Here is a 56,447-nt window from a genome sequence, read left to right as displayed (position 1 = left end):
TCGCCCACGCCGTCGGCGCCGGCAAGACGATGACCTATTCCGCCGCCATCATGGAGCAGCGACGGCTCGGCCTCATCAACAAGGCGATGGTGACCGTGCCCGGCCATTGCCTCGCTCAGGTCGCACGCGAATTCCTGGCGCTCTATCCGATGGCGCGGATCCTCGTTGCCGACGAGACCAATTTCACCAAGGAGAAGCGCGCCCGGTTCCTGTCGCGTGCGGCCACGGCGAACTGGGACGCGATCATCATCACGCATTCGGCGTTCCGGTTCATCGGCGTGCCGGCCGTCTTCGAGCAGCAGATGATTCAGGACGAGCTGGAGCTTTACGAGAAGCTTCTTCTCGACGTCGATGACGAGGACCGGGTCTCGCGCAAGCGTCTTGAGCGCTTGAAGGAGGGCCTGCAGGAGCGTCTGGAGTCGCTTGCCACGCCCAAGGACGATCTCCTGACCATCGCGGAGATCGGCGTAGATCAGATCATCGTCGACGAGGCGCAGGAGTTCAGAAAGCTCTCCTTCGCCACCAACATGAGCACGTTGAAGGGTGTCGACCCGAACGGCTCGCAGCGCGCCTGGGACCTCTATGTGAAGTCCCGTTTCATCGAAACAAAGAACCCCGGCCGGGCGCTCGTGCTCGCCTCCGGCACGCCCATCACAAATACGCTCGGCGAGATGTTCACGGTGCAGCGGCTTATGGACTTTGCCGCGCTGATGGTGCGTGGCTTGCACGAGTTCGACGCCTGGGCGTCGACCTTCGGCGAAACGGTGACGGAACTGGAGCTACAGCCGTCGGGCAAATACAAGCCCGTCTCGCGCTTCGCCAGCTTCGTCAACGTGCCCGAGCTGATCGCCATGTTCCGGTCCTTCGCGGACGTGGTGATGCCGGAGGACTTGCGCCAATACGTGAAGGTCCCTGCAATCTCGACCGGTAAGCGCCAGATCGTGACGTCGAAGCCGACGCAAGATTTCAAGAACTACCAGTTGGTTTTGGCGGCGCGCATCAAGGCGATCGAGGATCGCAATCGTCCGCCGCAGCCCGGCGACGACATCCTGCTCTCCGTCATCACCGACGGCCGGCACGCCGCGATCGACCTGCGCCTTGTCGATCCCGACAACGACAACGAGCCCGAAAACAAGCTGAACAGGCTGGTCGCCAACGCCTTCCGCATTTGGCGGGAGACAGCGGAGGACACCTACGTTCGTGCCGACGGCAAGCCCTACGAGCTTCCGGGCGCTGCGCAGATGATCTTCTCCGATCTCGGCACGATCAGCGTGGAGAAGACGCGAGGTTTCTCGGCCTATCGCTGGATCCGCGACGAGCTGATTCGCCTCGGCGTGCCGGCCTCCGAGATCGCCTTCATGCAGGACTACAAGAAGTCGGAGGCGAAGCAGCGGCTGTTCGGCGACACGCGCGCCGGCAAGGTGCGGTTCCTGATTGGATCCTCCGAAACCATGGGCACTGGAGTCAACGCACAGCTTCGGCTGAAGGCACTGCACCATCTCGACGTCCCCTGGCTGCCGTCGCAGATCGAGCAGCGGGAAGGCCGCATTGCCCGACAGGGCAATCAGAACCAGGAGGTCGATATCTTCGCCTATGCCACGGAAGGGAGCCTCGATGCCACCATGTGGCAAAACAACGAGCGCAAGGCCCGGTTTATCGCTGCGGCACTCTCCGGCGACATGTCGATCCGTAAGCTGGAGGATTTGGGCGAAGGACAGGCGAACCAGTTCGCCATGGCCAAGGCCGTCGCCAGCGGCGACCAGCGCCTGATGCAGAAGGCCGGGCTCGAGACCGACATCGCCCGGCTGGAGCGTCTGCGCGCCGCCCATATCGACGACCAGCACGCCGTTCGCCGGCAGCTGCGCGATGCCGAGCGCGAAATCGAACGCTGCACGCGCCGCGTTGCCGAGGTCGGGCAGGACATCGGGCGTCTTGTCCCGACTGGTGGCGACGCTTTCGCTATGAGCGTCCGCGGCAAGTCCTATCCCGAGCGCAAGGACGCGGGCCGGGCGCTTATGAAGGAGATCCTGACTCTGGTGCAGCGCCAGCAGGAAGGCGAGAGGGTGATAGCCTCGATCGGCGGGTTCGATCTCGAATATGCCGGCGAGCGGACCGGCAGGGATGGATATCGCTACGCGACCTTGCTGCTGCGCACAGGGGTCCAGGATGAGATCGAGTTGCCGATCACGGTGACGCCGCTCGGAGCGGTTTCGCGCCTCGAGCACGCGATCGGCGGTTTCGAGAACGAGCAGGAGCGCTATCGCCAGCACCTGGCCGATGCGCGGCGCCGACTCGCCTCCTACGAGGCCCATGGCAACGGCGGTGAGTTTGCGTTCGCCGGCGAGCTGGCGGAAAAGCGCCGGCAGCTTGCCGAAGTCGAGGCGGCGCTGGCGAAGGACATAGATGGTATCCATCAGTCTGCCGCAGTTGCTGCATGATCGCTCATGATGGCCGGTCGCGTCTCGCGCGACCGGCCATTTCCATGTCTACGTTAATGCGCGACTATCGCAACGCTGCTTGACCGCCGGGCAGTATTCGATAGGTTCGCTCTGTCCGAGCAAAGGATGGCGCCGGACACCTATTTCGAGCCATCCCGATAACCGGCGACGGTTCTCCGTAACGTCGAAGATAAGAAGAAACCGCACCAGCCTGCGCTGGCCGCGCTGCCTAAGATTTCCATCAATAACCAAAATCAGGCTGCCGCCGATCTGGCGGTTGCCGCAACGCATATGGAGAATCCATGCGGTACGCACTCATCGACAATCACAGGCGCGAGGCAGCGCCAGGCCTTTCAGGAATATATTGCGGCTGCGGTCAGACAATGATCGCGAAATGCGGAAGCCAAAGGATTCACCACTGGGCACACAAGGGCGTTCGCTCCTGCGATCCCTGGTGGGAGCCCGAGACAGCGTGGCATCGCAGCTGGAAGCAGCAGTACCACACGTCATGGCAGGAGGTTATCGTCATCGAAGGAGGCCAGAAGCACATCGCCGACGTGCGGACCAACGCTGGTCTCGTGCTCGAATTCCAGCATTCGCACATCTCGCCAGTCGAGCGGCAATCGCGCGAAGCCTTCTATGGCAACATGATTTGGATCGTCGATGGAACACGCCTGAAGCGCGATCTGCCGAGATTCGCGGACCACCGGCGCGCATTCGGGACCACTCCGTGGCGGGGACTGTTCACGACGCCGTTTCCCGATGAGTACTTTCCTCGGGACTGGCTCGATAGCACCGTGCCGGTATTCTTCGACTTCGCCGGCATAGCTCAACTTCACCCGAACTCTGACGTCGAGCATCGCTTTTTGTGGGGGCTCCTGCCCGGACGGGCTGCAGGTCGCGCCGTGGTCGTCGCCATGGACCGGCAACGCCTTGTGCTTGCAACCCGCACCCGTTCCGAAATCCTGCCCGCCAGGAAGATCGTCGCTGCCCTCGATGCACGGTTTCGCGCCGAGCGCGCCCGAGCGATGATCCGGGCCAGTCGGCATCGCCTGCGGCCAGTCTGGCGGCGTCGCCGCCGCACACCGCGTTTCTAGCACCGTCGCAAAGGAGAAAAGGCGAGGAAGGGGAGGGGAAAAGCCGCTCGCAGATCGGGCGGGCCGCCGACGCTGGCGCTCAACCGCGCCGCTCGCGATCCCGGCTCGGCGCCCTGCGCTGGGCTGTAAGCCCCGCTTGGCCGGCCGGGCAGGGATGCTCGGCCGCAGTTGCACCGGCCCGTCCGCTCCGCGGGCCGGAAGGGGTCTTCGGCAAGAAGACGGAGAAGGACCGGCAAGCCGCTGCGTCCAAAACCCCTGAAAAGGAGCATTCCATGTATCTCATGAAGATGAATCCGCGCGCATTGGTGGAGAACCCAAACCATTCGCGCCAGACCAAGCCGTCGCCACAGGCCGACGCTCTGCTGCTGGCGTCGATCAAGGCGATCGGCATCGTGCATCCGCCTGTCGTCACGCCGCAGGGCGATGGCGGCAACGGCTTCGTCATCGAGGCCGGCCGTCGCCGTGTCAGGCTCGCGCTCAAGGCCGGAATCGAAGAGATCGACATCCTCGTCAACGATGCCGACAACGACAACGCCGGCGCCAACGGCGCGATGCGCTCCTTCGCGGAGAACATCGTCAGGGAGCCGCTCAACCCTGTCGACCAGTGGCGGGCGATCGAGCGCCTGGTCGCTCTCGGTTGGACCGAGGACGCGATCGCCGTCGCGCTGGCGCTGACGCCGCGGCGGATCAAGCAGCTCAGGCTGTTTGCCAACGTGCTGCCGGCGATGCTCGACCAGATGGCCAAGGGCGATATGCCTAACGAGCAGCAGCTGCGCACCATCGCGTCCGCTTCGCTCGATGAGCAGAAGGAAGTCTGGAAGGCGCACAAGCCGTCCAAGGCCGATCCGAGGGTCGGCTGGTGGAACGTGGCGAACGCGCTGGCCAAGACCCGCATGTACGCCAAGGACGCCAGTTTCGACGACGAGCTGGCGCGCGCCTATGGGATCGAATGGGAGGAAGACCTGTTCGGGCCGGCCGACGAGGACGGCCGCTACACCACCAATGTCGAGGCGTTCCTCGGCGCGCAGCAGGAGTGGATGGCGAATCACCTGCCGAAGCGCGGCCTCATCACCGAGGCCAACAGCTGGGGTCAGCCGTTGCTGCCGCCGAAGGCCGAGCGTGTCCACGGCAAGGCGGCCAAGAGCGACTGCGTGGCCATGTATCTCGATCGCGACGGCAAGGTCCAAAGCGTGACCTACCGCATGCCGGAGGCGAAGAAAAATGGCAAGGACGCCGACGATATCGGCACTGTCGCGAAGCCCCGCCCGCCGGTCACCAACAAGGGCATGAACATGATCGGCGACTTCCGCACCGATGCGCTGCGCGAGGCGCTCGACCGGGCGCCGATCGAGGACGACACGCTGATGGCGCTGCTGATCCTCGCCCTCGCGGGACAGAACGTCTCGGTCAGGACCGACGGCGGCGAGTCGCTCTATGGCAGCAGTCGGCTGGCCAGGTGCGCGGCGAGCCTGTTCAACGCCGAGGGCCAGCTCCAGTGCAGCGAGGAGACGTTGCGCGTCGCCGCACGCCTGTCGCTTAAGGAGATCCTGTCGTGCCGGCGAAACGCCTCCAACAGCGGGATCGTCGCGCGCGTGGCCGGCGATGCGATCGGCGCGAACATCTTCCTGCCCAACATGGGCACCGCGGATTTCCTGTCGTGCCTGTCGCGTCAGGCGCTCGAAGCGTCCTGCAACGGCACGCCCGTGCTGCCGCGTGCGCGGGTGAAGGACACGCGCGCAGCCCTTGTCGAGCACTTCAAGGAGGACCGTTTCGTTCACCCGAGCGCGCTGTTCGCGCCGGACGAAAAGGAACTCGCGAATTGGCTCGCCACCAATGCGCCCGAGCCGGACGAGGACGAGGAGTCCGCCTCCGGCGACGACCTGACCGCTGCCTCGGAAGAGCTCGACGAGGGTGAGGACGAGTTCCGCGAAGCGGCCGAATAGCCGCTTTCCAAGCATCATCGAACGAGATCCCGCCGCCGGCTCGTCCGGCGGCGGTTCTGTTTTCATCGTCAACAACAGGAGGACAAGAATGTCCGCTTCATTAATTTTCGACCTGGTGCCGCTTGGCGCCATCGTAAAATATTCCGACGGAACGCCGCGTCCGCCGGAACGCCATCGCAAGAAGCTCGCGGCTTGGGAAAATCGCAACAATGGCGGCCGGCTGATCGCCAAGCGGCCACGGCACGTTGTCGGCAGCACGACGATCCTGGAGTCCTTCACGCTTCATGAGGGGGATTTCGGCAGCGGTGGCGTCGTCGTGCTTCGCGTCCACCGCAGCTTCTCGATCGACAGCGACCTGAAGTTCACCGTCGTCGAACGGCCCGCCATCGGCTCGGTCGTCGTTCTCGACCGGCCTGACGGCGAGCTGGTGCATCTGGCCGAACACCATGCCGCCGCCGAGAACTGGCTGAAGAGCCACGGCTATCCCCATGCGATCCTGAAGCCGGTCACGGCGGACCAGGTGGCAGGGGATGTCGTCGAGGGGAGGGCCGCAGCATGAGCGCGCACGCTTCCCCGATCCCCAACGATGAAGCCCCCGGTTTTCCGGCGGTTTCCTTCGGTGTCAGCGCCGACGGCATGAACGTTGCCCAGGTCGGAGACCGTGCCTACGCGATGGTTCCCGCCCGCGGCGGCAGGCACTATCTCGCCAGCGGCTGGCGGATTCGGCGTCCCATGCCGGAATGGAGGCGCGACGATTTCTACAGCCACGACGGTGAGCTCGCCGACGCGGCCGCGTTCCGCGCCGCCGTGCTCGAACGCGCCGAGCACGCCCGAGAGCTGCGCGCGCTGGGCCGACGCGAGGCGCATGTCCCAGCCAGCACGCCGTGGGGACCGTCCCAGGGCGCGACCTTCTATGCCGAGGACGTCGTGTTGCACAGCACGGCCGGTCATGGCGGGTTTCATCTGTCGGGCGCTCGCAACGCAAAAGTCCATGCGACGCTGCGCCTCGCCGGCGGCTGGTACGAGGAAGACGAGGCCTGGGCCATCGTCGCGATCAGCGTCCCTCATCTCTTCACCGCCTTCGAGCGACGCTGCGCGGAGCGCACGGTCAAGGACAGCTGGCCGGATGCGTGGGAAGCAATCTTCGGCACGATCCTCCAACCAGGCGAATCCCGGTCGAAGGACCGCCGCGCTTTCGAAAGAGAGCATGCGAACGACTGGATCGTCGTCTCGGCGATCACGTCGGACCGCGAGAAGGGCTTCGTGGAGGTCGTCGCCACCCCTGGCGGCAGGCGCGGAGAGGGGACCGAGGAGCGCCGCTTTCTCGTGCCCGCTGAGGAGTACGAGGTCGGCCGCTTCGGCTTCGTCATCGATGTGCACCGCCATCCTGTCTATTGCGGCCCATCGAGTTTCATCGGCTGGCAGCGGAGGACCACGTTACGACCCGCTGCTCTGAACGCGAGGCGCAGCTCTCCCGCATGGAGGAAGCGCGTCGGCAGATACAGCGGCAGCTTGACATGATCGAGCGCCAGATCACGCGGCGCATGACGGCGCTGATCCCGCAATTGCAGCCGCGCCGCAGGGCCTACAGGCGCGGCAAACCGCCCGATCCGAGTGCGTTTCTCGAACGCTACCGATCGAACTTGGCGGCGATCAGGGCGGAGCGACAGCCCGAGATCGACGCCTTGTCACGCAAGCTCGCCCGGAAGGATCGCGCGATCGCGGCCTTCCGCCAGCGTCACCCCGTGCCCGACCGACAGGAGGCCGCATCATGATCGTCTACAACGTCAAGCGCCGGTGGTTCGCCATGAAGGGCGACGCCGAGCAATACCGCATCCGCGAAAAGCTCCCTCCGGACGCCACGATCAAGATCGGCATCGCGGACCGCACCCAGCTCGCAGCCTTTCTCGACGCGCTGTGCGAGCCGCCGGCCTCCCCCGCCGAAGGCGGCACGCAGGTCGCGGCCGTGCCGGAGGGGATCGACAACGCCTTTGTCGATCCCGACCTCGATATCCCGAAATTCCTCCGGGACAGCTGGGCGCGGCTCATGGCCGGGAAAGGAGACTAGCGATGGCTGCCCCCTGGTCCTTCATCGCGTCCTATGTCGGAACCGCGCTGTGGTCATCCTGCGGCGGCGACGGTGTTCCTCTCGACCGCCGCCATGACATGAGCGATCTCGCGGCCGAGACGCGCGCGCGGATGGAAGCGGATTGCCACCGCCTTCTATGACGCGAACCACCGGCTTATCCATTGCCTCGACGCGCCGCTCGCGCGGGATTTCGAGGGGCCGATCCATGACCGCGAGGCGGCGATGGCGGCTCATGATTTCTGGCTGACGCGCTGCGGTCACGGCGCCGGATTCTGGGACGAGGACTGGCCCGAGCCCCACGCCAGCAGGCTGGACTTCGCGGCGCGCGCGTTCGGCGTCTATGTCGGCGACAACGGCATGATCTACCTTTGATAGCCGGTGCGACCGCATTTCACCATCTTGGCGAACCGTGCCGGCAGACCCGTGCCAGAGCGGTCCTGGCGTGATATAGCACGTCTGGCAGGGAGCATTCGCCATGGACGAACCGACACGTGAGGCATTCGAGCGCCTTCTTCGCATCGCTCGCAGCGACACCGGCCAATCGCGCCGTGTCGCCGACTTCATCCTCGCATGGTGGAATGCGGACAGTCTCGGCGGCTTCGACCTAGCCGACCTCTTCGCAGTGGACAAGGCGATCGCCCGCGACATGACGAGCGTTTTCGCCTGGCTCGCCAGCCGAGCGGAAGCCGAGTATCCCATCGACCACCGGGCTCAGATCGAGGAGATCATCCGACTTTGGCGACCCGAGGTTCTGGAGCGGATGTCGAAGACGGCCTGAGGCGTCTCGGATAGGCCGCCGCACCGCGCGGCATCGCGGCTTCTTCTTCGCAGACCGCGGGACCGGATTCGTCATGCGGGTCCTTTCCTACTGGCGGTCTATCGAAACGCCGGCCCTTGCCGGCCTCCCTTCGGATCAAGGTGCGCTCGTAAACCGGCGGCCGTGCGCTTCAAGGCCGCTTCGCGCCGCCTTGCGGCCGGGCCGTCCGATCTCGCCAAGGCAGGCCCGCGGGCTGCGCGGGGCTGGAAAGCCCCGCTGGCCCGCAAGCCGGACTCGCTCGATTCCGCCCGGCCCGGACCCTGAAGCGCCCGTCTTTCCGCCGGTTTTTCCCGAGCACGCCCGAAGGGAGGGCCGGCAAGGGCCGGCCCGAGCCATCGGCCCATCTGAAGGAAAGGACATCCCATGGCAAAGAAATCCGCTCCCGTGCCGCGCCCGGCCGCTCGTGTCGTCCCGTTGCGCAAGGGCACGACCCTCGAAATGGTTCGCCTCGCCTGCCCAGACGCCACACAGGCCACCCTGATCGCCGAGAGTTTTGGATCTCCGGTGATCGACAGCGAAGGCATCCGCGAGCTTCACGAGCGCATGATCGTCGAGACTGCCGATGCGCTCGGAGAGGGTCTGGGCGAGCGCGCCATGCAGATCCACCTGCAACGCATTGTCGGCTCCTATGTCGGTTCCGCCCACGGCGCAGGCCAGTTCTACAGCCGGGCGGTGACGGAAGCGCGCGACCTGACGGCAAAAGCCGCCAACGACCTGCGCGACGAGGACCTCGACGGTCCGGGCGGCTTCGAGAGTGCCGCCCAGCGCAAGCGCGAGTTCGCCGCCGACATGGGCATTCAGGCCCATGCGCTACGCATGGCCGCCGAGGGCGCCGTCGCGGCCTACGAGCACGTCGTCGGCGAGCGTTGGAAGCCCTTCGAGCGCCCCGTCGAAAACCCCGGCCATATGCTGGATCGAAAAGCGGCCGAGATGCAGATGGCGGCTCTCGGTTGAGCCTCAATCGGGCGAGGCTCCGGCCTCGCCCCTTCTTCGAGCCAAACAGCCCGGTCCCGGACGGGGCCGGCCTGTTGTCTTGTCGATGCACGCCGGAAAGCAGGGAAAGGAAGGGAAGGACGGCCGCGCCCGCGGCCCGTCCCGGACGGCGGTCCTGCCGGGGCCGGCGGTCCGCGCAACGGCTTTGCCGTCCTCCACTTCGTTTCGGCCCTTCCCCGCCCGTCGCAGTGCGACGGGCCTGGTCGGGTGCGCTGGCCCTCCTGATTGCCCCGGCACTGGACCTCCGCGACGGGCCGCGATGGGCGCGGCCCCGAAACGGAGGATAGGAAAATGACGACCAAGAAATCCGGCCCGCGCGCCGACGTCTACACGCGCATCACCGAACGCATCGTCGTCGATCTCGAAAAGGGCGTCCGGCCATGGGTCCAGCCATGGGGCGCCCGCAACGCCAACGGCCGCGTGACGCGACCGTTGCGTCACAACGGCCAGCCCTATACCGGGCTCAACGTGTTGCTTCTCTGGTCGGAGGCGATGGCGCGGGGCTTCACCTCGCCGATGTGGATGACCTTCAGGCAGGCGTCCGAGCTTGATGCGCATGTCCGCAAGGGCGAGAGCGGTACGACCGTCGTCTATGCCAGCCGCTTCACCAAGACCGAGGTCGACAGCCATGGCGGCGAGGTTGAAAGGGACATCCCCTTCCTCAAGGCTTACACCGTCTTTAACTGCGACCAGATAGACGGTCTTCCCGATCATTACTACAATCGGACCGAGCCGGTCATCGATCAAGTCGAGCGCATCGCCGAGGCGGACAGCTTCTTCGCCAACACCGGCGCGGTGATCCGGCACGGCGGCCCCAAAGCATTCTTCTCGCCGTCCAGCGATATGGTGCAGATGCCGCCGTTCGAGACGTTTCGCGACGCGGCGAGCTACTACGCGGTGCTCGGACACGAATGTGTCCACTGGGCCGGCGGGAGCCATCGTCTCAACCGCGACCTCAGCCGCTACCACAAGGAGCGGAGCGAACGCGCCCGCGAGGAGCTGGTCGCGGACATCGGCGCCAGCTTCCTCTGCGCCGACCTGGGCATCGTTCCCGAAATGGAGCCGCGCCCCGACCATGCCAGCTACGTCCAGTCGTGGCTTACCGTGCTGGAGGGCGACAGGAAGGCGATCTTCCAGGCCGCGGCCCACGCGCAGCGTGCCGTCGCATATCTGCACGATCTCCAGCCGCAACCGGCGACGGAGCGGGAAGCAGCCTGATGATCCTTTCCGCTCCCCGGCGGCGGCCGCTGTCCGGCAGGCAAATGCCTGCTCCGGCTTGACCCACTCTGCGGGGCGCGCCGAAATCCATGATTCGGAGGAGCGGCGGGCGCAGATCGCTCGGACTCCCGACAGACCTGGATATTCCGGCATCGCCATCGACGACAGGAAAAGCATCGGCATTCCTTTATCGATCGGAGACCGCCTGAGGCCCCACGCACAATAAAGCTGGCATCCGTCATTCAGTTGCATTACATTGCGGGAAAGGAGGCGCTTATGCCTGCAAACGCATTGGTTCAAACGCGGATCGACTCGGACGTGCGCGACCGCGCGTCGGCCGTTTTGGAGAACATGGGCCTCACGGTGTCGGATGCGGTGCGCATTCTGCTCACCCGCACCGCCAACGAGGGCGCGCTCCCGTTGGAGTTGCTCTCGAACAGCGAGGCCCACGACGCCTGGTTCCGCGCCAAGGTTCGCGAAGCGCTGGAGGATAGCCGGCCTGACATCCCCGACGACCAGGTCGAAGCGCATTTCGCCGGGCGGCGTGCCGCGGCGCGTCGCAAGATCGGCGACCTCAAATCGTGAGGCTCACCTGGTCGGCTTTCGCGCTCTCCGATCGCGACGGCATCTTCACCCATGTTGAAGCCCAGAATCCCGCAGCCGCCGTCGCCATCGATGAGCGGATCGTCGCCGTTGCGCGGCGGCTTCGCGACTTTCCAAAGCGGCCGGCCAGGCCGCGTCGCCGGAACGCGCGAACTTGTCGTCACCGGGACGCCTTACGTCGCGGCCTACCAGGTTACCCGCGAGACAGTACGGATCCTGCGCGTTCTACATGGCGCCCAGCAATGGCCTGACGATCTTTCGGACGGCTGACAGTGCGCCTCCGTCTCCGCGCCCGGCTGGACGCGCCAGGATCCCCCGCCCCGGCGGCCGAGGGTGCATGGCGGGATCAAACGTCGCCGCCGTAGGCGCACAGGAGACGCGAAGGCCGTCGCACGCGCAGCCGGAAAGCAGCTGATGATGCGGTGCGAGACGGAGATCGCGGCATCGGCGGGTGCGGACTTCGCCAACGTCCGAATTCCTCCACAGCACGGCGCCCGCGGCCGTCGCAGGCCATGATGCGGTCGGAGCGGCCGGGCGCGGGCGGCATCGGTCGATCCGGCAGGGCAGGGTAGTCGGCGATGGTGGGAACACTTCTGCGGTCCGGCGGCCGTCGGCGTGTCCTCGAATTCCACCGATGAGCATGAAGCCAGGATCAGGTTCCTGTCCGAATCTGCCTGGCGGGCGCCCACGCAGGCCTCGATGAGTCCGGTATGACCTGAGGCTGACTGCGTCTCGATCGCCTTCCCGCAACGTCCGGCCCCGGCCATTTTCCGCCGGCGGCTGCGCCGCCTTTGCATCGCGAGGCAAAATAGCCGTTGCCGGCCGCCCTCCACTTCGTTCCGGCCCTGAGGACCACCCCATTGCGCAAGCGCAACGGGGACCCCGGTGGGTGCGGGGTCGATCGCCTCCGGTCCTTTCACCGTCATCGAGGCCGCGATGGGCGCGGCCCGAGCAAACCGGAAAGGAACCTATCATGGCTGTCATCGGCAATTTCGCGACCAACGGCAACGGCATCGTCGGCAACGTCCGCACTCTCTCGGTCGGCTTCCGCGCCCGCCTCAACCCGATCGAACGCGTCTCGCGCGACGCTCCGGACTTCCGCATCACCGCCGGCAACGGCGTCGAGGTCGGCGCAGGCTGGAAGGCGGTCTCGGACGACGGCGAAGAGTACATCTCCATCAAGCTGGACGATCCGAGCTTCGTCGCCCCGATTTCGGCGGCGCTCTGGCCGGGCGAGAAGGACGGCGAATACGCCCTCATCTGGAACCGCCCGAGGCGGCGCGACGCCTGATCCCGCGACCAACGAGCCCCGCCGCAAGGCGGGGCTTCCTCGCTGCGTATGGTGAGGCCGCAACCGGGCATCGAGCCCGGCTCCGGCTGGCCGGGCGCTCTACCGGGAGCGGTGGGTCTGCTCAGATCGTCCCATTGTGCCCTGGCGTTCCGAAGGCCTCAAGGACATCGCGGTTCCCCAATTTTCCGCCGCCGCCCGAAGAGGGCGGCGTCAGAAAATCGGCTCCCCCGCTCGCCGCCTCCGGCGGTCGCTCCGCGATCCTTGACCCCTCCGGCCCGCCACGGCCGCCGACGTCGTCCTTCACAAACATCAAGGAGACGACGATGTCGATCGATCAACACATTGAGGAGCTTCGGGCCGAACTGCGGAATGCCGTCTACGCGGACGAGCGGCGCTGGATCGAGGAGGAGCTGGCGATGGCGCTGGCCGAACGCGAGGCGATCTGGGCCGAGCAGGAAGGCCTCGCCAGCAGCGAGCCGCCCTTCTAGGGGCGCCTCGCGCCTCGGACGCACTCGGCGGCCTTAGCCGTTGAGCGCGTCCTTGACGGCCTTCGCCGGTGCGAAGGTCAGCTTCTTCGATGCCGCGATCTTGATCGTTCCCCCGGTGGCCGGATTGCGGCCCTCGCGGGCAGCCGTCTGTTTGACTTTGAACTTTCCGAAACCGGGGATATTCGTCTCGGCCCCGCTCGCCGCCGCAGAGGCAATTTCCTTGAAGACGCTGTCGACGATGGCCTTGGTCTGCGCCTTGGTCAGGTTCTGCGCTTCGGCGATCTCGGTCGCTGTCGTCATGTCCGTGGCTCTCCTCGCTGTTGGATCAATCCCTTTCCTATGGCAATGAATTCGACGCGAGGGTAGGGCGGGCGCGAGGGCCCCGGCGCGAATCCACTGAAAAGCGTGGAATTCCCGCTATTTCGACCTATTCAGGTCGGGCGCTGTCACGATATCCCTTGCGGCGCTTGGCGCGCTCAAGGCGTGCAGAAGCGCTAGCCGCATCGTCGTCGCTGTCGAACGTCTCCATCATCGACCGGCCGTTCGTGCCGATCCTGCCCCAATTGCGGATGACCGAAGCGCCGCCGAATAGGGTCGGCTGGATGGCGAGCATGTAGAAGCGCCGCATGTTCCGCGACGGGTCGATGCGGCGAAGATGAACCGGTCCTGTTTCGTCGTGATCCATGCCTAGAATCTCGCTTCCTCCGGAAGCGGTGTCCAACGACATTGATGAATCGATGCAGCACTACCGATTCATGGCAGTGATGGTTCGGCATCATCGATAAGCGTATTGTCGGGCTCTTCTTCCAGAAGGAAGGCTCGGGCGAGACCCTTCGGGCACGGCTCTACTCGCGCCCCAAGGGGGCGCTCACCGAACCCGCTGTGCGGTTTCGGCCCATGCGGGTTACGCTCCTCTCGCGGCGCTCGACTGTCGGCGAAACGTTACGGCCGTTTGCGGCACTGGTAGGGCACAAGGCCGGCTGGTCGCCGGATGCGGACACGGCGCCTGCCGGCGCCGTGGCGGCTGATCGGTCGTCACGAGGTCGGGCTCGTAGTCATGGCACTTCGACCAGACACGGATTAAGGTCTGGATCGAGGCGGCTTGGGCCGCCTCGATCTCACTTCACGGCGAGCCGACTCTGTCTGCTCGTCTGCATCATCGTGTAAGCCAGATCAGGGCAGGCCACCTCACATCGGGCACGCCGGCCTGCCCTGGGGGAGACACTAGCCGCCTCTCCCCCCAGACCCTCCGCTCCATTCGGACTGCTTCGCAGCCGGCCTTTCGGGCCGGTTGATGGACGCTGCCGCGACTTCGCCAATGCAACCGGGCAGTTCGCTCGACCTCAACCGCATAAGCGGCTGAAGTCTTCGCTGCTGCCCTGGCGGCGCGCTCACGCCTCGATGCACGCTGTCGCGACCAGCCTTCCGCCGAGCGGCTGGCTGGTCGCTCTCGCGCATTCTCGGCGTCCGCTTCTGATTTTTTTTTGAGAGCACGCTGGCCAACCAGCGTGCTCTCAAAAATGGCAGGATAGGCTAGCTGGTGACAGCTAGCCATTGCGCCCGAGGGGCGCCGGATCGGTTTCGCCGCAGACGGGTGAGAACAAGCTCGCATGTGTCCGTTTCGGCGAGGGCGCCCGGGCACGGAACGCAAGCGGACGGAAGGAATTGGCTTCGGTGTCATTGTCACAATGCCACCCGGTGACAATGACACCGGGTGACAACGTGACATTGTGAAATCGTGTCGTTGTCACCGGACGACATTATCAAAATGACGCCCGGTGACATTGCATTCGATATGCAAGGAAATTATACTATGGTGTAAGTCTAATTCTCACTTCCAAGAGATGTCTCCTCATGCCGGTTCGTGAAATCTCCAATGTCCCGTCCGTCTCGCTGGCCCTTTGCACGTTCAAAGGAGGTGGAGGAAAGACCGTTCTCAGCCTCAACCTCGCCGGGGAGTTCGGCAGCCAGGGAACCAGGACCTTGCTCATCGACTGCGACCAACAGCAGTCGCTGTTTCGTTGGTACAAGACGTCTGTCGCCCGCGGCTCGATCAGCGAGATCGACAATATCGATGCGATCTCGGTGCTGCCCAACGAGGATCTGAACGAACGGCTGAAATCAGCGCCAGTGGCCGACATCCATATTTACGATGTCGGCGGGCATGCCCACGGCCGCGCCCTCGATGTTTTCAGGCGGGTGCAGGCCGTCATCATTCCCGTCATTCTCGAGGCGACGAGCGCTACCCAAGCCATCAATGTCTCAAATCTGCTGAAGCAGATTGCAGCGAAGGAGGGCAGGGCGGTCACACCTCATGCGGCAATCTGGAACAATGTCGATCATATCGCCATGACGAAGAATCGGGCCATTCCGGAGGTCATCAAACTCCTCAACGCTGGAAAAGTGCTGACCTTCGAGACGATCATTCGCAAGAGCAACCATTTCAGCGACGTCGCAGCCGGGTACGGGACGCTCTATACGAAGCTGCGCGAAATCGACCACAATCCGAAGATGGCGCCATCGGCGAAGAAACGAGCCCGCGAGAGCGTCCTGGATGCCATCGACCAGATCAAATCGTTGAACAACGATTTCATCAACCTCATCAGCGCGGCATCGTGAATATGGCCAGTTCTCCCAAAAGCCGCGTCCAGGTAGTGGGCAACCTGGCCGTGATCGCCCGAACCCGCCAGATCGAGCCTGTAGACCCCGACGATCCGGCAATGACCTTCATGCCCCCGCTCGCGTCTGTCGAGGAACTCTCCTCTTCCGGCCCTGCATCGATGCCGGAGACAGACAACGGCTCTCCTAAGATCGATGCCCCGCCGCCCACCACCGTCGAGGTTTCGACAGCATTGTCGACGGGCGGGCAGGCGCAAAAGCGCAATAACGGCCGTTCCTCCGTCCGCCCGCAGGGGGCACCGTCGCAATTCGCCCGTGTCAACAAGGCCGAGTCCGCCGACTACACGCGTGTCACGCTCAGATTGCGCAATGACGTCATCACGCGCCTGGTTGCGCATGGCCTCTCCCAGAGCAAACGCTACACGACGGTGATCGAGGACTTCATCATGGCCGGGCTGGACCGGCACCAGGACTGACAATGCCCAGTCCGCGCTATTACCTTCGGCTCCCTCGGCGCCAGGCTGATGAACTGGAGGCGCTGGCGACACGCCTCGACACCTCGCCGGCTCTTGTCATCAAGCTTCTCGTGGACCGGACGCTTTCGGAAGCTGCCCCACTTCTGGCCGATCACGATGAGCAACTTGAACATATCCATCTCACAATCCGCGACATCGCGCAGATCCACCGGGGTCTCATGCGCGATGAGGCCGCCGTGCCCGATCAGCACGCGATCCAGATCCTGGAAAAGCTCGACGAGATTGCGCGTGCAATCGACTCTATCCGCGACGCCGCATTTGTGCGATCTTATACGATAGTGAAAGATTTGATCGCCGCGCACGATGAGAAACCCACGCAGGAAACCCTTCCGCTCTAGGCGTCACTTGCCGCTCTACCAAGAACTCATCGAGGACGATCGCCGTGGCGGCGGGGGCGGAGGAGGGGGAGGCAATGGCGGCGGTGTTGCCGGGAAGGGGGCGGGCGGTTCTCGCCGCCCGTACAGCCCCGCCAGATCCCGGCCCGACCCCTTTGCTGCCAGCACCGCACTCAGCCGGGCCACAGGCCACAACGCCGTGGTCGTCAAGATATTGTCCTATGGCGCCGGCGCGGGATCTGCGCGCAATGTTCTCGAATACCAGGCCAAAGAAGAGCGGGCGATCGACCAGGACGGACGCGAAGTCGTCAGCATCAAGGATGCCCTCAAACAATGGGAACGCGATTTCACCACGCGTGAAGGGTCGAAGGACATTCTCCTCCTCACCTATGAACTGCCGAACGCCAGCCGCGAAACCGTCGCCAAGGCGCTTGATAATCTGGCACGCGACGGCATCCTTCAGGATGGCGACACACAACGCACCTATGCCTACAGCATCGGCCCGGGCGTGAAGGATCAGACGCGGCTTCAGCTCGCCATCGTTCTGGCTCATGAAAAATTGGACCGGGCTGACCGCACGAGCGACGGCCACATTCCCCCTTCGATCGAAATGGTTCGGGCCATCGATCGTCGTGTCGACGACCGCCTCGCAGGGCAGGGGATCGCGCCAATATGGCGCTATCCTGCCCAATTTGCATCCGGTCCAAAAGGATTCAACGCGACCCTGCACGCCATGCAGCGCCAGGACAACGCAGTCACACTGTCGACCCACGCTCACCTGGTTGAACGCGGCAACAAGACACCGATCTACAAGCGCACCGGCGAGCGCCGCTCGATCACGACAACCGATCATAAGGAGCTCACGCGAGAGGGCCGCACGATCGGCGTCCTTCTGCAAAGCCGGCAACCCCGCGACTTCATGCACCTGCTCCTGTCCGGTCCAGCAAGCGTCGACCGCGACAAATTCATCGAGGCGGCAGGCGACTTCCTCGGCACCCAGTTCCATGGGCATCGCTATGCCTTCGCGATTCACAATCGTCACGAGAGGGCCAAACACCCGCATGTCCATGCCATCGTCAGCCTGAAAGGCCCCGGCAGGACTCGCCTCAATCCCAACATCCGCGATTTCACGGAGTGGCGTGAACGATTTGCCGACAAGGCACGCGACCGCGGCCTGGCCATCGATCACCAGAAGCGCCTCGATCGTGCCGGCCCGCCTCCCGTCAAACGCTGGGAGTGGGAAATGTTTCGCCGCATGGGCGCCTACACGCCACCCAACGTCATGACCAAGGTCATGAACAAGATCCGCGACACGCCGACGGCGCCCACAATGCAGGCCGGCGTCGACCGCTTCAACACATCGAAGAAGGCGCTGGGCCGTGTCATCGACATGCTGGAAACGATCGGCAAGGACCGGGCGCAACCGAGCACCGCCCGCGAGCTCTCCAAGGATCTGACGATCGGGTTAAGGCGCGAATATCGCCGCCTGGAAGATGCCGTCTCAAGCGGCGAACTGCCTTCGCATGAGAAAGGAGAAATCCATATGCTGCGCAACACACCCATCACCTCCAGCCAGGCAAAGACCGCCATGGACGCGATCGCCACGTCCGCGGCAGCGGTCGCAAAGGCGATCTCCAACCCAACCGAACGCGCGATCTTCGAATCCGCTACCAGGGTCATCGACAAGGTCGTCAAGCTTCAGCTCGACTCTCGTGTCGCCAAGGGCAAAGAGCGGCACGATGACAGGACTTCAAACGCGACGTCGACGAAATCGGGCGCCGGGCGCGACGCCATGTTCGAGAAGGGCGAGATCGATCGTACATCGAGCAATCGCAGCGCCGACGTTTCCCGGATTGCCCAGGCTAATCAGGGCAGGGCTATTGTCGGCGACAGTCAGGAGCGTGGCCGCGATCGGGCGAAGGAACGCGATCCGGAAAAGCAGCAGGAGCGCCAGATCCCATCTCGGGTGGTTCTGACCCCGCCGAAAGACCGGGATCGCGGCGATCGCAGCCGGTAATACGGGGGCGGGCCTTTTGATGTCTATGCGGCCAACGCCGACCATTTTTCGCCGACAAACCTGGTTTCGGCGTTATGAGCATTGCGAGGGCTGTGATGGCAAGCGCGTTGCCAGGCTTGATCCTTGCCGGCTTTGCTCTATCGGTTCTCACCGGCAGCGGTGAAGTCCAACCTGCCGCAAGCTTCGCCGAACGATGCACGCTCTATTTCTCCGGCAACGTCATCCTCGCTGACGTGCCTGTCGCCAGAACGCCGGAGCAGATGGCCCAGGGGCTCATGTTCCGAGAAGACGTCGGCCCGGGAATGCTCTTCTCCTGGCCGTCGCCCAAAGAGCGCGTGTTTTGGATGCGCATACGCACGTGCCCCTTTCCGTCGGCTTCATCTCGGCTGGCGGCAAGCTGTTCGCCGTCGAGGACATGGCGCCGAACACCGACGACTATCACTACTCGGCAGGACCGGCGACGGATGCGCTCGAACTCGCCCAGGGCCAATTTGCTCGGAAAGGCCTGAGACCAGGTTCCCGTTTGCTACGCCGGAAATGCCGTTCTGATCAGTCGCTCGGTCATACGCAAACAAAAAGCCCGCCAGGGGCGGAGATCCGGCGGGCTGATTAGAGAAGGCAAGCACGGGAGGGAGGTGTACCGCCTTTGATGTCGGCATCGTATCTGGGAGGAGGAGATAGCCGACGACCGAGATGTAAGTTCGGACGCTGGATTTGCCAAGTTGCGATTTTGCATAGCAACCCTGCAAAACGATACGAATGCGAGCCACTTGCCCACTAGGCATCGACGTAACCGGTTGGTTCTCTGCACGGCTTTGCTAAATCAGACGGCATTTCACTTTAGATTGGACGAGTTTGGTTCGAGTACCAGCTCAATGCGCGGTGCTGACCATACATCGCATCAGTGATTGTTTAACGAGAAATATGCAATCTAAAGTTGCATAAGATATATTATGGAACTAAGCTATTGATATTGAACATGAAATAGAAACAATTTCACCCGTGATTGATCGATTCCTTTGGCCAATCTTGTCAGTCCACGACCGGCCGCTTTGCGCCCCCCCCCATTCAGGACGCTGAGGCAAGATTTTGGTACTCCTGAAAGCGCACATCTTGGCGGGATTGTCGCCGCTATTCGGGGGGATATCAACGAAGCTGGCCCCTCCGGTGTCGTCGGCCTGCATCTTTGATAATGTCCTTCATCACATATAGACCATCGGATGTTTATGCGAATGACCGACGATCCAAAAATGCCGATCACTCCGCCGGCGCCGGCAGCGGGTCGAGAGATTCTCCGCAACGTGGTTGAAGCCGCGGCAGAGACGCTTCCTGGCGCCGGCATGTTGACCGCGATCTACCGCACGACGTTCCCATCGCAGTCCGACCGTCAACGCGATGATTGGCAGCACGCCATTTCCGAGCGAACGAATGAGCACAGTGAGCGACTGGATCGCCACGAAGCAATGCTTTCTCCCGCTGCGGATGCGTATTCCGGGACGGCCGCGAGGCTCGTCGAAGCGGTCGCGCATGCGTGTCCCGATGGGCTGGCAGAGCATTTCTGGGATATCGAGGACATCGTGCAGATGGTGCCCGACGCGAATCCGTCGGAGGTCGAGGACGCAGCTCTGGAGCTTTCCGCCGCTGGATATCTGGAGGAGCGGCACCTGACAAGCGCACATCGCTTCCGTCCCACGCAGCGCTTCTATGAGCAATTCGATCACCAGGTCATGGGATGGAACGGCACCCGAAAAGATGCGGCGTTTCTCGCATCGTTGATGATGCAACACGACACCGGTGACGCCACGGATCTTCACGAACGCTCCGGATGGCCTTTGCGGCGCTTCAACCCCGCGCTGGAGCATCTTAAAGCCGAGTACCCGCGGTGGCCGTGGCGTCCGCAATATCACTTTGATTTTCCGTCAGCCGGCCTTGTGATCGGAAGGCCCCAAACAGTCGGGCTGCGTCGGTTCGTTGACGCAGTGGCCCGCGAGGCCGGCCGGTGAGCCAGCTAATACAGGTCAGGGACTTGCTGTGCCGCAGCTCGTTGAAGCTGGCGGCGAGCGGGTTCGCTTGCGCTTCCTTGAGTTCTTCGCGGCCAATATCCGCAACCCGAACACGCGTCGCGCCTGTGCGCGCGGGGCCTTGGGTTTTTCAGCTGGCACACCGCAGGTAGGTGCAACAGCTCGCAGACATCCACCCCATCCATGTCGCCGCATGGATAGGTGGGAAAAACGCATTCCGCCCCGACGGTCAAGCAGGGCCTCTGCGCTTAAAGAATGGCGACACCCTCGAAAAAAGCCGCTGCAACGGCGAAACCATAGCTCTACCCATACCACCGCAGTCATGATACGAAACCAATGTTCTTTCTTTGTTCTGGAGCCGATTTAGACTATGAGCATCTGCAGGCCGCCGGCCGAGCAGCCGGGAACGCGTTTCGGGTGGTAAACATTGATGTGTGGACGCCGGTCTCGCCGCCTTCATTGATGTTCCAAACCCGTCTATGCTCTATACAGTGAGGGGACGTGTCTAACACCAAACAGATATTGGCGATGTTGCGAAGTCGCGTCGAAGGCGACGACGAGCTGTTCTATTCCATTGCGTTGCAGGTCGCGGCTTCCGAGGCGAGGCAGGGACACCGCAGCGTTGCGGAAGAGTTGCGCGCCGAGGTGGAGAAAGCCCGCGTGGTAAAGCCACGCGGGCCATCCGTCGCCATTCCGTTCGGCCTGCCGCGAGGCAACTTGGAAGGTCTCCTCGAACTGCGGGAGCCACGGCTCAAGCTCAAGGACGTTGTGCTCGATGCGTCGCTTACCAAGCATATGGGTGACGTTGTCCGCCAGCAGCGCCGGCGGGATTGGCTCAGGGAGCACGGCAAGAAGCCGTCGCGCCGTCTCCTCTTCGTCGGGCCGCCTGGATCAGGCAAGACCATGTCGGCCGAAGCGGTCGCGGGTGAGCTGGGACTACCGCTTTTTGTCATTCGTCTTGAGCAGCTGATTTCCCGCTTCATGGGCGACACCGCAGCAAAGCTGCGACTGGTGTTCGACGAGACTGCGCAGCGGCGCGGCGTCTATCTGTTCGACGAGTTCGACGCCGTCGGCGCGCACCGGACCGCCACCAATGACGTAGCTGAAATGCGACGCGTGCTGAATTCCTTCCTGCAGTTCATGGAGGAGGAAGCTCCGACCGATAGCGTCATCATCTGCGCGACCAATCACCCGGGGTTACTCGACCGCGCGTTGCTGCGCCGGTATGATCAGGTGCTGGAATTCAGGCCGCCGTCGAACGATCAGATCAAGGACATTCTCTTGCGTAACCTGCGTCCGATGAAGGCGCCGCGACTGGCATGGGCGAAGATCCTGAAGGCCGCCGGCGAGCTCAGTCAGGCCGAGCTTGCGCGTGCCGCCGATGACGCGGTCAAGAACGCGATTCTCGACGAGCGCAACACCGTCTCTTCGGAGGATATCCTCGTGCTACTCGAAGAGCGGCATCGCATGCGCAGTGCATTTCTGGATGCAGCGAAGTCCTAGTGCATGGCGACACGCTTTTCGCTCCCCCACATTGATATTTCGGCAAACTACAGCAGCAGCGCGTATACCGGTGAGGGAAGCGGTCGCAGCAACAACGTCCGAATCCGCGATGAGCACGCGGCCCGCCTCCAGAATGAACTCGACGCAGCCCTCGCGGTCGTCGACCAGCAACGAGCGGCAGACCCGAGGTTGCCGCCTGCGCAGGGTGGCTATATCGAAGTAGAGCTGCGCCGCGGATCGAGCCCTGACATTCTGGAGCGCAGAACACTTGGACTGCGACCAGGCGCCGTCAAGGATAGGCAGGCGGCCCGTCTGGTCGGTCTCTATATACCGGATGACGCTCGCGAGGCGTTTGCCGCCATACTTGCGGATTATCGAAGCGGGCCGCTGACACCGAAGGGTGAGCCCCACCACAAGTCCACCGTCGAACCGATCGAGGCCTTCCGCCGTGCACGTCTAGAGACGTTATGGACGGACGATCCGCAGGCGCTTCCCCTCGATCCGCAGTACCAGATGTGGTGGGCGATCTGGGTTTCGCGTGGGCAGGAACTGGAGCTGGAGGACATCGCGCAGCGTTTGCGCCTTCGCGCAGGAGCCCGCGACAGACGACTGCGATTCCCCGAGGTCGTTATTGTTCCGGTCTATGCCACCAGGGCCGAGATCGAGCTGATGATGTATGCGACCGGCGTCATCGTTGAGCTGCGCCGGGCAACCGATAATCCTTCATTCTTCGTCGATGACGTACGCGAGGAGCAACACGAGTGGAATGAAGAACTTGCCGGACGGATCGAATGGCCTGGACAGGACGTGCCGTCGGTCTGCCTATTCGATACCGGCGTCAACCGCGCCCACGTCCTGCTCGAGCCTGCCCTGTCGATCGACGACATGCATGCGGTCAGGCGTGGTTGGGGCGTGGACGACCATGACAATCACGGCACCGCCATGGGCGGTATCGCTTTGCATGGCGATCTTACCATCCCGTTGGGAGACAACGCGCCGCGGACGCTAACGCATCGCCTCGAGTCCGTAAAACTCCTGCCGCCTGGAAGGGCAGACCCAAACGATCCGAACTCCTATGGATCGGTCACGCAGTCGGCGGCCGCCCTTCCGGAGATCCAGCGGCCGGAGCGCACACGCGTATTCTGCATGGCTGTGACCAATGACGGGGTGTCAGGCGCGCGTCCCTCGACTTGGAGCTCCGCCATCGACCAGATCGCCGCGGGGACCATGCCGGGCGACAATGAGAATTCGCCGAAGCGGCTCGTCGTGCTTGCGGTCGGCAACACCAAACCGGTCATGCAGTTCCAGCAATTGCTGGACAATGATAGCTATCCCGCGCAGGATCCGGCGCAGGCGTGGAACGCCCTAACGATCGGGGGGTACACGGACCTCGACCAGATCCGCGGCGCCGGATACGAGGATTGGACTCATCTCGCCGGCGTAGGTGAGCTGAGCCCCCATAGCCGGACGAGCGTCGACTGGGGTACGCGAGCGCCGATCAAGCCAGAGCTTATGCTCGAGGCGGGAAACCGCGCGGTGAGCCCAAGTCGCCGCGACATCGTGACCCTCGATTCACTCTGCCTGCTCAGTACCGGTCGCGACGTAGCGGCCGCGCCGCTGGTGCCTTTCCATGCGACAAGCGCCGCCACGGCGCAGGCTGCCCGCATGGCGGCGCAGCTGACAGCGGCGCATCCGGATTACTGGCCCGAAACCATTCGCGCCCTGATGGTGCACAGCGCTGAGTATACGGAGCCGATGAAGGCGCTGTTCGCGGCCGAGACCAATCTGCGCAATCGCTACGACATCGCGAGGCGATTCGGGTATGGCGTGCCGGACATCGATCGCGCGACGGCCTCCGCGCGGGATCATCTTGCGCTTATCGCGCAGACCGACATCCAGCCCTACCGGTTGGAGGGCACGAGGAAATTCAACGAGTGCCATTACTACACCCTGCCCCTTCCTGCAGCCGTCCTTGAGGAGCTAGACAACGAGATCGTCGACCTCAAGATCACCTTGTCCTATTTCGTGGACCCAAACCCAGGCTTCGCGGCCAACGTCGACCCGTTGCGCTATCAGTCGTTCGGCCTGCGGTTCGATCTGCGGCGCAAGGGCGAGTTGCTCGCCAATTTTAAGCGAAGGGTCAACGCGGCCGAGCGTGATGTGCGTACCCAGCGTGCGCCCCGTCATCCTGACGACAACCGTTGGCTACTGGGCCCTGACAGCATTTCCGCAGGGTCACTGCATTGCGATACCTGGAGCGGGCCGGCCGTAGACTTGCTGGGCCGCGACGTGCTCTGCATTAAGCCAGTCGGGGGCTGGTGGAGGGATCGCGCCCGCGCCGCCATCGTGAACCAACGCGCGCGTTATGCCCTCGTGGTCACGCTGAAGGCCCGGCGTACCGATATCGACCTCTACACACCGATTGTGTTATCGATCACACCCGGACAGGCGGTCCGCAACGAAGTGCTTGTCGAGCGCTGACACCACGGCGCGCCGCTCCCGCTATGTTCCGGATGCGACATACACTTCCATGCACTCAACTATCTTGGTCAAGGAGGAAATCCGTTAGCCCAAAGCCGCTTCAGGTATGGCCGCCGACATATTGCCGTGTTCAATCTGATCGCAGTAGCGCATGAACGCGGAAACGCTCGCGGCTGAGCGGTCCTCCTTCGCGAAGAACTCCTCGCGGCGGGCTTGAAGGACGGAAGCGAAACACTGCGAGAGCTCGCAATTGAAGAGCTCGACCGCCTCGTCCGGCCCGTGCGCCTTGTTCTCGTTGATCCTGAAGTTACTCGCCTGCAGCGCCTTACGAAGATCGGCATAGGCCGCTTCGAGCGCTGGCAAGTCGTCGGACGACAGCGCGATATCGTCCATATAGACGCTCGCCGTAACCACCGCCGGCAACACGCGCAGGAAGGCTCCTGCCCCTGAGCGCATTAGGACCAAAGTGGCGAGGATCGGCGACTGGACGAATCCGTAAGGCAGTGCGTGGCCGGGCTCCCCGAAAGGATTCTTTACACAGGACCATTTCGCGAGGTAGCCCGCTTTTCCGATACCGATCGCATGCAGCTCGCGCGCGACGCGGTTGCGGCCGATGCCGTAGAAAAAACGTTCGATATCGACCCGGGCGAAGTAGCGATGGTCCCGATGTGCATGCAGCGCCGCGACATGCCCGCCTTTGCGGAGATGGTAGTATATATCCTCGAAATCGGTCGCGGCTTCGACCTGGGCCTTCAGTTCGCGCCCGATCGCTTCGCATCGTTCGCTCGGAACGAAGACGGGCTTGCCCTTACGCAGGTAGGAGTAACGGTAGGTTTCGAACTTGACGGGCATAGTAGTTGACGACCTTGCTCATGAGATCAAGCGACACGTTGACCAGCTCGAGGACGAGCACAATCACGGGAAGCAAGCTCAGAGCAAGGCGCGTGAGATTAGGCTTTTTACGCATAACCCACCTCCATGTTCTCGTTCTCCGGCAACCTGCAACTCTGCAACACAGAGTCGTCAACTGAGAGAACCTAATGGCCTCGAAGCGGGTCTTGGGGCATCCCGTAAGGTGTGCTTAAGGACCGCCGGGTGAGCTGTAGGTTATCGCCGGCAACGTGGAAGATGACGTAAAGACAGCGCGCAAATCTTTCAAGTGCGGGGATCACAAATTTCAGTCGGCTCACCCGAGCAATCGAACGTCCAGATTAAACGGTTCGATCCGCTCGATTCTGACTGCCGCAGCCGCGGGATGGCGATGGTTGACAATAACGTTCCAGTCGGGGCTGCCGGCCACCGCCACGATCGCCGACGGGACAAACAGAAGCGCGTGTTCAAGCCCGGCCAGCCACTCGTCTCCCATCCGCTGGGTGTCAGCTTCCCTGCGGCGCCAGTCAGCGGGTAGGTCGGACAAGGCCCGTTGCGTGAGCGGCGTCTCGTCGGGAACGTCGTAGAGGACCATTGCAAGCGCCGGCAGCAATGCCGGATCCTCGACGTGGACAAGCTTTTCAAGGACGCAAAGAGACGGCGATGTGGCCGTATAGGTCACCGGACGGCCGACGGTGTTCCAGCGTCCGTTGAACAACAATCCGTACCCGCCATCCATGGCGGCTGCGAATTGCCGGCTGGAAAGCCCCCAGAGCTGCATCAGGCGGCAGCACCCCAAGCGATCTTGCCGAGGATGGTTTCAATGACCCTCGTGCCCGCCTCAGTTTGTGCCACCGTCAGCGGGGTTTCGCCGCTCAATTCCGCCAGTTCCTTGCGCAGCCAACGATTCGCCTTCGCGGGATCTCCAAAGGTCTCCTCCGCGAGCGACTGTATACGGGCGAGCCGCACGGCCCGGTCGGATTCGTCGACCGTCAGGGGCTCGTTCTTCTCCGCGCGATGCCGGCGCGTGCGTTGCGGAATGACGAAGCGCTCGATCTCTTGTTCACTGAGCCCGGCGAGAGACAGGCCCTTCAGCGTCGCAAGCGGAAGCCGCCGGCGCACCAACATCGCAAGGTCCGCCTGCGACCGAACATCGGCTCCCAGCACCGCGGCGCCGCCGAGCTTGCGTGCTACATCGTCAATGAGTGCAACAGAGGTGCTCATATTCAATCTCCGGCAATATGCCGAGATATTTAAGGCATCTTGCCGGAAATGCAATCCCATGCAATGGATTTCTGACATCAGCCGACGTGCAGCAGTCTCGGGTCGCACCACGTTCAGACAGCTAATTTACTCCCCTCGCCGACCGGATCCATCACTAATGCGGCATGGCCGCGAACAAGCTCCTTGGTCTCCTCGCTTTCCATCCGGTCGATCGTTGCCCGCCACATCGACTCGAGACCGTCATTCAGGGCGAGCGCATCGACATTTTCGACGCCCTTGGCGCTCTCGTCGAGCATCGCATGCAACGCCGCGTTCATCTTGCCGAACTGGCTGCTCACCTCCTGCCATTTCAGGATCGGTGAGCGCACAACGTTGGCCTCGTGCCTCGTCACGTCCTTTCGAGATCGTGATGCCGACCGATCGTGGTGCCTGGGCGGGACGTAGCTCTCTTTCAGCAACGCCTGCACATTGACCTCGAGCTCATCATCGTCGGCGCGATCTGCCGCCATGAGATCGCCCATATCAACATCCGGAAGATCGGTGTCCTCCAAGCGTGGGCGCTTCTGATCGGCATCCGCCGTCTCGGCCACATCGCTACTGTTTCCGGCGTGCCACCGTCGCCTGGTTGCCGTGTCTTCGGCCGAAGCCTCCGATTGCTGCGGCGCCTCCCCTGGCGTTACGCCCGGAACGCGCGTCGCATCGAGGTTCAGCCTGATCGTCAGCTCGTCGAGCGATGAGAAGAAGATGTGCCGCTCGCCGTCGACATCCTGCCATAGGAAATCGACCGGGCGTGGCCCCGTGGGCGTCTTCAACGCCGCGCTGGTGACGCCGCCGGCTTTCAACGCGGCAACCCGCCGCTGCACGACCCGAGCATCCGGATGGAGCATCTGACGCGTCATCACCCCTTTGAATGCCGCAGGCTTTGCTTTGAACTGCGCGTCGTCCTCAAGCGTCCAGGCCCTCGGCTGGATCTGTGGCTTTCGGATTTCCCGGTATTTGTCCATCGCCCGGAATTGCCGCTCGCCACCGGAATCGAGTTTCATGATGCGCATGATCGGCATGCCGGTCACCTGCAGGATCGCCTCCTCCGGCTTCATCTGCATCAGGGCGTGAACCGGCAGCAGTTCCACGCGCATCGGCATCATGGAGCCGCCACGGTCACGGCGGCCATGACGGTATGAGTATGACGGCTGGGGCATCAACTTTGTGTCGACGCCTGCAATCTGGGACACGGCCTGCGCATCCTCGACATTCTGGAAATTCATGTAGAGCTTGATCGTCGACGTCCCCATCAGGATCTTCTGGCCCGGTCGCTGGTAAAGCCGCTCCAGTTGCGCGCCGTCCTGCAGGATGAACACGAACCGCACCCCGTTCTTGCGGATCAGCGGCGCCAGCGTCAGCACCGTGTCAAGTCGGCCGCCATTGCCGAACTCGTCGAGCATCATCAGGACCTCGTATTCGCCATTGCGCAGTGGGCCGAGCTGCACGAGGTTGTCGGCCATCTGCTGCACGAAGATCGAAATCAGCCGTTCGTACATCTGGATGACGTTCCAGTCGGCCTGCAGGTAGATGACCATCCTGCGCTTGCGGATCTCGGTGATCGGGATCGTCGTCACCGACGTCATCGCCTCGATGAGCTCGTTCTGCAGGAAATTGAACTTGGCGCCGATCTCGGCCGCTATCCCCTCGCCCAGCTTTTCATGGCGGCCGATGAACTTTGTCAGCTGCATGCGCGTCTGGTCGGACAGATGATCGCCGTATCGCGACAGGAGCTGTGCGATCGCCGTGCGCTCGTCCGACATGGAATTGAGGATGCGATAGAGCTCGCTCAGCGACTTGCGCGTATCCGGACACTCGATCACAAAGCCCAGCATGGCGACCAGCAGGATCCTGGCGCTTTCCTCCCAGAAATCGTTCGAATCCGAACGCAGCCGTTCCGGCATCAGCATCTGCGCCAGCTTCTGCAGATCGGTGATGCGGTGATGCGGATCCTTGCTGATCACGTCCAGCGGATTGAAGCAGTGCGTTCCATGCTGGCCTGGCGCCAAGAGGTAGACTTCGTAACCCTTCTTCTTCATGTAGCCGGAGGTTTTTTCGTAGAGCTCCCCGCTCATGTCGAGGATGAACATCGATCCGGCGTAGTTCATCATCGTCGGCATGACGAAGCTGCGCGACTTGCCCTGCCCCGGCGAGCCGATCACCATGACATGCTGATCGCTGTCCGAGCGCAGAAGCATCCCCTGCTTGTATCCGAGCACGATGCCGCTCTTTTCGCGCAATCGATAGTCCGCGGCATCCCGCAGCGTCGCCAGTCGGGAATGACCAAACACCTTTCGCTCGCGCTGAATCACCGCCCTGACGATCGGGAATCCGATCAAAAATCCTGCCGCGGCCAATCCGCCCAGGCTGGCGAGGACCGTCAACTTCGCCGGCTTGATGAGCTGGCCGGCGGCATTGGTGCCGCCGAAGGGCGCCTGGTACATGGCGGTCAGCGCGGTGCCGTAGTAATTCGCGACGGCGTCCAGCGTCAGGCCATTGGTGGCGATCAGGTAGAAGGCCACGCCGTAGACGACGACACCCGCCCAACAGGCCGCGAACACCAGGCCGGACGTTGCCAGCAGACTGAAGATCGACCGGACATGCAACAGGTAGAGGATCAGGCGCGACAGCGACCGGCCGCCCTTCAACATCCACCAGGTCAGCCAGACATAGATGAACGGAAACGCGACAAGGAGGGCGAGCAGCGACAGCCCGATCGTGTTGCGCGTGAACACGATCACCATGGTCTGCCTCGCCCCATCCATGATCGGCGCGCGGCTCAGATAGTCGATGAACGACGCCTGGCCGAACGACGTCGAGTACAGGTCGTAGATGAAAACGAATGTCGTGAGCCACATCAGCCCTGCGACCACGATGACAACCGGAAAGGTCAGAAACGAAAATCGCCGCAGCGCCGTCGGCCGTTTCGGTCGCGGCACCTCGTCCATAGCGGCGCGCAACGTCGCCGCATCGATCTCGAAGGGGTCCTGCAGCAACCCGCTGTCGTCGGAGAACCTGACCGGCCCGTCATTCGCTGCCTGCCGCGTCGTCTTGACCTGCCACTGCGCCTCGTGTGCGGTGTGGTCCGCCGCGTGCCGAGGCGCGTCGTCAAAAGACCTGGCTGTGAACCTTTTCGCCATCTTCGTTGACCTCGTCCCGAAAATAGATCTCGCTCACCCCCCGGCTGACCGTTTCGTCGCCCTTGCGCAGCTGCACCACGATCGGGATGATCGAGCGGATGTATTTGAGGATGTCATCCCGCTCCATCCGCACGCCGGCGTTCACGATCAAGGTCGACAAACGGTTGAACGCCTGATGCGGCGAATTCGCGTGGATCGTGGTCATGGAGCCGGGATGGCCCGTATTGATCGCGTTGAGGAAGTCGAAAGCTTCCGGGCCGCGCAGCTCGCCCATAAATATCCTGTCCGGGCGCAGGCGTAGCGCCGTCGCCAGCAAGTCTGCCATCGATACCTTCGCCTCGCCCTGGTCTCCTTTCGAGACCAGAAGCGACACCACGTTTTCCTGCCGAGGCTCCAACTCGCGCGTGTCCTCCATCAGGACGAAGCGCTCGTGCATGGGAATGGCCGTCAGCATCGTGTTCAGGAACGTCGTCTTTCCCGAGGACGTGCCGCCCGACACCAGCATGGAGCGATGCTCCGAGGCCGCGAGCTCCAGGAACTGCCGCACCTGCCTGCTGCGCAGCAAGGCCGACAATTGCCGGTCGACCTCGTCCATATCGTCGTCTCCCGTCACCTTCACATGATCGAAGGCGCCGCGCTTCTCGTAGTCCTCCAGCGACAGCCGCCGGATGAACTGCTTGCGGATCGAAAACGCATGGCCTGTGGCGGAAGTCGGATGAAGCACGAACTGGACGCGTTCGCCGCCCGTCAGGACGGCCGAGAGCAACGGGTTTTCGCGATTGATCACCTGGGCCGTCAAAGCAGCGGACCGTACGGCCATGTTCTCGACCGAATGTTCGGTGAGGGCCGGTTCCTCGATCTTCTGCATCACCAGGCTGCCGCCTTTTTCCAGCCACAGCTCCCCCGGCTTCTGGCAGGAGATTTCGACCACCTCGGGATCATCGAGGTATGGCCTGATCGGCTTCAGCGCCTCGCCGAGCCAATGAAGATCGATGTCCCTTCGGCTGGTTGCTGCATCGACCTTCTTAAGCGGAGTCACCACCTTCTTGTCGAGCAGTGCGTCTACGCGCGTATCGTTGGCAGAATCCATCGCTACTTGCCTACCCGCTTCGACCTTTTCAACCGCTCGAACTCTTCAACGACCGGGTCTGGGTACAAATCGGAGAAATCGAGATCACGCGTGACGAAGACGTTGATGTCCGACCCCTGGTCGATATGGATCGTCGGCCTGATATCCTTGGTATTGCCGAAAGCCTCAGCGGCCATCTGCTGGATGCCGGCTGCGATCGTCTGCGCCGCAATGCCACGAGCCTGCTCTTCCGGTGTTTGCGTGCTGCTTTGCGGTATCCGCGTCACCGAGCCATCCGGATTGACGATCGTGATGTCGTTGTTGCGATCGGGATTTCCGAGCGTCGCCACATATTGCGCCGCCCCGCCGATCATCGTGAGCAGCGCCGGCGGGCCGAAGCGCTCCCAATATTTCCGGTCGACCTTCCCTGTTATGCCGGACCGGCCGAGCCGGTCCGTTCCGAACGAACCGAGCTGGACCGAAACGCCGTCGCCGCGGATCATGCGCGTCCAGACGATGAAAACCCGCTCCTGGCCCTGCTGAATGTCGGCCTTGTAGTCGCCGATCAGGCTCGATCCGGCCGGAATCAGGATGCGGCGGCCGTCGAAAGAGTAGACGTCGTCTCGCACGCTTGCCTTCGCCATGCCGGCGAGGTCCGAGTTGATCGCGGTTTCCAGCGTTCCCCTGATCATTGTGCCCTGCGCGATCCAGGCGTCGGTGCGATTGTTTTTCACCGCCCGCGAAACCGTGACGTCCTGGTTGCCCATCGCCGCCAGGAAAGCCCTGTTGGCATCTCCTCCCGTGCCGTCGCGGCCGCTAACGCTCGCGCCGCCCTCTGCGGAGAAATCTTCGCCGCCATTCAGGCCGGCCAGCCCTTGTGCATCACCACCCAGCTGCGTGGATGCCTGCGCCATATCCGTGCCCTGTTGGCCACGCGACTGGTCGTAGACCATTGCATTCGCCTTCACGCGCTCGAGCAACTTCTGCTGGCGTTCGAGTTCGATGCACTTCGGGTCGTCCGGATTGTTTCCGTTCGAGCAATCGACCGGCTTCTCCAGCACCGGCGGCAACTCAACCTGTTCCACCGGTGGCGGCGGCGGTGGGGGTGGCGGCGCCTCCGGCACCACCACGGTGGGGATCGGCGGCGGGGGTGGCGGCGTGTTGAAGCCCGGGCTCTCCGGTGCTCTCACCGGGGCGAAGGTCTCGGGTTCTGCCTGGTTCGTCGCGATCTTTTCCTGCGGTGTCGAGAAGGCCAGGTAGAGCACAATCCCAACGCCAAAGAGCGCCACCAGCAGCGCCAATGGCCGTCCGATGCCTATTCCGCGACGCCGCACCGCGCCACCAATTGCGGCTTCGTTTTCGATGCCATGGCTATATTGCGGATCAGACATCGGCCTACCTCATGCTCCTGTCCGGAGGGCGGCTCGAATACGCCCCTCGCTTTCCCAACGGCTTCGGCCCGACCACGCCCTCGATCGGCGCCGGCTCGTCGGCCGGCCCCGTGCGCAGATTGAACAGGCAGGTTTCCGTCTCCGTCCCAAAACGGAGCGTCCATTGGCGCGACACCGCGTCGATCACGATGTAGTCCTGCTCCCGGCGGTAGTTGACCAGCGACTCGCGCCGCTTCCTGTCGACAACAAAAATCGCCGGCGTGTCGCCCGAAAACTTCATGAAGGTCTTGATGCCGTCGTCGAACACCCACACCGGTTTCGCGCCGGGATCGCCCTTGAAGCCGTAGTCATAGTTCACGTTGTCGCGGCGGATATTCTTGATGTTCGGATTCTTCTGCGCCTCCTGGGCCTGCTCCCACAGCTCCGCCATGCCCTTCATCCCGACATCCTCAGGATAGGAAAATCGAAGCTTGTAGGTCTGATTCCGCTGGCTTTTGGAATCGTTGACCAGCAGCTCGAACGAATAGGTGCGCTTCGTCGTGATGACCGACATATTCGTGGAGGCTTCTTTTTCCATGGGCTTCAGCGTAAGCGAGCGACGGTCGGCCGACGTCAGGATCTGCCAGGAGACCGTATCGCCGGCGACGACCTGCGTGATCTCCTCGTCCGTCCCGAACAGGATCACCGTGACCATGCCGTAGGTGCCGGTGACCTCGAACACCTGCTCCGAGGAATAGGGAACCGTGCGAATGCGAGGATCATAGCGTCCTGGCTGCGCCACCAATTCCGCGTGCGCGAGTGCCGTGCCGAGCAGGACCGCCAGCGCTGCCAGTCCCACTCTCCTCATTGCGGCAGCCCGCTTGGCATCATTTCCGGAACCCTGGTGTAGTCGGTCACCAAGAAGCCCAGCGGATTGAACATCCGCACCCTCTGGCTCATTTCCAGATTGCCCTGCCGATAGCGGATCGTCGCCGACCACCGGCCGACTTTGGCCATACCGCCTTGGCGGCGCTCTTCCGTCTCGAAGCGCACGTTCATGGTCTCGTTATTCAGGGGATTGACGGACAAGAGGTTCACCCGGACGTCTCCCTCCGCTCCGATCCTCTTGACCGGCGACTTCGGATTGCCCGGGTTCATCAGCTCTTCATAGTCGCGAAACGCCCGCCCGTTCGGGTCCGACCACAACTGGATCATGTCGAAGGTGTCGGCGAGATACCTGGGATCGTAGGTCTCCCGCTTGATCACGTAGTTGCCGATGAAGGCTGCCCTCACCGCCTGTAGTTCGGAGACCGACCTGTCATGGTCGAGCGTGGTCACCGTCTCCATGTAGCCTGTTGTCTTATCGACGATCAGCGGCACCACCTCGGTCGATTTCAGTGGGAACAACTGCGCCGACGACCAAACCGAGATGCCGGCGACGGCCCACCCGGCGATGGCCGCCAGACCGAGCACGAACGCAAGCAGGGAAAGGAGCGACCTCTGCCGCGCCCCCCATGTCAAATGCTGCTGATAGATTTCCTCAGGACCTGGGACTTTCCCGTCAGGCAGGCCGATCGTCTCTTTCCTCAACAATGCCACTCGAATTCATCTCCGCGCAAAACCGGGGAACTACCGCGAACCGTGTTCCGGATTTCTACCCGGAGCGGCCCCGCATGCGGCCGGCAAGCATCCGGCCCATGGCCCGAGTTCCTCGCCCCATGTCTCCCGCCATGGCCATCGTGCCGCGCACGGCGCCGCCGGTGATGCCTGCCGGTATAAAGCTTGTTGCGAGATTGGCAGCTCTAGAGCCCCGGTTCCTTGCCGTTTGCAGTGTTTCGCCTATACCGCCAGCAGTAGATATCCCATGGAACAACGTCCCATATGCGAACGACTGCGCCAATGACGGCACCCGGACGACGAACGCGGCGACAACCAGCATGTAGAGCACCAGGCCCGCCGCCACGCCGAAGGACTCCTCCTGCGTTGCCGTCGCAATCTGGATGGAATCCAGATAGGAACGCACAAAGCCGAAGCAGAAGCCGGCAATGATGTAGGAAAAAAGCAGCGTGAATATTCCGAAGGCTATGCCTTTGACCCAGCCCTCGAACACAAATCTGGTGATGCCGAAGAAATTGCAGAGAATGGCAATTGGCCCTACCGCCAGCATCACGGCGACTGTCATTTTTGCAAACAGCGTCACGCCGGTCAGGACCAGAAGCATGGGGATCAACCCGCCACCCACGATGAACAGATCGAGCAAGGCACCGACGATCGAGCCGATCCATCCGCCGGCCTGAGCGGTCGCGATCGCCGATGCGAATTCGTAGACTTTCTCGGCGACCTGACGGACCTGTTCCGCCATGTTGGCGCCGCCGGCAATCCCCGCCATGCGCGACGACAGCGCGGCCCCAAGCTGTTCCGGCGTCTCGAGGATCAGCTTGCCCACTTCCTCATGGAAGACCGACCAGGACATAACGAACGCATATGCGAGGGCGACCTTGCAGCCGGTGATGGCCATGTCCTGGAAGCTGATGTGGGTCCGGCCCAATGCTCCCCACAGAAAATAGATGATGAGGAACAGGGCCAGAAGGGAGGTGACCAGTCCCTTGTTTTCGGCAAACAGCCCCCAAGCCCGCTCGATCGTATCCTGGTTGATCTTGTCGAAATAGGTGAGCGCGGTTCCATAGAAATTGGTGAGCCCGTCCCGCGGATCCATCTGGCAACGCTCCGATCAGAACTGGTTCACCGGCCGCATGGGGCCACATTCATCGGTCAACTGCTGGACGAGAATCCCGCCGGCATCCCAGCGTCCGGGATCTCGAGCATACGCAAGTTCGCCAACCGGATTCTCGTCAGCCGAGCACTTCGCCAAACGCTCCTTATGGCCGGCGCAGCCGGCAAGAGCGATGAGGCAGGCCAGCAACGGGATGGAACAGGGCGGCTTCACTGCGACTGCGCTTCGAACTGTTCGAGCTGCTCCCTGACGGACTGGCCGTCCTGCTGCTGGCCGTTGCGTCTGCGCACTGCCCCCGCTGCGAAGGTCTTCAGGAATTGCGATTGCTCGGAGAGGGCTGCCTTGTACCGCTGCGATTCCAGCACGACGGCGCTGTTCAAGGCGCCGACCGCTTCGTTGGCGGTCTGGTTCCCCTGCAACACCATCTGCGTGTTCTGCTCCAGCGCGCCCTTCATATCCGGGGCGCTGCCAATCTCACCGGCGGCACCGGTGAAAGCGTCTGTACGCTTCTTCGACGCGGCGTTCATGGCGTCCGTCATCGCGGTCAGGGCCGTCACCGTCTGGACCCCCTGATTATAGGCCTGGTTCGCACCGGTGAGCTCGCCGCCGGTCACCGCGTCCTTCACCATCTTGACGAGGTTCAGGCCATTGATGACCTGGGCCGCCATGTTTTGAAACTGCCCACCAATCCCGCCGAACGATGCCTGATTTCCCTGCAGGATCGCCCCGAAATCCGGTGCCTGGCTCATCGTGAATCCGCCGCCGGTCGCCAGCGACGAGAACTTGCTGGCATCTTGCGTCCTGTCGCCGGTGATCGCCTGCAGCGTCCGCGTCGTGTTGTCCTTGATGATGGTCGTGTCCGACTGGATCTGCGACGTTAGCGCCTTGATCTTCTCGTTGACCGCGGTATTGGCGCCATCTGTCACGGGCACCTGTGCAAAGGCCGCCGTCGACAACAGCAGTGCGGCCGCACTTCCAAGAATGATCGTCTTCATCGGTTCACATCCTTCCGCTTCGTAATCGTTCAGTTCGCTCATTGCGCCCGCCGGCTGTCGACGATCGCGACCAGCCCGACCACGTCGTCGTCCATCGCCGCGAAGGTGGCGTTGAGGCCCTGTGTCCGCGCCTGCTCCTGCAGGTACCCAAGCAGTCGCTGGATATCGGACGTCGCCGATTGTGGTGGAACCGCATAGCAGCGCGTCGACCCCGTGTTCACCACCGTCGACGGACAAGCGATTTCGGCGATCTTGATCTCGCCCGAGCCGTCGCCGAAATTGCCGTTTTGACCGCTGCCCGATCCCCTCAGGAACGCCGACGCCTCTTTGAGTTGCCCAAGCATTGTCTGCTGCTTCAGCTGGTTCGCCTCGAGCGCCTTGCCGACGAGGGTATTCCATGTCTGGGCCCGCTCGAGCTGCGCCTCGGTGTTGCGGTCCACGGCCTTCTTTATGGCTTCGCCGCACCCTGCCGGCGCCGAAACCATCTGAGGGATCGGGGCTCCCATCGGTCTTTGATCGCCAAATTGCCGTTTGTTGCCATTGTAGAACTGGCTGACCATGTTCACGTAGTTCTGCGTCTCGCGGATCTGCGGAATGTTGCCGTTACGCAGCGATTGCCGATGCGGTCCTGCATTATAACCGGCCGCCACCAGATCCAGCCGCCCCGGATACATGCCCATGATCTGCTTGAGATACGTCACTCCACCACGGATGTTGTCGCGAAGATCATAGGGATTGACGCCGAGCTTGGCGGCGGTTGCCGGCATCAGCTGCATCGTGCCGAGGGCTCCGACTGCGGAAACCGCGCTTTGGCGGAAACGCGATTCCTGTTCCGCGATCGCCATCGCGAAATTCGGATCGACGCCCTGGCGCCGGGCCTCATCCGCCACCATTTGCCGGATTTGCTCCTGGGTGGCGTTGCGCGGATTGTTCGGCCCGACCTGATCGCCCCAACCGGCGCCGCCGCCGAAGGACGAGCAATCCATGCCGCCGACGCCCTGCCCCGGCGCATAGCTGTTCGTCGTATCACCCGAGTTGCCGCGCGCGATCTGCTGGTTCTTGCGGTAGCTGTCGTACCACTGCTGCGTCGTCTGCTGGATCCTCAGCCGGGCCGCGTCATTCACCGGTACCTGGGCATACGACGACGACAGCATCGCGCCCGCAAGCAATGCCGTCGCCATCGCCCCGCATAGCATCGGTCGCCGCATCGTCTTATTCCTTCCAGTCACAGAATTTGTCCAACCAGTCGCGCGGATCCTCGCCATATTCCTCGCGCAGCATTTCGACCTGGCGCACGGTGTCCTCCCGGCCGGACAGCACCTTCACGAAATCCATCATGTGGCCCATGTCGACACGGGCCACGACACTGTCGCGGGCGTGCTTGATCAGGACGAAACGCTCAGCCGGATCGCCTTCCTTGACCCAGGTGAATTCGGCATCCGACAGACCGAACGGCTTCTTGAGGCTGTCTTCGTCGGCCTTGGGGAACGGAAAGAAGATGTTCGTGCTGGTCTGCTCGATGATCGTGCGCGACACGCTCGACCGCACCACGTCGTCCGGTGACTGCGTGCCGAAAATGATCATCCCGTTGCGCTTGCGGATGGTCTTGAAATAATCCTTCATCGAGCGCTTGAACTCCTCGTCATCAAGGAGCTTCCAGGCCTCGTCCATCAGGTTGATCACCGGCGTCTTGCCGTCATAGATCTTGTCGAGGCGATGAAACATGTAGAGAAGCGCGGCCGTCCTGGCCTGCGGGTCTTCCAGTATCGAGGTCATGTCGAAGCCGATCATCGGCCTGGAAATGTCCAGACGGTCCTCGGCATTGTCGAACAGCCAGGCGTATTGCCCGTTCTCGACCCACTTATCGAGCCGAGCCATCAGGCCGGTTTCGGTCCGCTGTGAGCCGGCAAGAAGCGAGCGCAGTGCCGACATGCGTCGGAACTTCACATCGCCCGAGGACATGATCTGCTTGATGGCGGAGCGGATGATCTGCTCCTCCTGAGGGGTCAGGGACTCGCCCTCGCGGTTCGGCTTCAGCATGAAGCTGATCAGCCGATAGAGGAACACACGGTTTTCTTCCGTGTTCTCCATCATCAGAGGATTCCAGCCTGACGGCTCCCCCGGCTCCAGCGTCATGTACGCGCCGCCTGCGGCGCGCACCATGATGTCCAGGCCGCGGTCCTTGTCGAACACCACGGCCTTCAGATCAGGATTGACCCGATAGGCCTGATTGATCAGGAAGCCCATCAGCACCGTCTTGCCGGAGCCGGTCGGGCCGAAAACGGTTGTGTGCCCGACATCGCCCTGATGGAAATTGAAGAAGAAGGGCGTGCCCGACGTCGTCTCGAAAATCGTGATCGCCGGCCCCCAATGGTTGCCGTCGGGCCTGCCGTAGGGGTAGGCATGAAACGACGATAAGCCGGCGAAATTCAGTGTCGAGATCGTCGCCCGTCTGGCGATATAGGCCTGGTTGCCGGGCAACTGCGCCCAATAGCATGGTTCGCAATTGAGGTCCTCGCGCACATAGCTGGCGCCAAGGGCGCCGAACTCCGAGCCGACCACGGCCACCGCCTCGTCCAGCGCGTCAATGGTCCTGGCGATCGGCATGACCGTCAGATGGTGTTCCGCGTACGCCACATTCTTTCGCGCCAGCTGGTCGCGCGCGAAATCGAGGTCGCTCTGGATCGAAGAACCGCCTTCATCGGATTTCGACAATTGCCGGTCCAGACGATCGATCTTGTAGCGGGCGGCCTGGTCGTCAACGAAGGACAGAGATTGCGTGACCACCATCTCGAAGGGCTGCTTGAGCACATAGTCGAGCATTCCGGCGCCGGTCTCCGGCGGGTACTCCCGCAACGAGATCATTGCGGCATAGCGATCCTCGACCCGCGTATCTCCTTCCAGATGGAGCGTGCGATTGCCGAATGTGGTTCGCCGCGATGGCACCATCTCGTCGATCGGCATGTTTCCTAGATGCATCGGCCGAACTTTGCCGGCATTGAGCAGAGCATAGAAAAACTCACACTGCTCGGAAAACCAGACGACACGCGCATCCGGATCCACGACCATGTCTGCGCTGACGTCGCGATAGATCCGCCGGCCATCCGGCATGGACACCTCGACGCGCTTCACATCGCGCAATACCTGCGGACCGTATGGATCGAGGCTCTTCTCCAGCGCGCGCGTCGCTTCGAGCAGCTTGTCGCGCATATGGCGCAGTTGCTCCCGCGCCACCACAGTGCCGCCCGCACCCAGGATTCGGCCCAAAACGGTGCCCTTCCTGAACACCGGTCGCACCACGAGGGACACATAGGTGTCGTTGACGAACATCTCGTTCTTCGAGATGCTGGCCTGATAGACCTCGTCCATACGAGCCATGAAAGGATCGGCGAAGTTGCCCGGCAGCGAAGGCTTCACCTTGTGGCGCACGACGTGGGTGTAGACCGCAAAGCTTCCCAGGCTCGAAATCGCCCGAAATGCCGTGTTGCGCTGCCGTTGCAGCAGATTGACGTAGTCGATATCGGCCGTTTCGAACGAAAACCCGTTGAGACGCAGCGTCGTGACGAGACAGTCGTTCTTGAGCCGGATGATCCCGTTCTCGATCGGCGCGAAATACGGCACATGCGTCGATATCCCCTTGTCGGCGAAGATGTCCCATCCCCGACTGAGATTCGACCGCAAGGAGCTCGCAACCGTCGTCATTTGCCGTAGGTCCTGATCCGGCCTCCAATCCGCCTGCCGAGCGGATTGACGCCGCATGCACTGTGCTTCTGCAGGATGTCGAAGAACCACAGATCGATCTTCGTGCTCACCACGTACAGAACCGAATGCTGGACGATGAAGGCGGCCGGGAACCAGAGAATGGAACCGAGCGCCAGGAACAGCATGAGCGAGGTGAAGCACTCCGCGAGAAAGAAGGTGTAGGGGATGCCCATCACCGTCGGCGGCCGCGTCATCGCCAGGATGACGGGGTACGTGTCCACGATCTCTTCTTCGTCTCTGTTCGCCATGACGATGAAGGCGCCTACTGCGCGCCACCGGCCAGAAAATCGACAAGCTCGGCCGCCGCGAACATGCCGGCGAGCGAACCGCCGACCCGCAACAGGGCGCCCCAGCTCCAGTAGCCAAACGCCGCGGCGAGAAACATGCCGATAAAGGCGATCGCGCCGATGCTGCGCCCGAATGGCCCGGTGAAGAACTGGACGATACGGTCGGCGGCGTTCTGCAGGGCCTGCAGGTTCTGCGCCGCTGCCGGTTCGATCGCGGACATGAACAAGATCCCCGCGCTCACCGTCGCCATGGTTGAATGGACGATCACCCGCTTGCCGAGTGGCGAGTTCCACCCTTTCCTGGCAGCGTCTTTCAGCCCGCCGCAAAATGCCTTCACGCTGTTCATAGGCTGCCTTCCTCTTTTACTTTCACGGGGCCGTCCGGACCCGGTATCTGCTCAGCCGCATCCGTCCCCATGGGGCTTGGGTCATTTGTGGAAAACACCAGCATCGTCGATCGTGCGGGGCTGGAGACCTCTGGGTTCGCCGCTCTCCGCTTCTCACGTGCGTTGAGACCTTGGCGCACCCGTCCAACGGTCTGGATGTCGCCTTGCGCGTATGCGTGGGTGTAGAGACCCACCACGCGTGTCACATAGTCGGCCGTTTCGCGGATAAGCGGCAGCGAAGTGCGGGCGTCCACCTTCGGCTCGCCGGCGTTGTACGCCGCCGCCACGAGCAACGGGTTGGCATATTTATCGACCAGCACTTTCAGGAATTTCGCCGATGCGCGCACATTCTGCACCGGATCGGTCAAATCGCTCGCGCCATATGCGGCTCCCGTCTCCGGCAGCATCTGCATGATCCCGATCGCCCCTGCCCCGCTGATCGCCTCGGGATCGAAAGCGCCGTTCTCGGCCCGAGCGATCGAAAGCATCAAATTCGGATCGACGCCCTCTTCGCCCGCCGCCTGAACAATCAACCGTGCGACATCGTCAGGGATTCCCGCCAGCAGGTCGGGCCGAACTTTCGCGCCAACGTTGCCGATTGCCGACCACGGCATCACATCGGCGGCGTCTGCGGTGCTTTCGGCCGTCAGATCGTGCGGCGGCTCGACCCGAAGAGGCTCGGCCCGATAGGCAAAGACATTGGCGCTTGCCCGAACGGCCTTCACTCGGACCGGCACCAGGACAGCTTTCGCTGATGTACGCGGCGCCGCCGTTGCGGCTCCGGTACGGGCGGAAAACGCCTCATCGCTCAGCGGCGTCTCCACGCCTGAAGGTCGAGCCTCCAGACCCTCCCCGACAGCCTGCAGGGGTATCACCGCGCACAACAGTGCAATGGCCGTGAGGCCGTGAGCACTGGAAAATCGCGTCGCTCTCCTCGACAGAAACCGCATTCTTGACCCTGTACGGTGGACCTTAGATTGCACTCTAGTATAATCTAATTCGCAAAGGTCAAGGACAAACTGTCACTATCGTATAATTTAACTCCTGAGCTACCGATCGCATTCGCCGGTCTGAGTCTCCGATCAGGAGCCTTTTCGCTCCCAGGGATCACGCGTCCGCTGATAGCGCAGTTGCTCCTGGTCGCCGAGGAATTTGGCCAGATTGACCGCAGTTGCGCCTTTGACGAACACCGACCCCGCATCGGCCCCAGTTCGGTACCTAACGATGCGGCAGAGGTAGTTCGGCAATGGTCTGTTTACGCGCTCAATCTGGTAGCAACCCGTGATCTGATACTGATAGTCGTCGCTCAAGGTCTGGAACCGACGGTTCTGTTGCTGCACCGGACCGAGCCGATATCGCCGGTACTGTGACGTCGACGTTTGCACCAACTGGCATTCCGAGAACGTCCCGTATGCCTTGCATTGCGTCAGCTTCAAACCTGTCCATGGACGTGGAGCGGAGTAGCTCGACGGACCGACCGGTGACGCGCACCCTTCCACAGCCAAACCCAGTGCTATCGCCGCGATGACCGGCACCTTCATTCAACTTCTCCCCGCGTCGCAAGCATAGCCGCTCGCCATCAGCCCATTGACGATCTGCTCGAACGCGAACCGGCAAACGGGTCCTGCATCGTCAATGCAGCCCAGCGATGTCAGATCGATCTCCGCCAGCGCCAACTGCTCCACCATCGTTGCGATTTGCCTGCCCGAGACGGCGGACAGCGTCGACCACGCCTTCTGCGACCCGCGGTTTCCGAACATCGTCGACCAGGCGTAATGCCCTGCCGCCAGATCCAGCAGGATCTCGATACGTCCTTGCCCGCGGCTATCGTTATGGCAGGCGCCGCGCGCCACCACGGCGAATGACGGACCGATCGCCCGGTCGAAATCAATGACCGTGCCATCGTGAAACTTCGCAATGTCCGCCCCCTTGGCGACGATCATTCGCCGTTCGTTGCGCATCGCGCGCAGCGATCCCCACTGTACGAAATTCTCCATCGCAGTAGGTGCCACCGCGCCCAGTCCGGTTCTTCCGCCACAATGCTCGCACGCGAGCAACAGCTCATCCTTGGTGAAGCGCAGCCTTCCTTCGCTCATGGCGGTGATGAACTCGCACCGCTGTGGGCCGGCGCGCTTCCAACCGCATACGGCGCCATAGGTACCAAGTCGGTCCACGTCCCAATTCTCGGCCGTCGTCCCCTGTGATACCTGCGTGTTCGGTCCGAGCACCAGCCCATATCCGTCCGCCTGCGTCCCGCAATGCCGACAGTCGTATTGCAGCGGTACGAGATACCAATCCATCGACCACACTTCGCTCACGGGCGACTCTGTTCTCTCATTTCGCTCCGAATTCGAGCGTGCAGACGCTCAATGCAAACCCCGGCGCCTCCTCAAAATGTTACTATCGTATAATTTTAGATGGCGCAATTCCTATGCCGCTGGCAAGGCGCAGCAACGGCCTTTGGCCGTGCTGCTGCGGCCTTCAGGACTTGGCCTGCAAGGAGGAGGTGGGGCGTGGACCTGCCGCGTCAGCGTCTGGGGCGGAGAAACAGGAAAGCGCGCGATAAAAGGTGCGGCTTTGGCCGCGTTTGCGGCCTTGGACTTCACGGTCATCGTGATGCTGCTTCACAGGCGGATACCGTTAGTCGAAGATCCGCGTGGCAAGTCGATTCTGCTATGGAACTACCGGTTGGCAGTTACAGCCTGTCGGTAGCGGCCTGCACAGCGCTGCTTGGGATTCATGTCAGCAGACAGCGGCGTCAGCTAGCGCAGCCCCGCAGACCGTTCCCAAGCGCATTGGGATGCCCTTGAGTTGCGCTGACCAATGATCGTCTCATCGGCGAGGTTTTGCTTTTCTTGCTCCGTCTTACGCTCGTCGTCAAAATTTGAAGCCGGCCTGGTGCGCCGGCTGGTCGTCTCACCCGAGATCGCTCCGACAAGCGTCAGGCATGCCAGGATGGCGACAAGCTTCACCCAGAAGTGCTGGACAAGGAAATCATAGCCCCAAGAGCCGATCGCAGGGGCCCATGTCGCACCAATAGCGGACGACCCGATCCACAGAAGAAGCCAACCACCGAAGGCGATCCAGACGACGAGCATGACAAGACCGGCAAGCATCCAGAACGCCTGCACCAATTTTTTTATAGCCCTGATCATCGCCAATCGTCCGTATAATTTTACCGCGTCATGTGCCGGAAAAGCGGTTCCGTGCCTCTCGAAACTTGCACTATCGTATAATTATCGTCTATAGCATTTTCCCGTCGGTTGGAAAAGGCCGAACTGAAAAATGCGCGCAATTGCTCCAATTTCCATCTCTGTCCTCTTGGCTTCGGCCTCGACCGTCGCCGCCCAAAAGGCGACGGCGCCGCGTCGTGCCAAGTTTGTCGAATATTATCAGAATGCCTACGCAAACGGCCGCGATCTTGTTCCGGGGCCACAACGCGCGCCGGATCCGGCCAGTTTGGAGAAGGCCCTGAGACTCGAAACCGTCATTCCTGAAGCGGCATTGACCGGCAATGCGTTTGTCGATGCCGAAAACACCATCATCAAGCTGGTCGGCGCTCAGGGCTGCCAATCGACGCAACAACTGCAACTGAACGGGATGCGCGCGACGTGCACCATGCTGTCGCTCGCTGGACTGAATGCTGCTCTGCAAACGGCCGCAGCATCTGCGGGCGGCGCGTTTCCGTGCCATTTTCTTGGCGCGAACACCGGAAAACCTTCGGTTCGCTTTGCCGAATGCTTCTTCATCGGCGCTGACGATCGTGTCCAGCCGTTGTCGGAATACCTCATTCGGCGCGGATTGGCTTTCCCTACCCGGGCGCCTGACGGCACAGCGCTCTTCCCTGAATACGCCGCTGCCGAAGCCGCGGCCTCAAAGGCCCATGTCGGCATTTGGTCGAACGCCTCGTTCCAGCACCCCTATGGTGAACGGTACCGGCAAAGCCAGACGAATTGATGCAGGTCTCGACAATCATGCTTATTGCTATCGTCGCCCGTTCTCTTGTGTTCGCCTATGCGGCCGTTGTGCCGGCTGTTCAGGTGCCGGCGCGACCGGAGCCAGTTCCTGTCCAGGCGCAGGCGCCGGCGCCGGACGGAAGAGATCCGACCCCGTCGGCAGACGGGAACGGCAGCAAATTCGTGCCCTTTCCCATGACGGCGCAATTTGAGACCGCCGATAGCTGGATCGCGGATGGCAAGCGTTACCGGCTCTATGGCCTACAAGCCTGTCTGCGTGGCACGTCGGTGACGATAGCACCCGGCGTAAAGCGTGATTGCGGTGAGCTGAACCTGATCATGGCGCAGGCTATAGTCCGGGACAGCAAACCCGTCTGTACGACGATCCGGGAACTCGATGCCAGCAATCTGCTTGTTGTCTGTCAGACGACGACGGGAAAAACCCGCTACGACCTCGCGACCTTCATGATCGCGCAGGGATGGGGATTTGCAGCTGTCAGCTCGACCGGCCAGCTGGTCGTTCCGGGTTATCGGCTCGCCGAACAAGGCGCACGCGAAGCGCGCGAAGGGCTCTGGGCCTATTCGGATCTTCCCCATCCTGTTTCCATCCTCATTGGACAGGGTCAGCAGCAGTCCTCAAAAGACGTAGTCGGCAAGCAATGAAACCCCTCAACGGCATCGCGATCTTCGTCATGCTCGCCACGATATGGCCGGCGAGCGCGCAGGGCCCAGCGGACACGGTCCTGCCGAAGCAAATCTATGGACGCGTGCAGGTGCTCGACGGATCGACCATCGAGTTCATCACCCCTAAGAAGATCGTCCGCCTTGCAGGGTATCTTGCACCTCGGCTCGATCAGGTTGCCACGACCGAAAGCGTCGAATGGCCCGTCGGTCAGGTGGCCCGCGCCTGGTTGATCCTTCGCACCCTGAAACACGATGTGAATTGTGCATCCGTGACGACCGATGCGAATGGCACCGTTCTCGCGCATTGCTTTGTCGATGAAACCAATCTGGCCGCGACCGCGATCGCCGAAGGCATTGGATACGCGTACAATTTTCCCGGCGAGCCGCAGGTTCCCGCTTATTTCGATATCGAACGCCGCGCGCGTGGCCTGGGGTTTGGCGTCTGGTCCGATCCGAAGCTCACCCCGCCCTGGAATTACAAACCCGACAAGCCGGCGGAGCCTGTGGCGCGTTCGACGTCAAAGGAAACGTCGGAATTCGGCCTACCCCTTCCTCCCCCCGCTCCAGTGCCACCCGAAAATCCTCCGCGAGGTTAAGATGAAAAGCCTATTCTTCATGGTCCTGATTGTTGGCGCCGGCGCGATCCTCGCTTCGCCGGCGATATCGCAGACTTCCCAGCAGCCGTCTCAAAACACCGGCATCGACCCGGATCAGTGTGGCGCCGGCGGTATGGGGTGTACGCCTGATGATGTCCAGAAGTGGATGGATAAGGGCAACGAGCTCGCAAATCTCTCCAGCGCCGATCTCAGCCAATACGCCTATGGCTGCGCCAGACATCCGGACTGGAAGCATGATTGCGAGACCGACCCGGGCAAAGTCCTGCGCCGTCTCGGCATCACTGACTATCAGTGACGGACATTCTCCCATGAATCAGACGGTGAATTTAGGCGTCACGGGACTCGTGTCGTTGATCGTCGGGGTTGCTGGCGGCTACGTCTACGCGAGCTCGATCCACGCGACCAAGGTCGAGGAACTCGCTGGCCAGATCACCACGCTGCAAAAGAAGGTTGACGAATACGAGGCGGCGACCAGGCTTGAAGTGCCATCCGATGGAGAAGCGCTCGCCGCAATCCGCAAACTCATATTCTTCGGCGGCGTGAAAAAAGTCGCCATCGATCAGTGCCAGAAGGACGCGGCCGGTCCAGGTGTCCTCTGCTCGCTCACGATCACCGACAAGCACGACCACGTTCTGCCCAAGGTGCTCCGCTTTGTCAAAATCGACGACGTCTGGGCATCACAGAATTGACGAGACAAGGAGAGAACCATGAAGCCCCTACGATACCTGCTTCCCGCTATCGCCAGCATCGTCATCGGCATTTCGGTTCATAGTGCCCAGGCCCAGGATGCTTCCTTCGGCTGCAAAATCCTGCTGTGTGTTGCGTCGCAAAATCCTTCATGGCAAGGGGTTTCGTATTGCGTGCCGCCCGTTTTGAAACTGCTGTCAATCCGCAAGGTTCATCCCGGCTATTGGCCATCCTGTCCCGAGGCAGGAACCAAAGAGCCGGGTTATGCCGAATATGAAGATTGTCCGGCCGGAACGACTGCGACCACTATCAACACCTACAGCGGCCATGGCGGCAACATGCGCGACACCGCCGTTTGCGCAAAGCCGGTTCAGGTCGCCTGCACCACGCTTTTCAATCGCAGTAGACACTTCGGAAATATCGACTACCTGAAAAGTGACCAGTTTCGGCGCGATGGCAACACTTGCATGACGAACGAGATCATTCCGAGACCGAAGCGCAAAGATCCCTACTATTTCGACATTCGCAACAAAGAGACCGGCAATGTTGCGCGCTATCATTTCAATTTGAGGAACTGAGATTGAATTCCCCATCACTGAGCAGCCTACAATGAAGGAATGGGCTTTGATGCCATTCAATCGTGATGCGCAAATGCGGATTCTTTCTCGAAATATCTGTACCTGAAGGGGGTTGGAGCGTCCCAGTTGGACGACATGTTCGTTCAAATCACCATTCCGCCGCCCTGCGCCTTTTTCCGCCTGCGCAGGCCATAAACGGCATCCTGGTCGACGAATGTCCCAACCCTTTGAATTCAGATTCTTTTTGACTCCGGAACCATATCGGCGGTCCATGGCTTTATTGACTCGCATAGGTTGTGCCGGAGTGCGAGTGTCATGGTTGCAGCGCGGGCAAACTGGAAGGGTTACATCAAGTTCGGAGAAGTTGCCTGCGCGGTAGCGCTCTACACGGCCGCTTCCTCGTCCGAGCGCATCGCTGTTGATTTCCGCTGAGAGCTGACCCGGGATTTTCGCCGAGAAGTGACCCGCCTTCATGTATGGTTTGGGTCTTAGGTCTTGGTCAAGGTGGGTGCTTTCTCCTTCTTTGTTGGTGTGGTCTGGGCAGAGCTGTTCTTGAAGCGGAAGCTGTCGTTTCCAGTCTCCAGGATGTGGCAGTGATGGGTGAGCCGATCGAGCAGCGCCGTCGTCATCTTGGCATCGCCGAAGACGGTGGCCCATTCGCTGAAGCTGAGGTTGGTGGTGATGACGACGCTGGTGCGCTCGTAGAGCGTGCTCAGCAGATGGAACAGCAGCGCCCCGCCTGACGCGCTGAAGGGCAGGTATCCGAGTTCGTCGAGGATGACGAGATCGGAGTGGGCGAGCCGGTTGGCGATCTGGCCGGCCTTGCCCTGAGCCTTCTCCTGCTCAAGCGTGTTGACGAGCTCGACGGTGGAGAAGAAGCGGACACGCTTGCGATGATGCTCAACCGCCTGCACGCCGAGGGCGGTGGCAATGTGGGTCTTGCCGGTGCCGGGGCCGCCGACAAGCACGACATTGTTGGCATCGTCCATGAACTCGCATCGATGGAGTTGGCGCACGAGGGCCTCGTTGATCTCGCTGCTGGCGAAGTCGAAGCCGGCCAGGTCGCGATAGACCGGGAAGCGGGCTGCCTTGAGCTGATAGGCTACGGACCTGACCTCCCGCTCGGCCATCTCGGCCTTCAGGAGTTGCGACAGGATGGGGATGGCGGCCTCGAAGGCGGGTGAAGCCTGCTCGGTGAGTTCGGCGACGGCCTGCGCCATGCCGTGCATTTTAAGGCTTCTGAGCATGACGACGATAGCGCCGCTGGCGGGATCATGACGCATGACGCACCTCCCGGGTCTGGCGCAGAGCATCGTAGCGCTCGACATTGGCCTGCGGCTCCTTGACCAGGCTCAGCGCCTGCGGCGCATCCACGATCGGCGTCTCGATCGGTTTGCCGTCGACCAGCCTGTGCAGGAGATTGAGGATGTGGACCTTGGTCGGAACGCCGGCCTGCAGCGCCATCTCCACGGCGGTCAGCACGACCTGCTCGTCATGTTGCAGGACGAGCGACAGGATCTCGACCATCTCGCGGTCGCCGCCGGGCTTCCTGAGCAGGTGCTGCTGCAGCCGTTTGAAGGCTTCGGGGAGTTCAGTGAAGGGAGCGCCGTTGCGCAGAGCACCGGGCTTGCGCTGGATGACCGCCAGATAGTGACGCCAGTCGTAGACGGTGCGACCGGGGCCGTCATGCGACCGCTCGATGATGCGGCGGTGCTCGCACACGATCTGCCCCTCCGCAGCAACCACGATCCGTTCCGGATAGACCCTGAGGCTGACAGGCCGGTTGGCGAAGGACGCCGGCACGCTGTAGCGGTTGCGCTCCAGATGGACGAGGCAGGTCGGAGAGACCCGCTTGGTGTATTCGACGAAGCCGTCGAAGAGGCGTGGCATCGGCATCAGGAACCGTGCTTCCTCGGCCCGGATGTCTTCGATCGTTCCCGGCCTGAGGCCATGGGGAACCTGTTGCCACAGTTCCCGGCACCGCTGTTCCAGCCAGTCGTTCAAGGCCTCCAGCGATGGAACGCGCGGTATTGGCTGCCATAGCCGGTGACGCGCATCCTCGACGTTCTTCTCGACCTGCCCCTTCTCCCAGCCCGAGGCCGGATTGCAGAACTCGGTCTCGAACAGATAATGGCTGGCCATGGCCGAGAAGCGGGCATTGACCTGCCGCTCCTTGCCGCGGCCGATCCTGTCGACCGCCGTGCGCATGTTGTCGTAGATCCCGCGCCGGGGAACGCCGCCCAGAACCTGGAAGGCGTGGTTGTGGGCGTCGAACAGCATCTCGTGCGTCTGCAGCGGATAGGCCCGCACGATGAAGGCCCGACTGTAGCTGAGCTTGAAGTGAGCCACCTGCAGCTTGGTGCGCTCGCCGCCGATGACCGCCCAATCTTCCGACCAGTCGAACTGGAACGCTTCGCCGGGCTCGAACGCCAACGGCACGAAGGTGCCGCGCCCGCTCGTTTGCATCTGACGTTGGCGCTCTTCCTTCCAGGCCCGCGCAAAGGCGGCCACACGACCATATGAGCCCTCATAGCCAAGGCTCATCAGGTCGGCATGCAACTGCTTGATCGTGCGCTTCTGCTTACGCGGCCTGTTCGCCTCCGTCCTCAGCCACGCCGACAGCCGCTCGGCATAGGCATCAAGCTTGCTCGGCCGATCCGGCACCTGGAAGCGGGGCTCCACCTCATCAGATCGCAGGTATTTGCAGATCGTGTTCCGCGACAGTCCCGTGCGCCGCGCAATCTCCCGGATCGAATGCCCGTCACGCAGATGCCAGCGTCGGATAACGCTCAGTAACGCCATGTCTATCACTCCAAAATCCCCTGCGATCAACCAGCAGGGGTGGGTTCAAACATGGGTCACTTCTCAATGGAAAAACCGCCCAATCCCGGGTCAGTTCTCGGCGGAAATCAACAGGCCTCAAATACGCTGGCGCTTCTAGGTCTTGTCGCCGCTGGTCTGGGAGTGACCGTCTATCCCAAGAGCCTCATCGGGTTCCTTGGAAGCAACGTCGTGCTGCGCCCTATCGTACATCCTGCATTTCGCATTCCAACGGTGCTGGCATGGAAGCGCAGCAACCGTTCAAATTCGGCGCGCCATTTCGTCGAAGTAGTGAAAAGTCGACCCGCGCGATAACCGGTTCGTTAGTATACTCGGACTGTATCATTCCGCCAAAGCGAACTCAGGCGCCTACGGAAGTATGTGTACGGCGGAAGGCCGCGGGCGTCATGCCGCACCTTTCGCGGAAAGCGCGGACAAAATGCGAGGAATCGCAGAAGCCGGTCGCGGCGGCGATCTCCGTCACCGATTGATCGCATTGACACAGCAGGAATTCCGCGTGCTCCAGCCGCATAATCTTGCAGGCAAGCGTCGGCGCCATGCCGACCGCTTGCTGAAAGTGGCGTTCCAGTCGGCGACGACTAACGCCTAGCCGATGGGCCGTCTCGGCGACGGACAAAGGCGTGTCGATGGTCTGCTGCATGAGCAGAAGCGCCTTTTTCACCAGCGGATCGTCGGTCGTCAGGTCGAGCGGGATGCCGGGCTGCGGTTTCTCGGCCCTCAACGCATCGTCGATAATCATGATATGGAGGCTCTTGCGAGCTTGTGCGCGTCCGACATGCCTGTCGACCAGCCAAGCCGCGAGATGCGCCGAGCTTGCACCGCCCGAGCAGGTCAGGCGATCGCGGTCGACGATGAAAATCTGGTCGGAGACGGGTCGCAGCCCATCGAACTGTTCCAGGAAATCCGCATGGTGGAACCAGCTCACGCAGCAGCGATAGCCGTTCAACAGCCCGGCACGGTGAAGGATGAAGGCGCCGGTGCAGACGCCAACGAGTGGCACGCCCGCAGCGGCCGCGCGCTGAAGGTAGTGAGTATATTCCGGACTCAGGTTAGGAATCTCGTCGATCAATCCGCCGACGACGACGAGATAGTCGAACAAGGTGGGATCGCCTAACCGTTCCTCTGGATGGACTGCAATACCGGAGCTGGACACGATTGGCTCCATCGTTGCCGACAGGACGCGCCAACCGCATAAAATCGGGCGGCTTCGGTCGCCCTCGTCCGCCGACAATCTCAAGACATCGACGAAATTCGCAAAGGCGCACAGTGTGAAGCGGCGCGCGAGGATGAAGCCGACCGACAGGCGCGGCCGAAGCTTCCGCACATTCTGGCCCCTTTTTTCTCCATCGGTCAAGGACCCTTCTCCCGTTCTTGTCGCATGGATACCATTCTTATGACGCGCACATTCTGCCAAAAGCGGTGCGATATCGCAATAAGTAGGCCCCATAGAACTGGGGAATCCAATGACCCGATTTTCAGCTTTCTCACTCTTGAAGAACGCCTTGACCGGGAACAAGAACTGGACCGAGCAATGGCCGGACAGCCAGCCGAAGACTGAATACGACGTGGTCGTCGTCGGCGCCGGCGGCCACGGACTGGGGGCCGCCTATTATCTCGCCAAGGAACACGGCGTTACCAACGTCGCGGTGATCGACAAGGGCTGGCTGGGCGGCGGCAACACGGGCCGCAACACCACCATCATACGCTCGAACTATCTCTATGACGAAAGCGCCCGGCTGTTCGACCACGCCGTCGACCTGTGGGAGAACCTCAGCCAGGAACTGAACTACAACGTCATGTACTCGCGGCGCGGCGTGCTGATGCTCGCCCACAATGTCCACGACGTGCAAAGCTTCAAGCGCCACATCCATTCCAACCGGCTGAACGGTGTCGACAACCGCTGGCTGACGCGGGAGGAATGCAAGGAATACTGCCCGCCGCTGAACATCTCGCCCACTGCCCGCCATCCGGTGATGGGCGGCGCCCTGCAGGAGCGCGCCGGCACCGCGCGTCATGACGCGGTCGCATGGGGCTACGCCCGCGCCGCCGCGGCGCGAGGCGTCGACATCATCCAGAACTGCCCGGTGACGGCGATCCGTCGCAATCCGGACGGTTCGGTCGCCGGCGTCGAGACTGCCAGGGGATTCATCAAGGCCAAGAAGGTCGCCGTATCGGCAGCCGGCCATACGTCGGTGGTGATGCAGACCGCGGACGTACGGCTGCCGCTGGAAAGCTATCCGCTCCAGGCGCTGGTGTCGGAGCCGGTCAAGCCGATCTTTCCCTGCGTTGTGATGTCGAACGCGGTCCACGCCTATATCAGCCAGTCCGACAAGGGCGAACTGGTGATAGGCTCGGGCACCGACCAGTATACGTCCTATTCTCAGCGCGGCGGCCTGCCGCTGATCGAGCACACCATCGCGGCCATCGTCGAGGTCTTCCCGATCTTCAACCGCATGCGGATGTTGCGCAAATGGGGTGGCATCGTCGACGTGACGCCGGACCGCTCGCCGATCCTCGGCAAGACACCGGTGAAGAACCTCTACGTCAATTGCGGCTGGGGCACTGGCGGCTTCAAGGCGACGCCGGCCTCCGCCCACGTCTTCGCACATACCATCGCCCGCGACGAGCCGCATCCGATCAACGCTCCGTTCACGCTGGACCGCTTCCGCACCGGCCGTCTGATCGACGAGGCCGCCGCCGCCGCCGTCGCGCATTGAGGACCGACCCATGCTCCTGATCCATTGCCCCTATTGCAACGAAACGCTGCCCGAGGCCGAGTTCACCTATGCCGGCGAGGCGCATGTCGTGCGTCCGCAGGACCCGTCGTCCCAGACCGACGACCAGTGGGAAGGCTTCCTGTTCATCCGCGCCAATGCCCGCGGCCCGCACTACGAGCGCTGGCGGCACCTTCATGGCTGCGGCCGCTTCTTCAACGCGGTACGCGATACGGTCAGCGACCGCTTCCTGACGACCTACAAGGCGGGCGCGCCTCGCCCCACCCTCGAGGCCCTGCCGGAGGTCCGCAAATGAGCCGGTATCGCGTTCCAGGCCGCGGGCGGATCAACGTCGGGCAGCCGGTCAGCTTCACGTTCGACGGCAAGATCTATCAGGGCGCACGGGGCGACACGGTCGCCTCCGCCCTGCTCGCCAACGGCGTCCACCTGATGGGCCGCTCCTTCAAGTATCACCGTCCGCGCGGCCCGGTCGCCGCCGGCTCGGAGGAGCCGAACGCGCTGATCGGCACGCGGCGCGGTCCCGGCCGCTTCGAGCCGAACACCCGCGCCACCGTGCAGGAGCTGCGCGCCGGGCTCGAAACCATCTCGCAGAACAAGTATCCCAGCCTGAAGTTCGACGTCGGGGCTGTCAACGACGCCGCCTACATGCTGTTTTCGGCCGGCTTCTACTACAAGACCTTCATGTGGCCGAAGAGCTTCTGGCACAAGGTCTACGAGCCATTCATCCGCGCCGCCGCCGGCCTCGGCGTCAGCCCGACGGAGGAAGACCCGGACCAGTACGCCTCGCGCAACCTGCATTGCGATGTGCTCATCGTCGGCGCCGGTCCCGCCGGTCTCGCCGCAGCGCGCGCGGCGGCGGTCGACGGGCTAAAGGTCGTCCTCGTCGACGAGAACGCCGAGCCCGGTGGCACGCTTCTGTCGGAACCGCAGGCGCGGATCGACGGCCGGCCGGCCTGGGACTGGCTGGCGGAGGAATTGAGGGCGTTGAAGGGTCTGGGCGTGCGGATCATGACCCGCACCACGGCAATCGCCTATTACCACCAGAACATGCTGGGCCTCTGCGAGCGCGTGACCGATCATCTCGACGCGTTGCCGAAGGACACCCCGCGCGAGCGCCTGTGGCGGGTACGGGCTCGCCGGGTCGTGCTGGCCCAGGGCGCGCTGGAAAAGCCGCTGGTGTTCCACGGAAACGACCGCCCGGGCGTCATGCTGGCGGGTGCGGCGCAAACTTACCTGAACCGCTACGGCGTGCGCGTCGGCGACCGCCCGGTCGTCGTCACCAGCCACGACAGCGCCTGGTACGCAGCCTTCGATCTGCAGGGCGCGGGCGCGCGCATCCAGGCCATCGTCGACACCCGTGCCGCTGTCCGCGAGGATCTGGTGAACGAGGCCCGCGCGCTCGGCATCCCGGTGAAGCTGTCGCACACGGCGACCGCCACTTCGGGCCGAATGCGCGTCAAGTCGATCCGCGTCAATCCGGTCAAGGGTGACAGCGTCGGCGGTGGCCAAGAGATCGTATGCGATGCGGTGCTGACGTCCGGAGGCTGGACTCCGTCCCTGCATCTGTTCTCGCACACGCAGGGCAAGCTCGCCTGGAGCGACGACCTCACCACCTTCCTGCCTGACCGGACGAACGAAGACTGCGCCATCGCCGGTGCAAGCCGTGGGCTTTGGGGCGTCGAGGCGGCGTTGAAGGACGGCGCGGAGCGGGGTCGTGAGGTGGCGGCGGCACTTGGCAAGACAAGCAATGTGCTCGCCTACGCGGTCGACAACGACCGCCCCGGCAGCGGCGTGTCGCACAAGGAGCTGCCGACCGACCGCAATCCCGGCAGCGCCAAGGCCTTCGTCGACTACCAGAACGACGTCACCGCCAAGGACCTGCGGCTGGCCGTGCGTGAGGGCATGCGCTCCATTGAACACGTCAAGCGCTACACCACCAACGGCATGGCGACCGACCAGGGCAAGATGTCGAATATCAACGGGCTGAACATCGCTGCCGACGCGCTAGGCAAGCGCCAGCCGGAGGTCGGGCTCACCACCTTCCGGCCGCCCTATACGCCGACCACCTTCGGAGCCTTCGCGAACTACCATCGCGGTGAGCATTTCGAGGTCACGCGCAAGACGCAGATCGACGGTTGGGCCGCCGAGAACGGCGCCGTCTTCGAGCCGGTCGGGCAATGGCGCCGGGCGTGGTACTTCCCGAAGCCCAGCGAGGACATGGACGCGGCCGTCAGCCGCGAGTGCCGCGCGGTGCGTTCCAGCCTCGGCATCTTCGATGCCTCGACGCTGGGCAAGATCGAAGTCGTCGGCCCCGATGCCGTGACCTTCATGGAGCGAATGTACACCAACCCATGGGCCAAGCTCGGCGTCGGACGCTGCCGCTACGGCCTGCTGCTCGGCGACGACGGCTACATCCGCGACGACGGCGTGATCGGGCGCATGGCCGAGGACCGCTTCCACGTCACCACCACCACCGGCGGCGCCGCGCGCGTCTTGAACATGATGGAGGACTACCTCCAGACCGAATGGCCCGGGCTGAACGTCTGGCTGACCTCGACGACGGAGCAATGGTCCACCATCGCACTGAACGGACCCAACGCCGCGAAGCTGCTGGCGCCGCTCGTAGAAGGGATCGAGCTGACCGAAGAAGCCTTCCCGCATATGTCGTGCCTGGAATGCACGGTGGCAGGCATGCCGGCCCGGCTGTTCCGGGTCAGCTTCACGGGCGAGACCGGCTTCGAGGTTAACGTGCCCGCGCCGCTCGGCCGCAAGTTGTGGGAGACCCTATGGCAGGCCGGCCAGCAATACGGCATCGCGCCCTACGGCACCGAGACGATGCACGTGCTGCGCGCCGAGAAGGGCTACATCATCGTCGGCCAGGACACGGACGGCACGGTCACGCCCTACGACGCCGGCATGGGCTGGGCGGTCGGCAAGAACAAGCCCGACTTCGTCGGCAAGCGTGGCCTGGCCCGCCCCGACCTGACGGCCCAGGGCCGCAGGCACCTCGTCGGCCTGCTGACCGAGGACCGCTCGAAGCTGGAGGAAGGCGCGCAGATCGTCTTCGACCCCAAGCAGCCGATCCCGATGAAGATGGTGGGACACGTCACCTCGTCCTACCACTCGGTCGCGGCCGGCCGGCCGATCGCGCTGGCCCTCGTCGAGGGTGGGCACGAGCGGATGGGCGAAACCGTCTACATCCCGATGCCCGGCCGCACCATCGCCGCCACCGTCACCGGGACCGTCTTCGTCGATCCCGAAAACACCCGCCTGAAGATCTGACCGGAGGCGAAGATGAGCAGCGAGATTTCTTCCCTGAATCCCGGCGTCGTGATCGAGACGAAGGCCGCACAGCTCAGTGTCTCGCCGACCGAGGGGCGGCTGTCGCTGCGCGCCAGGGGAAACGCCGTCGCGGCACTGAGCGCCGCACTCGGGCTTGCCCTGCCCGACCGCATCGGCCGCCGCGCCGCCGTCGGCGAGATCGAGGCGATCCGCCTCGGCCCGGACGAATGGACGATCCACGCGCCCACTAGGGACGCCGCCCGGCTCACCGCAGCATGCACGGCGTTGGCCGCCGCCCATCCGCACAGCCTGGTCGACATTTCCGGACGCGAGGTCACGCTGCTGGCCGAGGGGCCGAAGGCGGCCGAACTGCTCACGCTCGGCTGCCCGCGCGACATCGCTACGATCCCGTCCGGCGAAGGCCGCCGCACTCTGTTCGACGGCGCGACCGTCGTGCTGTGGCGCGACGCGGCCGACCGCTTTCGGATCGATGTCTGGAACAGCTTCGCCTCCCACATCGCCCAGCTGCTCGAAACCGGCTGCAGGGAACTTGCTGCCGAACTCGCCTGATCTTTGAAAGGATAACGCTATGACCGCCCCAGCCATCTCGGACACCGCGATCGCCAGCGCTATCGCCGAGGAACTCGACCGACAGAAGAACCGGATCGAATTGATCGCTTCGGAGAACATCGTATCCGCGGA

The 56,447-nt window shown here is 62.7% G+C and carries 58 protein-coding genes and 3 pseudogenes (1 of these 61 running past the window's edge); 37 read left to right on the top strand and 24 right to left on the bottom strand.

The features are described from left to right. Positions 1–2,438, top strand: the 3' portion of a protein-coding gene (locus tag QFZ88_RS27740; RefSeq protein ID WP_065996861.1) for a lactate dehydrogenase. The gene continues 2,659 nt to the left of window position 1, outside the view; 2,438 of the gene's 5,097 nt are visible here — the last part of the coding sequence; its start codon lies beyond the left edge, outside the window; the stop codon is at positions 2,436–2,438. Between the two features lie 48 nt (positions 2,439–2,486). On the opposite strand, the gene QFZ88_RS27735 is transcribed toward QFZ88_RS27740, so the two are convergent. Next, positions 2,487–2,729, bottom strand: coding sequence for a hypothetical protein (locus tag QFZ88_RS27735; protein WP_139116435.1), 243 nt, complete (start codon positions 2,727–2,729; stop codon positions 2,487–2,489). A gap of 11 nt (positions 2,730–2,740) precedes the next feature. On the opposite strand from QFZ88_RS27735, the gene QFZ88_RS27730 reads away from it, so the two are divergent. The 15 genes and pseudogenes from QFZ88_RS27730 to QFZ88_RS27660 all read left to right on the top strand — a co-directional run bounded on the left by QFZ88_RS27730 (position 2,741) and on the right by QFZ88_RS27660 (position 12,977). Further along, a complete protein-coding gene (locus QFZ88_RS27730) occupies positions 2,741–3,535 on the top strand; it encodes a competence protein CoiA (RefSeq protein ID WP_065996863.1) in 795 nt (264 codons plus the stop codon). Positions 3,536–3,807: 272 nt separating this feature from the next. Continuing rightward, positions 3,808–5,478 (top strand): ParB N-terminal domain-containing protein, encoded by a 1,671-nt coding sequence (locus tag QFZ88_RS27725; protein WP_065996865.1) that lies wholly within the window; start codon positions 3,808–3,810, stop codon positions 5,476–5,478. Between the two features lie 88 nt (positions 5,479–5,566). Then, positions 5,567–6,037 carry a hypothetical protein gene (locus QFZ88_RS27720; RefSeq protein ID WP_065996867.1) on the top strand — a complete coding sequence of 157 codons (471 nt, stop codon included), beginning with the start codon at positions 5,567–5,569 and terminating at the stop codon, positions 6,035–6,037. Continuing rightward, positions 6,034–6,999, top strand: coding sequence for a DUF7007 domain-containing protein (locus QFZ88_RS27715; protein WP_245317428.1), 966 nt, complete (start codon positions 6,034–6,036; stop codon positions 6,997–6,999). Before QFZ88_RS27720 ends, QFZ88_RS27715 begins: the two co-directional genes overlap by 4 nt. After that, entirely contained in the window at positions 6,957–7,253 is a 297-nt protein-coding gene (locus QFZ88_RS27710) for a hypothetical protein (protein WP_065996868.1), read from the top strand. The genes QFZ88_RS27715 and QFZ88_RS27710 overlap by 43 nt, the downstream gene beginning before the upstream one ends. Beyond that, on the top strand, positions 7,250–7,546 hold the full coding sequence (locus QFZ88_RS27705) for a hypothetical protein (RefSeq protein WP_065996870.1): 297 nt from the start codon (positions 7,250–7,252) through the stop codon (positions 7,544–7,546). Before QFZ88_RS27710 ends, QFZ88_RS27705 begins: the two co-directional genes overlap by 4 nt. Positions 7,547–7,548: 2 nt before the next feature. After that, the gene (locus tag QFZ88_RS27700) at positions 7,549–7,707 is read left to right on the top strand and encodes a hypothetical protein (RefSeq protein WP_167523837.1); all 159 of its coding nucleotides are present in this window, start codon (positions 7,549–7,551) and stop codon (positions 7,705–7,707) included. A gap of 82 nt (positions 7,708–7,789) precedes the next feature. Beyond that, entirely contained in the window at positions 7,790–7,939 is a 150-nt protein-coding gene (locus tag QFZ88_RS27695; RefSeq protein ID WP_167523836.1) for a hypothetical protein, read from the top strand. A gap of 103 nt (positions 7,940–8,042) precedes the next feature. Then, the gene (locus tag QFZ88_RS27690) at positions 8,043–8,345 is read left to right on the top strand and encodes a DUF7673 family protein (protein ID WP_065996872.1); all 303 of its coding nucleotides are present in this window, start codon (positions 8,043–8,045) and stop codon (positions 8,343–8,345) included. Positions 8,346–8,747: 402 nt separating this feature from the next. After that, positions 8,748–9,338 (top strand): hypothetical protein, encoded by a 591-nt coding sequence (locus QFZ88_RS27685; RefSeq protein WP_065996874.1) that lies wholly within the window; start codon positions 8,748–8,750, stop codon positions 9,336–9,338. 330 nt (positions 9,339–9,668) lie between these two features. After that, positions 9,669–10,595, top strand: a complete 927-nt coding sequence (locus QFZ88_RS27680; RefSeq protein WP_065996876.1) for an ArdC family protein — start codon at positions 9,669–9,671, stop codon at positions 10,593–10,595. Positions 10,596–10,871: 276 nt separating this feature from the next. Further along, positions 10,872–11,180, top strand: a complete 309-nt coding sequence (locus QFZ88_RS27675) for a type II toxin-antitoxin system RelB/DinJ family antitoxin (RefSeq protein WP_065996878.1) — start codon at positions 10,872–10,874, stop codon at positions 11,178–11,180. Continuing rightward, positions 11,177–11,468: pseudogene (locus QFZ88_RS27670) on the top strand (type II toxin-antitoxin system RelE/ParE family toxin). The gene QFZ88_RS27675 and the pseudogene QFZ88_RS27670 overlap by 4 nt, the downstream one beginning before the upstream one ends. Positions 11,469–12,171: 703 nt before the next feature. Then, the gene (locus tag QFZ88_RS27665; RefSeq protein WP_065996880.1) at positions 12,172–12,489 is read left to right on the top strand and encodes a DUF736 domain-containing protein; all 318 of its coding nucleotides are present in this window, start codon (positions 12,172–12,174) and stop codon (positions 12,487–12,489) included. Between the two features lie 323 nt (positions 12,490–12,812). Then, positions 12,813–12,977, top strand: a complete 165-nt coding sequence (locus tag QFZ88_RS27660) for a hypothetical protein (protein WP_167523835.1) — start codon at positions 12,813–12,815, stop codon at positions 12,975–12,977. Positions 12,978–13,010: 33 nt separating this feature from the next. Here QFZ88_RS27660 and QFZ88_RS27655 read toward each other — a convergent pair whose 3' ends face one another. After that, positions 13,011–13,277, bottom strand: a complete 267-nt coding sequence (locus QFZ88_RS27655; RefSeq protein WP_065996881.1) for an HU family DNA-binding protein — start codon at positions 13,275–13,277, stop codon at positions 13,011–13,013. Positions 13,278–13,404: 127 nt separating this feature from the next. After that, positions 13,405–13,662, bottom strand: coding sequence for a WGR domain-containing protein (locus tag QFZ88_RS27650; protein WP_065996882.1), 258 nt, complete (start codon positions 13,660–13,662; stop codon positions 13,405–13,407). 1,169 nt (positions 13,663–14,831) lie between these two features. Between QFZ88_RS27650 and QFZ88_RS27645 the strand changes: the two genes are divergently transcribed. The 9 genes and pseudogenes from QFZ88_RS27645 (at position 14,832) to QFZ88_RS27610 (ending at position 24,489) form a co-directional block, all read left to right on the top strand. Beyond that, positions 14,832–15,596 (top strand): ParA family protein, encoded by a 765-nt coding sequence (locus QFZ88_RS27645; RefSeq protein ID WP_065996883.1) that lies wholly within the window; start codon positions 14,832–14,834, stop codon positions 15,594–15,596. 2 nt (positions 15,597–15,598) lie between these two features. After that, positions 15,599–16,072: a hypothetical protein gene (locus tag QFZ88_RS27640; protein WP_139116436.1), complete on the top strand. Its 474-nt coding sequence runs from the start codon at positions 15,599–15,601 to the stop codon at positions 16,070–16,072. Between the two features lie 2 nt (positions 16,073–16,074). Next, on the top strand, positions 16,075–16,470 hold the full coding sequence (locus tag QFZ88_RS27635) for a hypothetical protein (protein ID WP_065996885.1): 396 nt from the start codon (positions 16,075–16,077) through the stop codon (positions 16,468–16,470). 196 nt (positions 16,471–16,666) lie between these two features. Continuing rightward, on the top strand, positions 16,667–18,484 hold the full coding sequence (locus QFZ88_RS27630) for a hypothetical protein (RefSeq protein WP_245317430.1): 1,818 nt from the start codon (positions 16,667–16,669) through the stop codon (positions 18,482–18,484). A 74-nt stretch (positions 18,485–18,558) separates the two neighbouring features. Further along, positions 18,559–18,777, top strand: a pseudogene (locus QFZ88_RS29610) (hypothetical protein); the annotation flags it as partial. Positions 18,778–18,824: 47 nt separating this feature from the next. Further along, positions 18,825–19,097 carry a DUF192 domain-containing protein gene (locus QFZ88_RS27625; protein WP_246192408.1) on the top strand — a complete coding sequence of 91 codons (273 nt, stop codon included), beginning with the start codon at positions 18,825–18,827 and terminating at the stop codon, positions 19,095–19,097. Positions 19,098–19,716: 619 nt separating this feature from the next. Next, positions 19,717–20,487 (top strand): hypothetical protein, encoded by a 771-nt coding sequence (locus QFZ88_RS27620; RefSeq protein WP_307420837.1) that lies wholly within the window; start codon positions 19,717–19,719, stop codon positions 20,485–20,487. Positions 20,488–21,006: 519 nt separating this feature from the next. Further along, positions 21,007–22,008 carry an AAA family ATPase gene (locus QFZ88_RS27615; protein WP_190234588.1) on the top strand — a complete coding sequence of 334 codons (1,002 nt, stop codon included), beginning with the start codon at positions 21,007–21,009 and terminating at the stop codon, positions 22,006–22,008. Positions 22,009–22,011: 3 nt separating this feature from the next. Continuing rightward, entirely contained in the window at positions 22,012–24,489 is a 2,478-nt protein-coding gene (locus QFZ88_RS27610) for a S8 family peptidase (protein ID WP_065996893.1), read from the top strand. Positions 24,490–24,573: 84 nt separating this feature from the next. On the opposite strand, the gene QFZ88_RS27605 is transcribed toward QFZ88_RS27610, so the two are convergent. From QFZ88_RS27605 to QFZ88_RS27520, 18 genes are all read right to left on the bottom strand, one after another. Next, positions 24,574–25,341, bottom strand: a complete 768-nt coding sequence (locus QFZ88_RS27605; RefSeq protein ID WP_065996895.1) for a reverse transcriptase domain-containing protein — start codon at positions 25,339–25,341, stop codon at positions 24,574–24,576. A gap of 334 nt (positions 25,342–25,675) precedes the next feature. Continuing rightward, a complete protein-coding gene (locus QFZ88_RS27600) occupies positions 25,676–26,140 on the bottom strand; it encodes an RES family NAD+ phosphorylase (protein ID WP_065996897.1) in 465 nt (154 codons plus the stop codon). Then, positions 26,140–26,583, bottom strand: a complete 444-nt coding sequence (locus tag QFZ88_RS27595; protein ID WP_065996899.1) for a type II toxin-antitoxin system Xre/ParS family antitoxin — start codon at positions 26,581–26,583, stop codon at positions 26,140–26,142. The genes QFZ88_RS27600 and QFZ88_RS27595 overlap by 1 nt, the downstream gene beginning before the upstream one ends. A 113-nt stretch (positions 26,584–26,696) precedes the next feature. Next, on the bottom strand, positions 26,697–29,762 hold the full coding sequence (locus tag QFZ88_RS27590; protein WP_065996901.1) for a type IV secretory system conjugative DNA transfer family protein: 3,066 nt from the start codon (positions 29,760–29,762) through the stop codon (positions 26,697–26,699). Then, on the bottom strand, positions 29,731–30,852 hold the full coding sequence (virB11, locus tag QFZ88_RS27585) for a P-type DNA transfer ATPase VirB11 (protein ID WP_083237638.1): 1,122 nt from the start codon (positions 30,850–30,852) through the stop codon (positions 29,731–29,733). The genes QFZ88_RS27590 and virB11 overlap by 32 nt, the downstream gene beginning before the upstream one ends. Before the next feature lie 2 nt (positions 30,853–30,854). Next, positions 30,855–32,132: a type IV secretion system protein VirB10 gene (virB10, locus tag QFZ88_RS27580; RefSeq protein WP_245317433.1), complete on the bottom strand. Its 1,278-nt coding sequence runs from the start codon at positions 32,130–32,132 to the stop codon at positions 30,855–30,857. A gap of 94 nt (positions 32,133–32,226) precedes the next feature. Beyond that, positions 32,227–33,060 (bottom strand): P-type conjugative transfer protein VirB9, encoded by an 834-nt coding sequence (virB9, locus tag QFZ88_RS27575; protein ID WP_373426420.1) that lies wholly within the window; start codon positions 33,058–33,060, stop codon positions 32,227–32,229. 5 nt (positions 33,061–33,065) lie between these two features. Continuing rightward, positions 33,066–33,800: a virB8 family protein gene (locus QFZ88_RS27570; protein ID WP_065996909.1), complete on the bottom strand. Its 735-nt coding sequence runs from the start codon at positions 33,798–33,800 to the stop codon at positions 33,066–33,068. 55 nt (positions 33,801–33,855) lie between these two features. Then, a complete protein-coding gene (locus QFZ88_RS27565; protein ID WP_065996910.1) occupies positions 33,856–34,917 on the bottom strand; it encodes a type IV secretion system protein in 1,062 nt (353 codons plus the stop codon). 227 nt (positions 34,918–35,144) lie between these two features. Then, positions 35,145–35,972, bottom strand: coding sequence for a conjugal transfer protein (locus QFZ88_RS27560; protein WP_245317434.1), 828 nt, complete (start codon positions 35,970–35,972; stop codon positions 35,145–35,147). Continuing rightward, a complete protein-coding gene (locus tag QFZ88_RS27555; RefSeq protein WP_065996911.1) occupies positions 35,969–37,138 on the bottom strand; it encodes a lytic transglycosylase domain-containing protein in 1,170 nt (389 codons plus the stop codon). The genes QFZ88_RS27560 and QFZ88_RS27555 overlap by 4 nt, the downstream gene beginning before the upstream one ends. A gap of 4 nt (positions 37,139–37,142) precedes the next feature. Then, positions 37,143–39,632 carry a VirB4 family type IV secretion/conjugal transfer ATPase gene (locus tag QFZ88_RS27550; protein ID WP_065996913.1) on the bottom strand — a complete coding sequence of 830 codons (2,490 nt, stop codon included), beginning with the start codon at positions 39,630–39,632 and terminating at the stop codon, positions 37,143–37,145. Continuing rightward, positions 39,629–39,940 carry a VirB3 family type IV secretion system protein gene (locus QFZ88_RS27545; RefSeq protein ID WP_065996915.1) on the bottom strand — a complete coding sequence of 104 codons (312 nt, stop codon included), beginning with the start codon at positions 39,938–39,940 and terminating at the stop codon, positions 39,629–39,631. Before QFZ88_RS27545 ends, QFZ88_RS27550 begins: the two co-directional genes overlap by 4 nt. A gap of 14 nt (positions 39,941–39,954) precedes the next feature. Beyond that, on the bottom strand, positions 39,955–40,326 hold the full coding sequence (locus QFZ88_RS27540; protein WP_065996917.1) for a TrbC/VirB2 family protein: 372 nt from the start codon (positions 40,324–40,326) through the stop codon (positions 39,955–39,957). Beyond that, complete coding sequence (locus QFZ88_RS27535) at positions 40,323–41,189, bottom strand: lytic transglycosylase domain-containing protein (RefSeq protein ID WP_065996919.1); 867 nt, start codon at positions 41,187–41,189, stop codon at positions 40,323–40,325. The genes QFZ88_RS27540 and QFZ88_RS27535 overlap by 4 nt, the downstream gene beginning before the upstream one ends. A 258-nt stretch (positions 41,190–41,447) precedes the next feature. Then, positions 41,448–41,906 (bottom strand): hypothetical protein, encoded by a 459-nt coding sequence (locus QFZ88_RS27530; RefSeq protein WP_065996921.1) that lies wholly within the window; start codon positions 41,904–41,906, stop codon positions 41,448–41,450. Further along, positions 41,907–42,683 (bottom strand): hypothetical protein, encoded by a 777-nt coding sequence (locus tag QFZ88_RS27525; protein WP_137902178.1) that lies wholly within the window; start codon positions 42,681–42,683, stop codon positions 41,907–41,909. Positions 42,684–43,127: 444 nt separating this feature from the next. Next, the gene (locus tag QFZ88_RS27520) at positions 43,128–43,520 is read right to left on the bottom strand and encodes a hypothetical protein (protein WP_065996928.1); all 393 of its coding nucleotides are present in this window, start codon (positions 43,518–43,520) and stop codon (positions 43,128–43,130) included. A gap of 130 nt (positions 43,521–43,650) precedes the next feature. On the opposite strand from QFZ88_RS27520, the gene QFZ88_RS27515 reads away from it, so the two are divergent. The 7 genes and pseudogenes from QFZ88_RS27515 to QFZ88_RS27485 all read left to right on the top strand — a co-directional run. Continuing rightward, a complete protein-coding gene (locus QFZ88_RS27515) occupies positions 43,651–44,322 on the top strand; it encodes a hypothetical protein (protein ID WP_065996930.1) in 672 nt (223 codons plus the stop codon). Continuing rightward, the gene (locus QFZ88_RS27510; protein WP_065996932.1) at positions 44,322–44,984 is read left to right on the top strand and encodes a thermonuclease family protein; all 663 of its coding nucleotides are present in this window, start codon (positions 44,322–44,324) and stop codon (positions 44,982–44,984) included. The genes QFZ88_RS27515 and QFZ88_RS27510 overlap by 1 nt, the downstream gene beginning before the upstream one ends. Beyond that, positions 44,981–45,601 carry a thermonuclease family protein gene (locus tag QFZ88_RS27505; RefSeq protein WP_065996937.1) on the top strand — a complete coding sequence of 207 codons (621 nt, stop codon included), beginning with the start codon at positions 44,981–44,983 and terminating at the stop codon, positions 45,599–45,601. Before QFZ88_RS27510 ends, QFZ88_RS27505 begins: the two co-directional genes overlap by 4 nt. 19 nt (positions 45,602–45,620) lie before the next feature. Continuing rightward, complete coding sequence (locus tag QFZ88_RS27500; protein WP_245317438.1) at positions 45,621–45,917, top strand: hypothetical protein; 297 nt, start codon at positions 45,621–45,623, stop codon at positions 45,915–45,917. A 13-nt stretch (positions 45,918–45,930) separates the two neighbouring features. Continuing rightward, complete coding sequence (locus tag QFZ88_RS27495) at positions 45,931–46,311, top strand: hypothetical protein (RefSeq protein ID WP_065996941.1); 381 nt, start codon at positions 45,931–45,933, stop codon at positions 46,309–46,311. 18 nt (positions 46,312–46,329) lie between these two features. Beyond that, positions 46,330–46,887 (top strand): hypothetical protein, encoded by a 558-nt coding sequence (locus QFZ88_RS27490; RefSeq protein WP_065996943.1) that lies wholly within the window; start codon positions 46,330–46,332, stop codon positions 46,885–46,887. Positions 46,888–47,202: 315 nt separating this feature from the next. Then, a pseudogene (locus QFZ88_RS27485) lies at positions 47,203–47,304 on the top strand (Ku protein); the annotation flags it as partial. A 71-nt stretch (positions 47,305–47,375) separates the two neighbouring features. Here the strand turns inward: QFZ88_RS27485 and istB are convergent. Together istB and istA are read right to left on the bottom strand one after the other, a co-directional pair. Further along, the gene (gene istB, locus QFZ88_RS27480) at positions 47,376–48,170 is read right to left on the bottom strand and encodes an IS21-like element helper ATPase IstB (protein ID WP_065996945.1); all 795 of its coding nucleotides are present in this window, start codon (positions 48,168–48,170) and stop codon (positions 47,376–47,378) included. Beyond that, positions 48,160–49,689, bottom strand: coding sequence for an IS21 family transposase (gene istA / locus QFZ88_RS27475; protein ID WP_150978916.1), 1,530 nt, complete (start codon positions 49,687–49,689; stop codon positions 48,160–48,162). The genes istB and istA overlap by 11 nt, the downstream gene beginning before the upstream one ends. Positions 49,690–49,755: 66 nt before the next feature. Between istA and QFZ88_RS27470 the strand changes: the two genes are divergently transcribed. Beyond that, complete coding sequence (locus tag QFZ88_RS27470; protein WP_287499036.1) at positions 49,756–50,022, top strand: LysR substrate-binding domain-containing protein; 267 nt, start codon at positions 49,756–49,758, stop codon at positions 50,020–50,022. Positions 50,023–50,068: 46 nt separating this feature from the next. On the opposite strand, the gene QFZ88_RS27465 is transcribed toward QFZ88_RS27470, so the two are convergent. Then, positions 50,069–51,244, bottom strand: a complete 1,176-nt coding sequence (locus QFZ88_RS27465) for a GlxA family transcriptional regulator (RefSeq protein WP_245317387.1) — start codon at positions 51,242–51,244, stop codon at positions 50,069–50,071. Between QFZ88_RS27465 and QFZ88_RS27460 the strand changes: the two genes are divergently transcribed. From QFZ88_RS27460 to soxG, 4 genes are read left to right on the top strand one after another with little or no spacing between them, the layout of a single operon-like run. Further along, positions 51,192–52,445, top strand: coding sequence for a sarcosine oxidase subunit beta family protein (locus tag QFZ88_RS27460; RefSeq protein ID WP_065996702.1), 1,254 nt, complete (start codon positions 51,192–51,194; stop codon positions 52,443–52,445). The genes QFZ88_RS27465 and QFZ88_RS27460 overlap by 53 nt on opposite strands. 10 nt (positions 52,446–52,455) lie before the next feature. Further along, entirely contained in the window at positions 52,456–52,758 is a 303-nt protein-coding gene (locus tag QFZ88_RS27455; protein WP_065996701.1) for a sarcosine oxidase subunit delta, read from the top strand. Continuing rightward, positions 52,755–55,745 (top strand): sarcosine oxidase subunit alpha, encoded by a 2,991-nt coding sequence (locus QFZ88_RS27450; RefSeq protein WP_065996700.1) that lies wholly within the window; start codon positions 52,755–52,757, stop codon positions 55,743–55,745. The genes QFZ88_RS27455 and QFZ88_RS27450 overlap by 4 nt, the downstream gene beginning before the upstream one ends. A 12-nt stretch (positions 55,746–55,757) precedes the next feature. Then, positions 55,758–56,315 (top strand): sarcosine oxidase subunit gamma family protein, encoded by a 558-nt coding sequence (gene soxG, locus QFZ88_RS27445; protein WP_065996699.1) that lies wholly within the window; start codon positions 55,758–55,760, stop codon positions 56,313–56,315. The last annotated feature ends 132 nt before the right edge of the window (positions 56,316–56,447 follow it).

This window comes from Mesorhizobium sp. YL-MeA3-2017, assembly GCF_030814575.1.
Classification (GTDB): Bacteria; Pseudomonadota; Alphaproteobacteria; order Rhizobiales; family Rhizobiaceae; genus Mesorhizobium; species Mesorhizobium terrae.
The sequence above is the reverse complement of the archived record's forward strand: the minus strand, read 5'-3'. Positions and strand labels throughout refer to the sequence as shown.

Bases quoted from the DNA above. Each gene is read 5' to 3' on its own strand.
- QFZ88_RS27495 (WP_065996941.1), top strand. From the start codon at position 45,931: ATGAATCAGACGGTGAATTTAGGCGTCACGGGACTCGTGTCGTTGATC.
- QFZ88_RS27520 (WP_065996928.1), bottom strand. From the start codon at position 43,520: ATGATCAGGGCTATAAAAAAATTGGTGCAGGCGTTCTGGATGCTTGCC.
- QFZ88_RS27700 (WP_167523837.1), top strand. From the start codon at position 7,549: ATGGCTGCCCCCTGGTCCTTCATCGCGTCCTATGTCGGAACCGCGCTG.
- istB (WP_065996945.1), bottom strand. From the start codon at position 48,170: ATGCGTCATGATCCCGCCAGCGGCGCTATCGTCGTCATGCTCAGAAGC.
- QFZ88_RS27720 (WP_065996867.1), top strand. From the start codon at position 5,567: ATGTCCGCTTCATTAATTTTCGACCTGGTGCCGCTTGGCGCCATCGTA.
- QFZ88_RS27610 (WP_065996893.1), top strand. From the start codon at position 22,012: ATGGCGACACGCTTTTCGCTCCCCCACATTGATATTTCGGCAAACTAC.
- QFZ88_RS27450 (WP_065996700.1), top strand. From the start codon at position 52,755: ATGAGCCGGTATCGCGTTCCAGGCCGCGGGCGGATCAACGTCGGGCAG.
- QFZ88_RS27455 (WP_065996701.1), top strand. From the start codon at position 52,456: ATGCTCCTGATCCATTGCCCCTATTGCAACGAAACGCTGCCCGAGGCC.
- QFZ88_RS27560 (WP_245317434.1), bottom strand. From the start codon at position 35,972: ATGAGCGAACTGAACGATTACGAAGCGGAAGGATGTGAACCGATGAAG.
- QFZ88_RS27660 (WP_167523835.1), top strand. From the start codon at position 12,813: ATGTCGATCGATCAACACATTGAGGAGCTTCGGGCCGAACTGCGGAAT.
- QFZ88_RS27710 (WP_065996868.1), top strand. From the start codon at position 6,957: ATGGAGGAAGCGCGTCGGCAGATACAGCGGCAGCTTGACATGATCGAG.
- QFZ88_RS27515 (WP_065996930.1), top strand. From the start codon at position 43,651: ATGCGCGCAATTGCTCCAATTTCCATCTCTGTCCTCTTGGCTTCGGCC.
- QFZ88_RS27730 (WP_065996863.1), top strand. From the start codon at position 2,741: ATGCGGTACGCACTCATCGACAATCACAGGCGCGAGGCAGCGCCAGGC.
- QFZ88_RS27590 (WP_065996901.1), bottom strand. From the start codon at position 29,762: ATGGCGAAAAGGTTCACAGCCAGGTCTTTTGACGACGCGCCTCGGCAC.
- QFZ88_RS27505 (WP_065996937.1), top strand. From the start codon at position 44,981: ATGAAACCCCTCAACGGCATCGCGATCTTCGTCATGCTCGCCACGATA.
- QFZ88_RS27705 (WP_065996870.1), top strand. From the start codon at position 7,250: ATGATCGTCTACAACGTCAAGCGCCGGTGGTTCGCCATGAAGGGCGAC.
- QFZ88_RS27680 (WP_065996876.1), top strand. From the start codon at position 9,669: ATGACGACCAAGAAATCCGGCCCGCGCGCCGACGTCTACACGCGCATC.
- QFZ88_RS27490 (WP_065996943.1), top strand. From the start codon at position 46,330: ATGAAGCCCCTACGATACCTGCTTCCCGCTATCGCCAGCATCGTCATC.
- QFZ88_RS27665 (WP_065996880.1), top strand. From the start codon at position 12,172: ATGGCTGTCATCGGCAATTTCGCGACCAACGGCAACGGCATCGTCGGC.
- QFZ88_RS27460 (WP_065996702.1), top strand. From the start codon at position 51,192: ATGACCCGATTTTCAGCTTTCTCACTCTTGAAGAACGCCTTGACCGGG.
- QFZ88_RS27685 (WP_065996874.1), top strand. From the start codon at position 8,748: ATGGCAAAGAAATCCGCTCCCGTGCCGCGCCCGGCCGCTCGTGTCGTC.
- QFZ88_RS27530 (WP_065996921.1), bottom strand. From the start codon at position 41,906: ATGAAGGTGCCGGTCATCGCGGCGATAGCACTGGGTTTGGCTGTGGAA.
- QFZ88_RS27725 (WP_065996865.1), top strand. From the start codon at position 3,808: ATGTATCTCATGAAGATGAATCCGCGCGCATTGGTGGAGAACCCAAAC.
- QFZ88_RS27635 (WP_065996885.1), top strand. From the start codon at position 16,075: ATGCCCAGTCCGCGCTATTACCTTCGGCTCCCTCGGCGCCAGGCTGAT.
- istA (WP_150978916.1), bottom strand. From the start codon at position 49,689: ATGGCGTTACTGAGCGTTATCCGACGCTGGCATCTGCGTGACGGGCAT.
- QFZ88_RS27645 (WP_065996883.1), top strand. From the start codon at position 14,832: ATGCCGGTTCGTGAAATCTCCAATGTCCCGTCCGTCTCGCTGGCCCTT.
- QFZ88_RS27540 (WP_065996917.1), bottom strand. From the start codon at position 40,326: ATGAACAGCGTGAAGGCATTTTGCGGCGGGCTGAAAGACGCTGCCAGG.
- QFZ88_RS27690 (WP_065996872.1), top strand. From the start codon at position 8,043: ATGGACGAACCGACACGTGAGGCATTCGAGCGCCTTCTTCGCATCGCT.
- QFZ88_RS27595 (WP_065996899.1), bottom strand. From the start codon at position 26,583: ATGAGCACCTCTGTTGCACTCATTGACGATGTAGCACGCAAGCTCGGC.
- QFZ88_RS27500 (WP_245317438.1), top strand. From the start codon at position 45,621: ATGGTCCTGATTGTTGGCGCCGGCGCGATCCTCGCTTCGCCGGCGATA.
- QFZ88_RS27640 (WP_139116436.1), top strand. From the start codon at position 15,599: ATGGCCAGTTCTCCCAAAAGCCGCGTCCAGGTAGTGGGCAACCTGGCC.
- QFZ88_RS27650 (WP_065996882.1), bottom strand. From the start codon at position 13,662: ATGGATCACGACGAAACAGGACCGGTTCATCTTCGCCGCATCGACCCG.
- QFZ88_RS27510 (WP_065996932.1), top strand. From the start codon at position 44,322: ATGCAGGTCTCGACAATCATGCTTATTGCTATCGTCGCCCGTTCTCTT.
- QFZ88_RS27695 (WP_167523836.1), top strand. From the start codon at position 7,790: ATGGCGGCTCATGATTTCTGGCTGACGCGCTGCGGTCACGGCGCCGGA.
- QFZ88_RS27565 (WP_065996910.1), bottom strand. From the start codon at position 34,917: ATGGATCCGCGGGACGGGCTCACCAATTTCTATGGAACCGCGCTCACC.
- QFZ88_RS27735 (WP_139116435.1), bottom strand. From the start codon at position 2,729: ATGCGTTGCGGCAACCGCCAGATCGGCGGCAGCCTGATTTTGGTTATT.
- virB11 (WP_083237638.1), bottom strand. From the start codon at position 30,852: ATGGATTCTGCCAACGATACGCGCGTAGACGCACTGCTCGACAAGAAG.
- QFZ88_RS27605 (WP_065996895.1), bottom strand. From the start codon at position 25,341: ATGCCCGTCAAGTTCGAAACCTACCGTTACTCCTACCTGCGTAAGGGC.
- QFZ88_RS27545 (WP_065996915.1), bottom strand. From the start codon at position 39,940: ATGGCGAACAGAGACGAAGAAGAGATCGTGGACACGTACCCCGTCATC.
- QFZ88_RS27600 (WP_065996897.1), bottom strand. From the start codon at position 26,140: ATGCAGCTCTGGGGGCTTTCCAGCCGGCAATTCGCAGCCGCCATGGAT.
- QFZ88_RS27550 (WP_065996913.1), bottom strand. From the start codon at position 39,632: ATGACGACGGTTGCGAGCTCCTTGCGGTCGAATCTCAGTCGGGGATGG.
- QFZ88_RS27620 (WP_307420837.1), top strand. From the start codon at position 19,717: ATGACCGACGATCCAAAAATGCCGATCACTCCGCCGGCGCCGGCAGCG.
- QFZ88_RS27655 (WP_065996881.1), bottom strand. From the start codon at position 13,277: ATGACGACAGCGACCGAGATCGCCGAAGCGCAGAACCTGACCAAGGCG.
- QFZ88_RS27555 (WP_065996911.1), bottom strand. From the start codon at position 37,138: ATGCGGCGACCGATGCTATGCGGGGCGATGGCGACGGCATTGCTTGCG.
- QFZ88_RS27470 (WP_287499036.1), top strand. From the start codon at position 49,756: ATGGAAAAACCGCCCAATCCCGGGTCAGTTCTCGGCGGAAATCAACAG.
- QFZ88_RS27675 (WP_065996878.1), top strand. From the start codon at position 10,872: ATGCCTGCAAACGCATTGGTTCAAACGCGGATCGACTCGGACGTGCGC.
- QFZ88_RS27715 (WP_245317428.1), top strand. From the start codon at position 6,034: ATGAGCGCGCACGCTTCCCCGATCCCCAACGATGAAGCCCCCGGTTTT.
- soxG (WP_065996699.1), top strand. From the start codon at position 55,758: ATGAGCAGCGAGATTTCTTCCCTGAATCCCGGCGTCGTGATCGAGACG.